This window comes from Mycobacterium angelicum, assembly GCF_002086155.1.
In the GTDB taxonomy this organism is placed as follows: domain Bacteria; phylum Actinomycetota; class Actinomycetes; order Mycobacteriales; family Mycobacteriaceae; genus Mycobacterium; species Mycobacterium angelicum.
The window spans coordinates 171169-227918 of sequence record NZ_MVHE01000004.1; the positions used below are offsets into that span (position 1 = coordinate 171169).

The 56750-nt window shown below is 64.2% G+C and carries 56 protein-coding genes and 2 pseudogenes (2 of these 58 only partly in view); 30 read left to right on the top strand and 28 right to left on the bottom strand.

The genetic code is table 11. From position 1 onward, the window contains the following. On the bottom strand, positions 1-222 hold the beginning of the coding sequence (locus BST12_RS04700; RefSeq protein WP_083111833.1) for a carboxymuconolactone decarboxylase family protein. It extends 312 nt beyond the left edge of the window; the window shows 222 of its 534 coding nt (coding positions 1-222); the start codon lies at positions 220-222; its stop codon lies beyond the left edge, outside the window. 270 nt (positions 223-492) lie between these two features. On the opposite strand from BST12_RS04700, the gene BST12_RS04705 reads away from it, so the two are divergent. The 8 genes from BST12_RS04705 (at position 493) to BST12_RS04740 (ending at position 9203) form a co-directional block, all read left to right on the top strand. Next, complete coding sequence (locus BST12_RS04705; RefSeq protein ID WP_083111834.1) at positions 493-2451, top strand: PPE family protein; 1959 nt, start codon at positions 493-495, stop codon at positions 2449-2451. A gap of 161 nt (positions 2452-2612) precedes the next feature. Beyond that, positions 2613-3911 carry an amidohydrolase family protein gene (locus BST12_RS04710; protein ID WP_083111928.1) on the top strand — a complete coding sequence of 433 codons (1299 nt, stop codon included), beginning with the start codon at positions 2613-2615 and terminating at the stop codon, positions 3909-3911. A 90-nt stretch (positions 3912-4001) separates the two neighbouring features. Further along, a complete protein-coding gene (locus BST12_RS04715; RefSeq protein WP_083111835.1) occupies positions 4002-5168 on the top strand; it encodes an acyl-CoA dehydrogenase family protein in 1167 nt (388 codons plus the stop codon). 108 nt (positions 5169-5276) lie between these two features. Beyond that, a complete protein-coding gene (locus tag BST12_RS04720; RefSeq protein ID WP_083111836.1) occupies positions 5277-6428 on the top strand; it encodes a thiolase family protein in 1152 nt (383 codons plus the stop codon). An 85-nt stretch (positions 6429-6513) separates the two neighbouring features. Beyond that, entirely contained in the window at positions 6514-7116 is a 603-nt protein-coding gene (locus tag BST12_RS04725; RefSeq protein WP_083111837.1) for a TetR/AcrR family transcriptional regulator, read from the top strand. An 8-nt stretch (positions 7117-7124) separates the two neighbouring features. Then, positions 7125-7640, top strand: coding sequence for a hypothetical protein (locus tag BST12_RS04730; protein ID WP_083111838.1), 516 nt, complete (start codon positions 7125-7127; stop codon positions 7638-7640). Between the two features lie 103 nt (positions 7641-7743). Next, positions 7744-9018 (top strand): cytochrome P450, encoded by a 1275-nt coding sequence (locus BST12_RS04735; protein ID WP_083111839.1) that lies wholly within the window; start codon positions 7744-7746, stop codon positions 9016-9018. Continuing rightward, entirely contained in the window at positions 9015-9203 is a 189-nt protein-coding gene (locus BST12_RS04740; protein ID WP_083111840.1) for a ferredoxin, read from the top strand. The genes BST12_RS04735 and BST12_RS04740 overlap by 4 nt, the downstream gene beginning before the upstream one ends. Positions 9204-9243: 40 nt before the next feature. Here BST12_RS04740 and BST12_RS04745 read toward each other — a convergent pair whose 3' ends face one another. The 6 genes and pseudogenes from BST12_RS04745 to BST12_RS04765 all read right to left on the bottom strand — a co-directional run bounded on the left by BST12_RS04745 (position 9244) and on the right by BST12_RS04765 (position 17040). Next, positions 9244-11091 (bottom strand): Hsp70 family protein, encoded by a 1848-nt coding sequence (locus BST12_RS04745; protein WP_083111841.1) that lies wholly within the window; start codon positions 11089-11091, stop codon positions 9244-9246. Positions 11092-11249: 158 nt separating this feature from the next. Next, on the bottom strand, positions 11250-12950 hold the full coding sequence (locus BST12_RS04750) for a PE family protein (protein WP_083111842.1): 1701 nt from the start codon (positions 12948-12950) through the stop codon (positions 11250-11252). A 75-nt stretch (positions 12951-13025) separates the two neighbouring features. After that, complete coding sequence (locus tag BST12_RS04755; RefSeq protein ID WP_083111843.1) at positions 13026-13217, bottom strand: ferredoxin; 192 nt, start codon at positions 13215-13217, stop codon at positions 13026-13028. Then, the gene (locus BST12_RS31870) at positions 13214-14419 is read right to left on the bottom strand and encodes a cytochrome P450 (RefSeq protein WP_170062051.1); all 1206 of its coding nucleotides are present in this window, start codon (positions 14417-14419) and stop codon (positions 13214-13216) included. Before BST12_RS31870 ends, BST12_RS04755 begins: the two co-directional genes overlap by 4 nt. A 189-nt stretch (positions 14420-14608) precedes the next feature. Then, positions 14609-15388, bottom strand: a pseudogene (locus BST12_RS31875) (alpha/beta hydrolase); the annotation flags it as partial. Next, positions 15385-17040 carry a thiolase C-terminal domain-containing protein gene (locus tag BST12_RS04765; RefSeq protein ID WP_083111845.1) on the bottom strand — a complete coding sequence of 552 codons (1656 nt, stop codon included), beginning with the start codon at positions 17038-17040 and terminating at the stop codon, positions 15385-15387. The pseudogene BST12_RS31875 and the gene BST12_RS04765, both read right to left, overlap by 4 nt. Before the next feature lie 93 nt (positions 17041-17133). Between BST12_RS04765 and BST12_RS04770 the strand changes: the two genes are divergently transcribed. Together BST12_RS04770 and BST12_RS04775 are read left to right on the top strand one after the other, a co-directional pair. Further along, positions 17134-17925, top strand: coding sequence for an enoyl-CoA hydratase/isomerase family protein (locus tag BST12_RS04770; protein WP_372510963.1), 792 nt, complete (start codon positions 17134-17136; stop codon positions 17923-17925). Between the two features lie 13 nt (positions 17926-17938). Further along, positions 17939-18418 (top strand): annotated as a pseudogene (locus BST12_RS04775) (acyl-CoA dehydrogenase family protein); the annotation flags it as partial. 55 nt (positions 18419-18473) lie between these two features. On the opposite strand, the gene BST12_RS04780 reads toward BST12_RS04775, so the two are convergent. Both BST12_RS04780 and BST12_RS04785 read right to left on the bottom strand, forming a co-directional pair. Then, on the bottom strand, positions 18474-18770 hold the full coding sequence (locus BST12_RS04780; RefSeq protein ID WP_083111846.1) for a ferredoxin: 297 nt from the start codon (positions 18768-18770) through the stop codon (positions 18474-18476). A gap of 2 nt (positions 18771-18772) precedes the next feature. Beyond that, positions 18773-20038, bottom strand: coding sequence for an NADH-ubiquinone oxidoreductase-F iron-sulfur binding region domain-containing protein (locus tag BST12_RS04785; RefSeq protein WP_083111847.1), 1266 nt, complete (start codon positions 20036-20038; stop codon positions 18773-18775). A 37-nt stretch (positions 20039-20075) separates the two neighbouring features. Here BST12_RS04785 and BST12_RS04790 point away from each other — a divergent pair, with 37 nt between their 5' ends. Continuing rightward, positions 20076-20519: a hypothetical protein gene (locus tag BST12_RS04790; protein WP_083111848.1), complete on the top strand. Its 444-nt coding sequence runs from the start codon at positions 20076-20078 to the stop codon at positions 20517-20519. Positions 20520-20524: 5 nt separating this feature from the next. Here BST12_RS04790 and BST12_RS04795 read toward each other — a convergent pair whose 3' ends face one another. From BST12_RS04795 to BST12_RS04810, 4 genes are read right to left on the bottom strand one after another with little or no spacing between them, the layout of a single operon-like run. Next, the gene (locus BST12_RS04795) at positions 20525-21391 is read right to left on the bottom strand and encodes an alpha/beta fold hydrolase (RefSeq protein WP_083111930.1); all 867 of its coding nucleotides are present in this window, start codon (positions 21389-21391) and stop codon (positions 20525-20527) included. A gap of 17 nt (positions 21392-21408) precedes the next feature. Next, positions 21409-21816 carry a Rieske (2Fe-2S) protein gene (locus tag BST12_RS04800; protein WP_083111849.1) on the bottom strand — a complete coding sequence of 136 codons (408 nt, stop codon included), beginning with the start codon at positions 21814-21816 and terminating at the stop codon, positions 21409-21411. A gap of 1 nt (position 21817) precedes the next feature. Next, positions 21818-22963, bottom strand: a complete 1146-nt coding sequence (locus BST12_RS04805) for an amidohydrolase family protein (protein ID WP_083111850.1) — start codon at positions 22961-22963, stop codon at positions 21818-21820. A gap of 33 nt (positions 22964-22996) precedes the next feature. Continuing rightward, positions 22997-24088 carry an amidohydrolase family protein gene (locus tag BST12_RS04810; protein WP_083111931.1) on the bottom strand — a complete coding sequence of 364 codons (1092 nt, stop codon included), beginning with the start codon at positions 24086-24088 and terminating at the stop codon, positions 22997-22999. 427 nt (positions 24089-24515) lie between these two features. Between BST12_RS04810 and BST12_RS04815 the strand changes: the two genes are divergently transcribed. Continuing rightward, positions 24516-26003, top strand: coding sequence for a phospholipase C (locus BST12_RS04815; protein ID WP_083111932.1), 1488 nt, complete (start codon positions 24516-24518; stop codon positions 26001-26003). A 7-nt stretch (positions 26004-26010) separates the two neighbouring features. On the opposite strand, the gene BST12_RS04820 is transcribed toward BST12_RS04815, so the two are convergent. The 4 genes from BST12_RS04820 to BST12_RS04835 form a co-directional block, all read right to left on the bottom strand. After that, the gene (locus tag BST12_RS04820) at positions 26011-26391 is read right to left on the bottom strand and encodes a carboxymuconolactone decarboxylase family protein (RefSeq protein WP_083111851.1); all 381 of its coding nucleotides are present in this window, start codon (positions 26389-26391) and stop codon (positions 26011-26013) included. Between the two features lie 67 nt (positions 26392-26458). Beyond that, complete coding sequence (locus BST12_RS04825) at positions 26459-28009, bottom strand: phospholipase C (protein ID WP_083111852.1); 1551 nt, start codon at positions 28007-28009, stop codon at positions 26459-26461. A gap of 96 nt (positions 28010-28105) precedes the next feature. Further along, on the bottom strand, positions 28106-29095 hold the full coding sequence (locus tag BST12_RS04830; RefSeq protein ID WP_083111853.1) for an NAD-dependent epimerase/dehydratase family protein: 990 nt from the start codon (positions 29093-29095) through the stop codon (positions 28106-28108). Beyond that, positions 29092-29586, bottom strand: coding sequence for a nuclear transport factor 2 family protein (locus BST12_RS04835; RefSeq protein WP_083111854.1), 495 nt, complete (start codon positions 29584-29586; stop codon positions 29092-29094). The genes BST12_RS04830 and BST12_RS04835 overlap by 4 nt, the downstream gene beginning before the upstream one ends. A gap of 121 nt (positions 29587-29707) precedes the next feature. Between BST12_RS04835 and BST12_RS04840 the strand changes: the two genes are divergently transcribed. Both BST12_RS04840 and BST12_RS04845 read left to right on the top strand, forming a co-directional pair. Next, positions 29708-30706, top strand: a complete 999-nt coding sequence (locus tag BST12_RS04840) for an acyl-CoA dehydrogenase family protein (RefSeq protein ID WP_083111855.1) — start codon at positions 29708-29710, stop codon at positions 30704-30706. After that, positions 30690-31865 (top strand): acyl-CoA dehydrogenase family protein, encoded by a 1176-nt coding sequence (locus tag BST12_RS04845; protein ID WP_083111856.1) that lies wholly within the window; start codon positions 30690-30692, stop codon positions 31863-31865. Before BST12_RS04840 ends, BST12_RS04845 begins: the two co-directional genes overlap by 17 nt. A gap of 83 nt (positions 31866-31948) precedes the next feature. On the opposite strand, the gene BST12_RS04850 is transcribed toward BST12_RS04845, so the two are convergent. From BST12_RS04850 to BST12_RS04875, 6 genes are all read right to left on the bottom strand, one after another. Further along, the gene (locus tag BST12_RS04850; RefSeq protein ID WP_083111857.1) at positions 31949-32563 is read right to left on the bottom strand and encodes a hypothetical protein; all 615 of its coding nucleotides are present in this window, start codon (positions 32561-32563) and stop codon (positions 31949-31951) included. Continuing rightward, positions 32560-33327: a hypothetical protein gene (locus BST12_RS04855; protein ID WP_139801495.1), complete on the bottom strand. Its 768-nt coding sequence runs from the start codon at positions 33325-33327 to the stop codon at positions 32560-32562. Before BST12_RS04855 ends, BST12_RS04850 begins: the two co-directional genes overlap by 4 nt. Positions 33328-33396: 69 nt before the next feature. Beyond that, positions 33397-33852, bottom strand: a complete 456-nt coding sequence (locus BST12_RS04860) for a hypothetical protein (protein ID WP_083111859.1) — start codon at positions 33850-33852, stop codon at positions 33397-33399. Positions 33853-33939: 87 nt separating this feature from the next. After that, the gene (locus tag BST12_RS04865; protein WP_083111860.1) at positions 33940-35322 is read right to left on the bottom strand and encodes a cytochrome P450; all 1383 of its coding nucleotides are present in this window, start codon (positions 35320-35322) and stop codon (positions 33940-33942) included. 21 nt (positions 35323-35343) lie between these two features. Beyond that, the gene (locus tag BST12_RS04870) at positions 35344-35538 is read right to left on the bottom strand and encodes a ferredoxin (protein WP_083111861.1); all 195 of its coding nucleotides are present in this window, start codon (positions 35536-35538) and stop codon (positions 35344-35346) included. A 23-nt stretch (positions 35539-35561) separates the two neighbouring features. Continuing rightward, positions 35562-36284 (bottom strand): SDR family NAD(P)-dependent oxidoreductase, encoded by a 723-nt coding sequence (locus tag BST12_RS04875; protein ID WP_083111862.1) that lies wholly within the window; start codon positions 36282-36284, stop codon positions 35562-35564. 300 nt (positions 36285-36584) lie between these two features. On the opposite strand from BST12_RS04875, the gene BST12_RS04880 reads away from it, so the two are divergent. The 10 genes from BST12_RS04880 to BST12_RS04925 all read left to right on the top strand — a co-directional run bounded on the left by BST12_RS04880 (position 36585) and on the right by BST12_RS04925 (position 49129). Then, positions 36585-38117 (top strand): aldehyde dehydrogenase family protein, encoded by a 1533-nt coding sequence (locus BST12_RS04880; protein WP_083111863.1) that lies wholly within the window; start codon positions 36585-36587, stop codon positions 38115-38117. After that, complete coding sequence (locus BST12_RS04885; RefSeq protein WP_083111864.1) at positions 38114-39319, top strand: CaiB/BaiF CoA transferase family protein; 1206 nt, start codon at positions 38114-38116, stop codon at positions 39317-39319. Before BST12_RS04880 ends, BST12_RS04885 begins: the two co-directional genes overlap by 4 nt. 287 nt (positions 39320-39606) lie before the next feature. After that, complete coding sequence (locus BST12_RS04890) at positions 39607-40416, top strand: MlaE family ABC transporter permease (protein WP_083111865.1); 810 nt, start codon at positions 39607-39609, stop codon at positions 40414-40416. 24 nt (positions 40417-40440) lie between these two features. Beyond that, positions 40441-41286, top strand: a complete 846-nt coding sequence (locus BST12_RS04895) for an MlaE family ABC transporter permease (RefSeq protein ID WP_083111866.1) — start codon at positions 40441-40443, stop codon at positions 41284-41286. A 134-nt stretch (positions 41287-41420) separates the two neighbouring features. Further along, positions 41421-42584, top strand: a complete 1164-nt coding sequence (locus BST12_RS04900) for an MCE family protein (protein WP_245846760.1) — start codon at positions 41421-41423, stop codon at positions 42582-42584. Further along, on the top strand, positions 42581-43603 hold the full coding sequence (locus BST12_RS04905) for an MCE family protein (protein ID WP_083111867.1): 1023 nt from the start codon (positions 42581-42583) through the stop codon (positions 43601-43603). The genes BST12_RS04900 and BST12_RS04905 overlap by 4 nt, the downstream gene beginning before the upstream one ends. Beyond that, entirely contained in the window at positions 43603-44721 is a 1119-nt protein-coding gene (locus BST12_RS04910; RefSeq protein WP_083111934.1) for an MCE family protein, read from the top strand. Before BST12_RS04905 ends, BST12_RS04910 begins: the two co-directional genes overlap by 1 nt. Then, positions 44676-46154: an MCE family protein gene (locus BST12_RS04915; protein WP_083111868.1), complete on the top strand. Its 1479-nt coding sequence runs from the start codon at positions 44676-44678 to the stop codon at positions 46152-46154. Before BST12_RS04910 ends, BST12_RS04915 begins: the two co-directional genes overlap by 46 nt. Continuing rightward, positions 46151-47392, top strand: coding sequence for an MCE family protein (locus BST12_RS04920; RefSeq protein ID WP_083111869.1), 1242 nt, complete (start codon positions 46151-46153; stop codon positions 47390-47392). Before BST12_RS04915 ends, BST12_RS04920 begins: the two co-directional genes overlap by 4 nt. Continuing rightward, on the top strand, positions 47393-49129 hold the full coding sequence (locus BST12_RS04925) for an MCE family protein (protein WP_083111870.1): 1737 nt from the start codon (positions 47393-47395) through the stop codon (positions 49127-49129). A gap of 34 nt (positions 49130-49163) precedes the next feature. Here the strand turns inward: BST12_RS04925 and BST12_RS04930 are convergent, their stop codons facing one another. Then, positions 49164-49694 carry an Rv2253/PknI dimerization domain-containing protein gene (locus BST12_RS04930; RefSeq protein WP_083111935.1) on the bottom strand — a complete coding sequence of 177 codons (531 nt, stop codon included), beginning with the start codon at positions 49692-49694 and terminating at the stop codon, positions 49164-49166. Positions 49695-49858: 164 nt separating this feature from the next. On the opposite strand from BST12_RS04930, the gene BST12_RS34575 reads away from it, so the two are divergent. Then, positions 49859-50167, top strand: a complete 309-nt coding sequence (locus BST12_RS34575; protein WP_083111936.1) for a hypothetical protein — start codon at positions 49859-49861, stop codon at positions 50165-50167. Positions 50168-50172: 5 nt separating this feature from the next. Here the strand turns inward: BST12_RS34575 and BST12_RS04940 are convergent, their stop codons facing one another. Next, entirely contained in the window at positions 50173-50730 is a 558-nt protein-coding gene (locus tag BST12_RS04940; protein WP_083111871.1) for a hypothetical protein, read from the bottom strand. Next, the gene (locus tag BST12_RS04945; protein ID WP_083111872.1) at positions 50727-51452 is read right to left on the bottom strand and encodes a hypothetical protein; all 726 of its coding nucleotides are present in this window, start codon (positions 51450-51452) and stop codon (positions 50727-50729) included. Before BST12_RS04945 ends, BST12_RS04940 begins: the two co-directional genes overlap by 4 nt. Before the next feature lie 194 nt (positions 51453-51646). On the opposite strand from BST12_RS04945, the gene BST12_RS04950 reads away from it, so the two are divergent. Beyond that, a complete protein-coding gene (locus tag BST12_RS04950) occupies positions 51647-52066 on the top strand; it encodes a hypothetical protein (RefSeq protein ID WP_211281205.1) in 420 nt (139 codons plus the stop codon). Positions 52067-52073: 7 nt separating this feature from the next. Here the strand turns inward: BST12_RS04950 and BST12_RS04955 are convergent, their stop codons facing one another. Further along, complete coding sequence (locus tag BST12_RS04955; protein WP_083111874.1) at positions 52074-52658, bottom strand: TetR/AcrR family transcriptional regulator; 585 nt, start codon at positions 52656-52658, stop codon at positions 52074-52076. A gap of 105 nt (positions 52659-52763) precedes the next feature. Between BST12_RS04955 and BST12_RS04960 the strand changes: the two genes are divergently transcribed. The 4 genes from BST12_RS04960 to BST12_RS04975 are packed head-to-tail and all read left to right on the top strand — an operon-like array spanning position 52764 to position 55116. After that, a complete protein-coding gene (locus tag BST12_RS04960; protein WP_083111875.1) occupies positions 52764-53519 on the top strand; it encodes a hypothetical protein in 756 nt (251 codons plus the stop codon). Next, positions 53516-54250, top strand: a complete 735-nt coding sequence (locus BST12_RS04965) for a hypothetical protein (protein WP_083111876.1) — start codon at positions 53516-53518, stop codon at positions 54248-54250. Before BST12_RS04960 ends, BST12_RS04965 begins: the two co-directional genes overlap by 4 nt. Continuing rightward, entirely contained in the window at positions 54247-54825 is a 579-nt protein-coding gene (locus BST12_RS04970; RefSeq protein ID WP_083111877.1) for a cytochrome c oxidase subunit 3 family protein, read from the top strand. Before BST12_RS04965 ends, BST12_RS04970 begins: the two co-directional genes overlap by 4 nt. A 6-nt stretch (positions 54826-54831) precedes the next feature. Further along, positions 54832-55116, top strand: a complete 285-nt coding sequence (locus tag BST12_RS04975; protein WP_083111878.1) for a cytochrome C oxidase subunit IV family protein — start codon at positions 54832-54834, stop codon at positions 55114-55116. A gap of 531 nt (positions 55117-55647) precedes the next feature. On the opposite strand, the gene BST12_RS04980 is transcribed toward BST12_RS04975, so the two are convergent. Then, positions 55648-56750, bottom strand: the 3' portion of a protein-coding gene (locus BST12_RS04980; protein WP_083111879.1) for a cytochrome P450. Its footprint extends 166 nt past the window's final position; only the last 1103 of its 1269 coding nucleotides appear in the window; its start codon lies beyond the right edge, outside the window; the stop codon is at positions 55648-55650.

Here is a 56750-nt window from a genome sequence, read left to right on the forward strand (position 1 = left end):
GACCCGCAAGACGGCGAGTTCGCGAACGCGATCCGGCAGCGTCGAAGCGAACAAATAGGTGTTGAACCCGAGGAAGGCCTTGGCCAGTGCGGGGTGCTGAGCGAACGTCGACAACGCGTTGCCGGCGTCGCGCGGGTTGCGGCGTTCGGGTGGCAGCATGCCGGCTAGCGACCGCTGGACGGTCTCGTCCCAGCGGTCGGCAGGCAGGGGCGGCAGGCGCATCCGGCGCTCCCCTCTCAAAAGTGAGAATAGTATTCTCATTTGTAACCAATAGACTTGCACGAATCCATCGTCCGGTCAATGCTGACCCGTGGCGATCGGCCCCAGGGCCCCGCTAGTGGCATGCTCGTACGTTCTTGTCGTCCCCGCGGGGCGTGGTCCTGTCCTGGTGCTTTTTTACCGACGAAGATTAGGCAAAATCACCAAATTTGCCGGCGGGCAGTCTTATGCTCGCGCGGTATCTGGTCTGCCGTCGACAAGTAAGGGGTTTCGATGCTGGGAAATTTCGCGTGGCAGCCCCCGGAGATCAATTCACTGCGCATCTTTACCGGAATCGGGTCAGGACCGATGCTGGAAGCCGCGGCGGCGTGGGACGCATTGGCGGAGGAGTTGACCACGGCGGCCGCCTCATTTGGAGCGGTCACGTCGGGATTGGCGGGACAGGCCTGGCAAGGTCCGGCGTCAGCGGCGATGGCCGCCGCGGCCGCACCGTATGCGGGGTGGCTGAGCGCCGCCGCGACACACGCGGCAGGCGCGGCAGGCCAGGCCCAATCGGTGGCAAGCGTCTTCGAAGCGGCGCAGGCCGCGATGGTGCATCCGATTGCGGTGGCTGTCAACCGATCTGACGTAGTGCAGTTAGTGTTGTCGAACTTGTTCGGCCAAAATGCTCCGGCGATCGCGGCCACCGAGGCAGCGTACGAGCGGATGTGGGCTCAAGACGTTGCCGCGATGTTCGATTATCACGCCGGCGTCTCGGCGGCGGCGGCGCAGTTGGCGCCGTTAGCGCAGGCGCTGCCAAACATCAATTTTGGTATTGGCAATATCGGGAGCCTCAATGTGGGCAGCGGTAATACCGGCAATTACAACGTGGGCGGCGGAAACCTCGGCAACGGCAATATCGGTAGCGGAAATGGAAGTGTCTTCGCCCAGATCAGTTCGAACTTCAACTTGGGCAGCGGCAATATCGGCAACTACAACATCGGTAGCGGCAACGGCAGCGTCGCACTCGAAAAGCCGGCGTACTATAACGTCGGCGCCGGCAACATCGGAAACTCCAATGTAGGTGGCGGGAATAACGGCAACAACAACTTCGGATTCGGAAACTTCGGCAATTCGAACTTCGGTTTCGGAAATGGTGGGCCAAACCTGGGGAATCCCCTTCAACCGTCACCGGGAAATGGAAATGTAGGCGTAGGTAACGCCGGCAACCACAATGTCGGTGGTGGCAATACCGGCAACTCAAACACCGGTTTCGCAAATATGGGCGGTCACAACTTCGGTTTCGGAAACACTGGCGACCGCAACATCGGTTTCGGGCTGAGCGGCAGCGATAAGATCGGCATCGGAGACACTTACTATAATGCGGCGACTAAGCAATTCAATTTCGGCGGGCTCAACTCCGGTACCGGCAATATCGGCATTGGGAACTCCGGCACCAACAATATTGGCTTCTTCAACTCGGGTGACGGAAACGTCGGCATCGCGAATTCGGGTGTCCACAATACTGGATTTGCGAATTCGGGAGTGGTGAATACTGGCTTCGGGAACTCGGGCTTGGTCAACACGGGTTTCGGTAATGCTGCAAATGTGAACACCGGCTTTGGCAACTCAGGCGCTGACAATACTGGTTTTGGAAATGCAGGCAGTTTCAACACCGGTAACTTCAACGGTGGCCTACTGAATGTGGGGGACTTCAACTCGGGTGCACTCAACACCGGCAGCTCCAACGGTGGCTATGGCAATAGCGGCTTCTATAACTCCGGCTCGACAAATACCGGCTTATGGAATTCTGGGAATGTCAATACGGGCATTTATAACGCCGGCAACGTGAATACCGGCATCGGCAGCGTGGTCAATGGTGCGGATCCCAACTCGGGATTCGGCAACACGGGCAGTGGTAACTCGGGCTTCAATAATTCGGGCCAGGGCAACTCTGGCTACAAAAATGTGGGCAACTTGCAGAATTCGGGCTTCTTGAACAATGGCCAATCGCTGGCGGGGTATAGCAATTTCGGCGGTGCAATTGCGGGCTACGGCAACAAGGCCACCAACCTTTTCGGCATCGGCTTCATTTCGGGTTTCGGCAACGCAGGCGAGGCGCAGTCCGGGTTCTTTAACCTCGACCTCCATCCCGATCAGCACAGTGCCGCATCCGGCGTCGGAAACTCCGGGAAGCAGGACTCGGGTGGCTTTAATGCCATTGATTTCGTCTCCGGTTTCTACCACCGGTAGCTGATACCCATCCGCGGTTAAGCGTCGCGAGCGTGCGCGACGCACTTGGGCGGGCGCTCCCGTGCGCTACCCTGGATGTTGATTCTCGCTTTGCGAGAAGATAGTTTTCAGCAGTAGGGGCTTGGGGTATGCGGCTGGATCGGATTGGGAAGGTACCGGCAATGAACAAAGAGGACATGATCCTGATCAGCGTCGACGACCACACCGTCGAACCGCCGAACATGTTCAAGAATCACCTGCCGTCCAAGTACCTGGACGACGCACCGCGACTGGTACACAACCCGGACGGCTCGGACATGTGGAAGTTCCGCGACACGGTCATCCCGAACGTCGCGCTCAACGCGGTGGCCGGCCGGCCGAAGGAGGAGTACGGCATCGAGCCCACGGGTCTGGACGAGATCCGGCCGGGTTGCTACAACGTCGACGAGCGCATCAAGGACATGAACGCCGGCGGCATCCTGGCCTCCATCTGTTTCCCGTCCTTCCCCGGTTTTGCCGCCAGACTGTTCGCCACGGACGATCACGATTTCTCCATAGCGCTGGTGCAGGCCTACAACGACTGGCACATCGAAGAATGGTGCGGGGCTTACCCGGCCCGGTTCATTCCGATGGCGATACCGGTGATCTGGGACGCCGAGGCGTGTGCCGCCGAGGTGCGCCGCGTCGCGAAGAAGGGTGTGCACGCGCTGACCTTCACCGAGAACCCCGCCGCGATGGGATACCCCAGCTTCCACAACGAATACTGGAATCCGCTGTGGAAAGCGTTGTGCGACACCAACACCGTGATGAACATCCACATCGGATCCTCCGGCCGGCTCGCGATCACCGCACCCGACGCGCCGATGGATGTGATGATCACGCTGCAGCCGATGAACATCGTGCAGGCCGCCGCGGATCTGCTGTGGTCGCGGCCGATCAAGGAATACCCGGACCTCAAGATCGCCCTTTCGGAGGGCGGTACGGGGTGGATCCCGTACTTCCTCGAGCGCGCCGACCGTACCTATGAGATGCACTCGACCTGGACGCATCAGAACTTCGGCGACAAGCTGCCGTCTGACGTATTCCGCGACCACTTCCTCACCTGCTTCATCAGCGACAAGGTGGGCGTCGCGCTGCGCAACATGATCGGCATCGACAACATCTGCTGGGAAGCCGACTACCCGCACAGTGACTCGATGTGGCCGGGCGCGCCCGAGGAGCTGTGGGACGTGCTGTCGATCAACAGCGTGCCCGACGACGAGATCAAGAAGATGACCTATCAGAACGCGATGAACTGGTACTCGTTCGACCCGTTCACCCACATCACTGAAGAGCAGGCGAGCGTCGGCGCGCTGCGTAAGGCAGCCGAGGGACACGACGTGTCCATCCGGGCGCTCAGCCACCACAAGGACGAGCGCGCGGGTTCGTCGTTCGCCGACTTTGCGGCCAACGCGAAAGAACTCACCGGCAATAAGGACTGAGGCGCCCGGGGTTGCGTCGAGATTGCCCTCAGGGTTGTGATTTTCGACGTTCCACGACCATCACGGCAATCTCGACGCAAAGGAGGCGGAATGGATTTCGAACTCACCGAAGACCAGCAGCTGATCCGCCGCTCGGTCGCGGAGCTGGCGGGCAAGTTCGACGATCAGTACTGGATGGAAAAAGACCAGGCGCACGAGTTTCCGACCGAGTTCTATGACGCCATCGCACAGGGCGGCTGGCTGGGCATGACGATTCCGGTCGAGTACGGCGGCCACGGGCTGGGCATCACCGAAGCCACGATCCTGCTCGAAGAGGTCGCCAAATCCGGCGGCGCCATGAACGCCGCGAGCTCAATTCACTTGTCCATCTTCGGCATGCAGCCGGTGGTGGTGCACGGTTCCGACGAACTCAAGGCACGCACGTTGCCCAGCGTCGCGACCGGCGAGGTGCACGTCTGCTTCGGGGTGACCGAACCCGGTGCGGGACTTGACACTTCGCGCATCACCACGTTCGCCAAGCGCGACGGCGACCGCTACATCGTCAACGGTCGCAAGGTGTGGATCTCCAAGGCGATGGAGTCAAACAAGATCCTGCTGCTGACGCGTACCCAGAGCTATGACGAGGTCACCAAGAAGACCGACGGGATGACGCTGTTCCTCACCGATCTCGATCGCAGCCGCGTTGACATCCGCCCGATCCGCAAGATGGGCCGCAATGCCGTCAGCTCCAACGAGTTGTTCATCGACAACCTCGAGATTCCCGTCGCCGATCGAATTGGCATGGAGGGCAAGGGCTTTCAGTACATCCTCGATGGCTTGAACCCGGAACGGATGCTGATCGCCGCCGAGGCGCTGGGCATCGGCAGGGTCGCGCTGGAAAAGGCGGTGAAGTACGGCAACGAGCGCGAGGTGTTCGGGCGGCCGATCGGCATGAACCAGGGCATCGCGTTCCCGCTGGCCGATTCACTGGCCCGGCTGGACGCCGCCGAGCTGATGCTGCGCAAGGCCACCTGGCTCTACGACAACGGCAAACCCTGTGGGCGAGAAGCCAATACGGCCAAATACCTGTGCGCCGACGCCGGCTTCGACGCTGCGGACCGAGCGTTGCAGACGCACGGCGGCATGGGCTACGCGGAGGAATACCACGTCACGCGTTACTTCCGCGAGGCCCGGCTGATGAAGATCGCGCCGGTCAGCCAGGAGATGATCCTGAACTTCCTCGCCTCGCACGCCCTCAAACTGCCCAGGAGCTATTAGCGGTAAGTTACTACCCGTCGAACGTGCACTGGCTGCGACTTTTTCGCGATTTTTTCGCGCTGAGTGCACGCTCGGCGACTGTGGGGCCATAGCGATCGGAGCGGATCAATGCGGGAAACAGTCATCGTCGGGGCCGTGCGCACCGCGGTAGGCAAGCGCAACGGGGGATTGTCCGGAATGCATGCCGCCGACCTGTCCGCAGTCGTCCTCAACGAACTGCTGGAACGCACCGGCATCAATCCCGAACTCGTCGACGACGTGATCTGGGGGTGCGTTTCCCAGGTCGGCGACCAGTCCAGCAACATCGGCCGCTACGCGGTGCTTGCTGCAGGCTGGCCGGAAAGCATCCCGGGCAGCACGGTGAACCGGGCGTGCGGCTCCAGCCAGCAGGCTCTCGATTTCGCGGTGCAAGCGGTGATGTCGGGCCAGCAGGACATCGTGGTGGCCGGCGGCGTGGAGGTCATGAGCCGCGTGCCGCTGGGTGCGGCCAGGGCGACCGGCATGCCGTATGGGCCGAAAGTTCTTGCTCGCTACGGTGATTTCTCGTTCAACCAGGGGCTCTCGGCGGAGATGATCGCCAAGAAGTGGGGGTTGTCCCGCAGCCGGCTTGACGAGTACTCCGCCCTGTCCCATGAGCGGGCCGCCGCGGCGCAGGACCGCGGGGCATTCATCGAGCAGATCGTCCCGGTGTTCCCCGATGAGGGATCCGCGATCGTGAACGCCGACGAAGGGGTGCGCCGCGGGACGACCGTGGAAAAACTGGCGGGGCTGAAGCCCGCCTTTGTCGACGACGGCGTCATCCACGCCGGCAATTCCTCGCAGATCTCCGACGGCGCCGCCGCTCTGTTGGTCACCACCTCGGCGATGGCGCTCGAGCTCGGGCTGACGCCGATCGTGCGCTACCGGGCGGGTGCGGTGACCGGTGCGGATCCGGTGCTCATGCTCACCGGTCCCATTCCGGCGACCGAGAAGGTGCTGCGCAAATCCGGCGTTGCGCTGGACGAGATCGGCGTCTTCGAGGTGAACGAGGCCTTCGCGCCGGTGCCGCTGGCGTGGCTGGCCGAAACGGGCGCCGATCCGGGCCGGACTAATCCGCTGGGCGGCGCGATCGCGCTGGGTCACCCGTTGGGCGCATCCGGTGCCGTATTGATGACGCGCATGGTGCATCACATGCGCGACAACGGGATTCGATACGGACTGCAGACCATGTGTGAGGGCGGCGGGACCGCCAACGCGACCCTCGTCGAACTCGTGGCTTAACGAATACCTGTCAGGCCCCTTGTCAGGGCCGTGCCAACCAACCTACTGTGTGTTCAGTAGGTTTTGCGAGACGCGAAGGAGTGCAGTGCCCGACGCACGGCCGTACGACACGCTGCTGGCCAAGGGGGAGGACCGTAAGCAGCGGATCCTCGCGGTCGCGCAGCGGCTGTTGTCGCGCAACGGCTGGCGCAACACCACGCTGGCCCAGATCGCCGGGGAAGCCGGCGTCAGTCCCGCGGGACTGCTGCACCACTTCGAATCCAAGGAGCAGCTGCTGCACGCCGTGCTGGACGCCCGCGACCTGGACGACGACACCCACTCCGACCGCGGCGGCGATCTGATCGGCGAGATCGCCCAGGTCGCCGATCGCTTCAGCCGGGCACCCGAACTGGTGGGCACGTTCACCGTGCTGCTGGTCGAGAACATCCATCCCGATGCTCCGCTGCATGACCGCCTGGTCGCGCGGCAGCGGGATGCGACCGACATCGTCGCCGAGGGCATCCGTCGCGGCCAGGCGGCCGGCCGCTACCGCGCCGATATAGACCCCGCCGTCAAGGCGACCGAAATTCTCGCCTTCATCCACGGAATGGAAATGACATGGTTGCTCGATCCATCGATACCGCTGGCCGAGGTGTTCAAGGAGTACGCCGAAGCTCTGGCACGCGACTTTTCCCCGCCCAAGACCTAGAACAGGACTTGAGGTACCGCCTCGATGTGGTCACGGCCAGCGTGGTCGACGTGGTGAAGTTCGCCGGCGGGTGGCTCTTCGACCGGGCGATGGCGGGATGGGACGTGACGGTGGTTATCGCCGCGCACAACGGCGTTCACTCCGATGAGCGACCGCTGCACATCCTCGGACTCCAGACGCTCGGCCTCGAAGAGGCCTTGGCAGCGGTGGGTACCCGCCCGCGGCCACAGGCCCTGGCTGCCGCGGCCGATCTGCTCGGCTGCGACCCGCGGGTACGACGTGGAGTGCTGCAGGCGCTGGCGCAGGGCGTCACCGAAGTCACGCTGTGGGGCCAGACGTGGCCGGCGGAGCTGGACGACAGCATTGGCCTGGTACAGCACCGATTGAGCACGGCCGCAAGGACATTCAAAGCCAAGGCGCTGGCCGCCGCGGCGTTGCCGACGGCTTCGGTGGATGCGGCCGAAAGGTTCCGTAGCGGTCTGATGGCCTGCCCGTCGGTCGCGGCCGACCTGTTGCCGGCTTGATGCGGGGCCGGGCCCACGTTGCGGTTCGCCACGTGCTGTGGAAACCTGATACTCATCTGTGAGAGGCTGATTCTCGCTAGTTGAGATTCGAATGGAGCTTGGGATGGTGAACGACTTCACCGAGATGGATTTCTTCCGCGACGCCCGGCTGGTCGACAATCCATACCCCTACTACGAGGCCCTTCGCCAGCAGTGTCCGGTCACCAAAGAAGGCCACTACGGCGTCACCATGGTGACCGGCTGGGAAGAAGCGGTCGGCGTCTTGAACGACGCCGAGACCTTCTCCTCATGCATCTCGGTGACCGGACCGTTTCCCGGTTTTCCGGTACCGCTCGACGGGGACGACGTGACGAAGCTCATCGAGCAGCACCGCGACGAACTGCCGTTCAGCGACCAGCTGCCCACGCTCGATCCGCCCACCCACACCAACCACCGCGCTCTGCTGATGCGGCTGATCACCCCGAAGCGCCTCAAGGAGAACGAGGACGCGATGTGGGTGCTCGCCGACCGGGTGCTCGACGAGTTCCTGGCCCCGGGCGAGGGCGAATTCATCAAGGGCTTTGCCAGCCCCTTCACCCTGCTGGTGATCGCGGATCTGTTGGGTGTGCCGGAGGAGGACCGCGGCACCTTCGTCAAGAACATCCGGCAGCACTCCGGTGGCGGCGTCGGGGGCACGGGTAAAGAATCGTTGGCGCACAACCCATTAGAGTTCCTCTACGGCACTTTCTCTGATTACATTCGGGACCGCCGCCGCGAACCACGCGAGGACGTGCTGACCGGCCTGGCGACCGCGACCTTCCCCGACGGTTCCATTCCCGAAGTCGAAGACGTGGCCCGGGTAGCGTGCAACGTCTTCTCGGCGGGCCAGGAGACCACCGTGCGGCTGCTGGGCGCTGCCTTGCAGACCATCGGTGAGCGTCCCGACATTCAGCAGCAATTGCGTAAGGACCGCAGCCTGATCCCGAACTTCATCGAGGAGGCACTGCGCACCGAGAGCCCCGTCAAGGGCGACTTCCGGTTGTCACGGGTGCCCACAAGCGTTGGCGGAGTTGACCTTCCGGCGGGCACCACGGTGATGGTGCTGCAGGCGGCCGCCAATAGGGATCCGCGCCGATTCGACGACCCCACCACCTTCGATCCCGCGCGCAAGAATGCCCGCCAACATCTTTCGTTCGGGCGGGGGATTCACAGCTGCCCGGGTGCCCCGCTGGCCCGGGCCGAAACCCGGGTGGCCCTGGAGCGGCTGCTGGACCGGACGTCGGACATCAGCATCAGCGAGCGTGCGCATGGGCCGGCGAATGACCGCCGCTACCAATATGTTCCGACCTATATCCTGCGTGGCCTGACCGAGCTGCACTTGGAGTTCAGTCCGGCATGAAGGTTCGGGTCGACGACGGGACGTGCCGTGGCCACGGCATGTGCCTGACACTGTGTCCGGAAGTCTTCAGCCTGACCGACGACGGCTACTCGGTGGCGATAACCTCCGATGTGCCAACGGAATTCGAGGCCGCCACTCGGGAGGCCATCGAGTGTTGTCCGGAACAGGCGATTAGCGAGCGCTGACCGATCATACCGCCACGTTCACAAGGGAATTGGTGGTCGGCTAAGGCGGAAGGGCTGGTACCGGGGTCTTGGGCACCGTTGGGTAGGGGGCCGGCGCCGGATACGGGTTGCGCGGATAGGGCGTGGTCGGGTACGTCGGGTAGGTCGTGGTCGGGTACGCCGGATACGTCGTCGTCGTCGGGTACGGCGTTGTCGTCGGATACGTCGTTGTCGGGTACGTCGTCGTCGGCGGATAGGTCGTAGTCGTCGGATACGTGGTGGTCACCGGCGGCTGTGTGGTCGCGACCGGGCTCGGCGGCGCGGTCGTGCTTGGTTCGACGCTAGGCGACGTCACGGTGACAGTGGCCGGTGGTGGGGGTGGGGGTGGCTCGAATCGGGACGACTCGACCGGCGGGGTGATGTCGCGGAAGTTGTCCGTCGGCTTGCGGGGCGTGGCGGCGACCAACCGCACCACCAAGATCGCGCCTACCAGAAGTGCTGCCGCCCCCAGCCCGGTTATGCCGAGAAGCACCGGGGAGCGTTTGTACCAACGCGCCCGTCTGGGCGCGGTGTCCGCGGGGTCAGGCGGTGGGGTTGCCGCGACGGGGCGGGCTTCGGCCGCTGCGTGCTCGCGGCCGTCATAGTCGCCCCCGACGGGGGCTATCGGCGCCTCATCGCCGGCGGCCTCCTGCGACCAGGCCAGGGCGCGGTAGGTCGCCGATTGGTCACCGTCGGCAACCGATTCCCCCGCGGCGGCAGCGACGGCCCCGACGGCCCATGCCGACGGGGCCATCTCGGTGGCGGCCACGACTTCGGTAGGGGCAGCGGCCTCGTCGCCGACACCGATTGCCGGGTCGCTGACGGCGATGGCCGGCGGCGCCGCGCCGGCGGAAGAACGCAGTTGCGCCAGCACGGCGGCGCCGATGGCCGCGCTCAATTTCGGTTGGGCGGTGGTGACGATCGGTGCGTGCAGCCGCTCCGACAGCCGGCCGGTGATCAGTGGGATGTTGGCCCCGCCGCCGACCGTCGCGATCGCCGCCAGCTTGTCGGCGGGAATTCGGTTGCGGTGCAACACCTCTTCGACGCAGCTGATGAATCGTTGCAACGGCTCGGAGATGAGATCCTCCAACTCGCCACGAGTCAATCGCGAGTCCTCGCCGATGCCCGGAAGGTCGGCGGAGATGACGGTCACCGTGGCCGCCGACAATTGTTCTTTGGCGCTGCGGCATTGGGAGAGCCGGCGGCCCACCGGTGTCAGTGGTGCGGTGCCAGCGCCCTCGGCGTCGGCACGTGCCGCCAGGCGCCGCAGGATCATCTGGTCGATCTGGTTGCCCGAGAAGTCTGGGTAGCGCAACGTCGGGGCGAGTTGACGGAAGTTCGATGCCGCATCGGTCAAGGTGACGCTGCTACCACTGGCGCCGAAGTCGCACAGGACGACGATGCCGTCACTGGGAAAGCCGGGTTTGGCGTACAGCGCCGCCAGTGCGGCTGTGGTGTCGCGAATGAATGTGGGCGGCGCACCGTCGATCCCAAGAGCGGGATAGCCCCGCAACGCCCCCCGCAGCATGGCGACCTGGTGTTCGTTCCAGTGCGCGGGGACCGCGATGGCGACCGGCGCCCCATGGCCGATAGTGCTCGCCATCGCGTGCAGCGCAGCTGCGGCAAGCGCGTCGGCGGCGTGGGTCGATCCGTCGGCCGCTATCAACGGTTCTGAGTCGCCGACCCGCTCGACGAATCCACTCAGCAACAGGCCCGGCTCGTTGAGATTGGGATTCTCGTCGGCGTCGCCCACTTCGGGCGTGCGGTGGCCGAACAATGTCAACACCGAGCGGCGGGTCACCGGCGCGCTACTGGTACGGGCGGCCACTAGGTTCGCCACCCCGATCGACAAACCGAGCGGGTCGTTCATCTCCCCCCTCCTTCGGATTCTGACCCGACCCCTCACTTCACCGTAGCCGCTGTCGGCGCGGCAGCCTGCGGGCAGAAATCTGCGTCAGCGTCAGGGATCGACGCTACGGGCAGGAATCAAACGTGTCCCGGAGCGGGCGAATTCGCGAGTTGTCGGGTTCAGCCCGGCAGGCCGTCGAGGCCGCCGGCGCCGGCGGCGCCCTGTTGGCCGGAGTTGCCGACGGTGCCGTCCGGGCCTGACGCGTCGCCGAATCCGCCGCTGCCGCCCAGACCGGGCGTCCCGCCTGCGCCGCCGCCGGCCCCGGTTCCGCCGCCGCCGGCGACGCCGGAGTGGCTGCCGTAAATCAGTCCGCCGGATCCGCCCGCGCCGCCATTGCCGCCGCTGCCGCCCGCGCCGCCTGCACCGCCGTCGCCGCCGGTGCCGCCGTTACCACCGGCGCCGCCGTTTTCGTCTGCCTGGGCGCCGCCCGCGCCGCCGCCGCCGCCCTTACCGCCATTGCCACCGGTATCGCCGGCGCCGCCCATACCGGCGTCCCCGCCGATACCACCACCGCCGCCGTCGCCGAAGAGCAACCCGCCGCGGCCTCCGGCGCCGCCGGCGCCGCCATTGCCGCCATTGCCGCCAGGGGCACCCGTTCCGCCGGTCCCGCCCGCGCCGCCGGCGCCACCGATCGCATCGGATTGCGGGTCGGCGGCGCCGCCTTTACCGCCGGTGCCGCCGGTAGCGCCGGTGCCCCCGGTACCGCCGGGTCCGCCGGTGCCGCCGACGTTGCCGCCGTCACCGCCGTTGCCGCCGTTGCCGCCAGCAGCACCGGCCCCGCCGGTACCGCCAGCACCACCCGCACCACCGACGGTGATCGTGTTATTGCCCCCCACGCCGTCACCGCCCTGGCCACCGTTGCCGCCCGTGGCACCGAAACCTCCGTTACCTCCCGAGCCACCGTTGCCGCCCGCTACGGCGCCGATTCCGCTGCCGTCCTGGCCGGTTCCGCCGATTCCGCCGTTGCCACCGGCCTGACCAACGCCGTTGGTGCTGACACCGTTGGAGCCAGACCCGCCGGGGCCGCCGGTGCCGGTGGAGTTGGGCAGGCCCGGGGCTCCGCTCTGCGCCGGACTTCCCTGGTTGGGGAGGGGGCCGGGGTTGACGCCGTCGGCGCCCTGGGCGCCCAGGCCGCCACTGCCGCCGGCGCCGCCGTGGCCCCACAGGCCGGCCGAGCCGCCGTTGCCGCCCATGCCGCCGTTACCGCCCGCGACGGTCGCGTTCCCGCCGCTTCCGCCAGCGCCGCCGCTGCCATAGAAAAAGCCGCCGTTGCCGCCGCGACCACCCGACGCGCCGGACGTACCGGCCCCGCCGCGGCCGCCGTTGCCGAACAGTCCCGCGTCACCGCCGCTGCCACCGCCGGGGTGCGCACCCCCACCGCTGCCGCCGTTGCCGCCGTTGCCGAACAACAGCCCCCCGGCCCCGCCGTTTGCGCCGGTGCCGGGCGCTCCATCGGTCCCATTGCCGATCAGCGGGCGTCCAAGCACCGCTTCGGTGGGGGCATTGATCAGATTCAGGAGTTGCTGCATGGGCGAGGCATTGGTGGCCTCCGCGCCGGCATAGGCAGCACTGCCGGCGCTCAGCGCGCGGACGAATTGGTCATGGAACGTCGCCATTTGAGCGCTGACCGCCTGGTAGGCGTGCCCGTACTGGCCGAACGTCGTCGCGATCGCCGCCGAGACATCGTCGGCCGCGGCCGCCACCACTCCCGTCGTTCGCGCCGCGGCGGCAGCATTCCCGGCGCTGATCGCGGCGCCGATGCTTTCCAAATCCGTTGCGGTCGTGGTTAACAAGTCCGGCGTGGCGATGACAAACGGCATGGATGGCTCCTCCGATCGTGGGGCGAAGCCGATCGTATCGCCGTACCCGGGGCGTGATCCGGGTTTTCGGAGTCGCTACTCCTGAATCGAGATGGCCTGGCGTGGACACTGCCGGACCGCGTCGCGCACCAGCTCTTCGTTCTCCGGCGCGACCTCGGGCTGCAGGATGGTGAGCATGTCGTCGTCGCCGAGTTGAAACACCGCAGGGACGATGCCCATGCACACGCCATTGCTCTCGCAGAGGTCCCAGTCCACATCAACTTTCATCGCAACACCTTTACCGGTACGTTCTTCCAACCCGCGACGTTCTGCATGTGCACGCGGTTGCAATTGGCCCAGTCCACCTCGTAGCGGGGCATGAAGTCGAGCAGTTTTTCCAGGGCGATCATGCTTTCCATCCGAGCCAGCGCCGCGCCGAGGCAGCTGTGAATTCCGTAGCCGAAGCTGAGGTTCAGAGCCTCGTGCCGGTCGCGGTCGATGTCGAAGTTCTCGGGATCCGTCCAGGCTCGGGGGTCGCGGTTGGCGGCGCCGTTGATCAGGAACACCGGCTTCATGGCCGGGATGGTGACGCCGTGCAGCTCGACTTCTGTGGTCGAGCATCGAACCTGATATTGGGAGGGCGCCTCATAGCGCAGTAGCTCTTCGACAGCCGCCGGGATCTTGCTGCGGTCGTCGAGCAGCTTCTGCCACTGGTCGGGGAAGCGGGCGAAAACCACCGGCGCGTTGCCGATCAGCTTGGTCACCGTCTCGGCGCCGGCACCGCCCAATAGCGTTGCGAATCCAGCGATTTCAATATCGTCGAGCTTGGTCATCTGGCCGTCGTCACGTTCGATCTCGGCGTTGATCAGTTTGGTGAACAGGTCGTCGCGCGGCTCGGCTCGACGCTGCTGCAGGATTTCGTAGTAGAGCATCCCGGTTTCGATGTTGGCTTGCATGCCGCGCTCGCCCACCTCGACCTGTCCGGGTTCGCGATGCAGCGACTCGTCGATCAGGTGCCGCACGCGCTGGGCGTGTTCCTCGGGCACGCCCAGCATGGTCGTGATCACCTCGACGGGAAAGGGACCGGAGAAGTCCTGCACCACGTCGAAGCGGTCGGGATCGACCTTGCTCAGGTACTTGTCGATCTTCTCGCCGACCATCTGATGCTGGGATTGGATGGCGCGCGGCGTGAAGACCTTGTTGAGCAAGCTGCGCATGTGGCGGTGGTCAGGCGGGTCCATGAAGATGATCGACTTATGCTCCGTCGGCTTTCCGGTGCGCACCATCGACAAGTCGATGCCGTATGCCGACGAATAGTGTTCGAAATTCTTGAGTCCCGCGGCCACGTCCTCGTAGCGGGTCAACGCGTAGAAGTCGTATTCCTCGCTGTAGTAGACCGGCGTTTCCTCTTGCATTCGCCGGTATGTGTCCCATGCGCCGTTGAAGAAGTCTTCGGAGAATGGATCGAAGACGAGCTTCGGTTTGGTCATTGGGCGTCCTCCTCGACGGTGAGCTGAGGGATGGGAAAGTACTGCCGCCGAACGTGAAGCTGGTTTCACGTTCGAGCCTGAGGGTGAAGCTGGCTTCACATTCGAGGCTGCGGCCGCCGCGCATTCCTCGACGAAGGTGAGTACGCCGCGGTGGTAGTCGGCCGCGGTGTGCCCGAGGCTCAGGTTGTGCCCGGCCGCCGGCTCGCGGTGGCTGATGAAACATGGTGTCGCGGAGAACATCTCGCTGATCTCGGCCAGCGCCGTCGCGTCGGCCCGGTACACGTTGTCGTGCTCGCCGACGGTGAACCGTACCGGTACCCGCACCTTGGGCGCCAGCGCCGGGAAGTCTTGATGCGGCCAATTCAACGCCATGTCGCGTTCGTAGGCGGGAGATGCCGCAGAGTTCGTGATACCTCGCAGGATGTCGGCCGGATAAAGCTCCAGCGGCTGCCACAGCAGATCACGTACACCCGGCGGCCGTTCCTGTCGAGCCGCCGCATTCATGACTTCCTTGGCCGCCGGGTGGTAACGCCTTCCGGTACCACCCAATTCGAGGCCGATCAGGTCTGCGCCGCGTTCGACGCCGTTCTCGGCGGCAATCCGGATGGCCAGTTCGCACCCGCCCGAATGGCCGAGCAGGAACAACCCGGCTCCGCGTGGTCGCTGTCCCAGGATGCGATCGATCGCCCCATACGCGAGATCGACTCGGTGTTCGGGATCTTCCATCGACTCCGGATACGCTGCGGAGCTGCCGTGACCCGGGCGGTCAATGGCAACGACGGTGAACCCGAGTGATGCTCCCAGGCGCAGCAATGACAAGTCCGGATGTCCCGGGCAGTCGAAATAGACCGCGCTGGTGCCGCCGCCATGGATGGCCACGACGACGGCTTTCGGGTCCGGCGCTTCGGCGAGCATGCCCGACATGGGCACCCCGTCGACGACCGCCACGCGTGGAACGGGGGCGCTCATGTGTCGGCCCGCAGCAGCAGCACGCCGCTGGGAGTTAGGCCGCCGCTGCTGACCACGCCGACGCGGGCGTCGGCGACCTGACGATCCTCGGCCTCACCCCTGAGCTGGCTGACGGCCTCATGCAGCAGACCCATGCCGTGGGTGCGGCCGTGCGAAAGCTGGCCGCCGTGGGTGTTGAGTGGCAGCTGGCCGTCGCGAGCGATGTTCTTCCCGCCGTCCAGGAAGTCCTTGGCTTCACCGATGCCGCAGAATCCCAGTGCCTCGATCCAGGACAGGCAGTTCATGGTGAACCCGTCGTACAGTTCGGCGACGTCGACGTCGTGCGGGCGCAATGAGGTGCGGGTCCACACGTGGGCGGCCTGGCCCAGCACCTGCGGCTCGTGCGTGAGAGTGCTTTGGTCCCAATCGATTCGCTCGACGATCTGGGTGCCCACCGCCTCCACCAATACGGGTGGCTTGGCCAGGTCGCGTGCGGCGTCCACCGCGGAGACGACGACGGCTATGGCGCCGTCACAGGGCACGTCGCAGTCGTAGAGGCCGAATGGTGTGGTGATGGGCCGGGCGTTGAGGTAGTCGTCCATGGTCATCGGCGTGCGATAGACCGCGGTCGGGTTGAGTTCGGCGTTGGCCCGTTGGTTCAATGCGATCCAGCCCAGCGTCTCTCTCGTGGTGCCGTAGCGGTGAAAGTGGCGCTGCGCGTTGATCGCCAGCGTGTGCGCGGCCGAGGTGGCGCCGAACGGGAACTGCCAGCCGGCGGTGCGTCCCATGGATCCGGTGATCTTGCCCTGCTTCATCAGCTCGTTGAAGGTGGCTTCCCAGAGCGTCCGGAAACACAGCACGTGACGCGCCAGGCCGCCGGCGATCGCGAGCATCGCCGCGATCACCGATCCGCCCGGCCCGAAGGTCTCGATGCCGCCGTTGTGCCACGTCGGCCGGATACCCAGCGCCGCCTCCAGCGCGGTCACGCCGCCTTCGCCGAACCCGCCGAGGTTGCCGCCGCCCGGATAGGTGGACAGTCCGTCGATGTCGGCCAGCGTCAGGCCCGCATCGGCGACAGCGGCCTCGCACGCCTGGACCGTCAGCGACAGCGGGGGAACCATCAGCCGCCGCCCGATCGGCGACATGCCGATCCCGGTCAGCGCGACCTTGTCCTCGAATTTCTCAGTGGTCAGCATGGGCCGCACGTATTCGCCGAAGCGCTCCGGGGCGATCTCGTCTTCCGGGAGTGGGCGGGGCTCGGCATCCGGGGCGGGCCGGAAGAGCGGCAGCCACACATCCTCGATCTGCTCGAAGACGACTTCCACCGCTTGACCGATCTCGAGCCGGTCGGGATCGCTGTCAACGATGTTGGTGGTCAGCCGTACTCGCGGATCGTCGGCTATCGCCACCTGTGCGATCACATACGGCGCCGGCATCCCCGGCAGGCTGAACCGATGGTTCACCGTGAAGCCGGACAGGACGGCCTTGCCGGATACCGCCCGCACTCCGATTTCGCGAGAGCGGCAATAGCGGCATACCGGCGCGGGCGGGTGAATCAGTGACCGGCAGCGCTGGCATTCCTGGAAACGCAGCTTGCCGTCGGCGCCTGAGGTCCAAAAGAATTCGTTGTCGTTGGTGACCAGGGGCAGTGGTCGTCCCGGTGCTGCTGACACGTAACCTCCGGGAGTTCGTCAACGCGGTACGCCCATTATGCGAATACGAGAATTACGTTATCATCTCGGTGCAAGGATGAGCAGGGGTCTGATGTGACGGAAACGCTGGTTCAGGAGATGCCGCGCGCCGGCGTTCTTGTGCTCCGGCTCAATCGCCCTGAGCGGCTGAATGCCATCAATGACGAGATGCTGGCGGAGTTCATGCAGGCGTTCGCCGGTCTGGCCGACGCCGCCGCGTCGGGCAACGCCCCGAATGCGGTCGTCATCACCGGCACGGGTCGCGGGTTCTGCTCCGGCATCGATTTGCGCGACTTCGGCGCCGACGTACCTACGGCCACCGATCCGGCCATCGACCGCTTGCGCTTCCAGGAGGCGATGGCCGCGATCCCGCAGGCGATCCGCAACCTGCCGCAGCCGGTGATCGCCGCGGTCAACGGGCCGTGCGTCGGCGCGGGACTGGCCCTGTGTCTTGCTGCCGACATCCGGATCTGTTCGACGGCTGCGACGTTCGGCAACGCCGCGATCCTGCTGGGGTTGTCGGGTGCGGAGATGGGCATGAGCTACCACCTGCCCCGCATCGTCGGCGCCAGTGTGGCCGCGGACTGGATGCTCACCGGCCGCACGGTTTCCGCCGAGGAGGCCGACCGGCGGGGTTTGGTGAGCCAACTCGTCTCACCGGAACGGCTTTTCGAGCACGCGCTCGAGTTGGCGGGACAGATAGCCGACCTCGCGCCACTCGGTGTGCAACTGACAAAGACTGCGCTGCAGGTGAATACCGATGCAGCCGGGTTCGCGCCGGCCATTGAACTGGAGAACCGCAACCAAGTGATCAGTCACGCCACCGATGAGGCCGCCGCGCTTCGTCACAAGTGGTCTCAGCGGTAGCAAGGACCGGCGCGTGGCTTGGGACTTCTGCACCGACCCGGAATGGGCGGAACAGCTGGCGTGGGTGAACGACTTCGTGCGATCCGAATGCGAGCCGGTCGATCTGCTGGTCAAGGAATCCCATGACCTCACCGACCCCGTTCGCCGGGCACTGATCCCGCCGCTGCAGAAGATAGTGAAAGAGCGTGGCCTATGGGCCACCCATCTCGGTGCGCATCTGGGTGGGCCTGGGTTCGGCCAGCTGAAGCTGGCGCTGCTCAACGAGATTCTCGGCCGCTCGGAATGCGCTCCGATCGTGTTCGGCTCGCAGGCACCGGATTCCGGCAACAGCGAGATACTCGCACATTACGGCACACCGGAACTCAAGAAGCGATACCTGGAGCCGCTTTTGGACAAGCGGATCGTGTCGTGTTTCTCGATGACCGAGCCGCAGGGCGGTGCGGACCCGAAGGTGTTCACCACGACGGCCGTGCCCGACGGCGGGGAGTGGATGCCCAGGCCCCTGCTGCTTCCGGTGACCAACGCGATGCGCCCGGTGCACCGTCCGGTCACCGGGTGAACCCCCACTGGGCTTCGTTGTCCTCGGTTTTGAGGTTCTCGGCCGGATCCTCCGGGCCGGCGGCGGCGGGATGCACGACTTCTGGTCGAGGGTCGCCGATCTCGGTGATGGCATGCACCGGGCAGTCCAGCAGCGCCCGCATCACCGCGTCGTGGTCGGCGTCCGCTACGGTGCCGTCGCCGATCAGCGACGCGTATCCCCAGTCATCCAACGAGAAGTACCCGGGAGCATGTTTGGCGCACAGCCCGAAACCGTCGCACACGGTGCGGTCGAGACGGATCTTCATGCTCAGCTCACCGCCTGATAGGGACGGTCGGCGCGGAATGCGCCCCGGGTGCAATCCACGCATGTGCCGCCCAGATGACGGTCCACCTCGTCGGGGAACTGGTCGAGCAGGGTCGCCGCCACATTGGTGGCGGCGTCCAGCGTCGCGCACGCCCCACGTCCGCGCAATACCACCGACCATCGCCGCAGCCGGCCGAGATCTTCTTGTGTCGCAACGAAATCCCGCAATGCCGCGGCAACGGCCGCCATCGCAGCGGTGCCGTTGAAGCAGGATCCGCACTGTCCGGCGTTTTCGCGGTCGAAGTACGCCAGCACCGACGCGGCGACCGCGACGGGGCACTCGTCGGTGATCACCGTGATCGCGCCGCATCCCAGACCGCTGCCGAGGCCGCGCATCGTCTCGTGATCCAATGTGGTATCCAGCACCCTGCGATTCAGGAAGCCGGCGAAGTAGCCGCCCATCAGCGCGCCGCGCACCTGCTCGGACGAAACACCATGCAGCGAAAGCAATTCGGTGAACGGCAGGCCGTGCGGGAGTTCGTACAGAACCGGTGCCCGGTTGGCGCCGGTGATGGTGGCCAAAAACGTACCCGGCGAATGCACCGTGCCCTGCGAGCGAAATGCGGCTGCACCGCGGCGTTGTACGTAGGGCACATTCGCCAGGGTCTCGACATTGCTGACCAATGTCGGGCGCCCGCCCACGCCCGCTTCGAAGGGGCGCGGCGGCTTGTCGGTCGGCTTGGCGGGGCCCCCGTCGATGGCACGCACGGCCGCCGTCTCCTCACCGGCCACGTAGCCGGGCTCGACGGTGCGCAGCTCGACAGCGACGCCGAGGATGTCGGGGTCCAAATCGCCGAGCGCCCCTTCGACGCTGCGTGCCGAATCCCGGTCGGAGACATAGACATACGCGCGTTGGGCGCCGACAATAGCCGCGGCCAACCGTAACCCGTCCAGCACCAGATGCGGCCGGTTCCGCAGCAGCCAGCGGTCTTTCACCGACGCCGGCTCGCCCTCTTCACCGTTTGCGACGACGACAGCCCCTTTGGCGGCGAGGCCGCCAGAGCGGCCGTTGTCCCGTACCGCCCGCAACTTCACCCCAAGCGGAAACGCGGCACCGCCGCGACCGACCAGCCCGCTGGCTTCGATTTCCCGCAGCAGTTGGTCGGTATCGAGAACAGGCCGGTATTCGGGGGCGTCGGAGTCGGTCAGCAGCCGGGGCGCACAGCCCGACCAGGCGACGGTCCGGAATGCGGTATCGGTGTATTCCATCGATCAGCCCGCCTCAGTTGCGGTTAGGCTAGCCCGCATGCGGACTGCGGTGGTGCGGGTCAACGTGGACCCGACCCGTGTGCTCAGTCCCGGACAACTACGCGAGGGCATGGCCGCACTCCAAGCGCTGGATGCCGATGTGGTCCATCACGATCCCGGCCGCGAGCTGGAACTGCTCATCGAAACCGACGACGTCGAATCGGCCAAGCGAACCGCAATTGAGCTGTGCGGCAGGGCTTTCAACACCAGTCCGGTGGCAGGCGTGGTCACTTTTGTGAGCCGGGGCACCGACGACGACGCGCGCGGGGTCCTGTCCGGATTCGGGCTCACCGGCGAAATTCTGCGCGAGCCGGGCGACGACGGTTTCGACATCGTCTATGTGACGCTGCGCGAAGACGACCTCGATCGCGTGCCGGAAAGCCGGATCCACACTGCGCTCGAAGCCTCGCTCAACTGTGAGGTCCACATTCGCACCCGTTGACCGCATCATGACCTCAGGAATTCGAGGATCGCCGGAGCGGCCTGCACCCAGGTGTCGAACATATTGAAGTGCTTGACCTTCCCCGCGGCGCGCTCTTCGCTGGCGCGCTCCCATGCGTCCTCCGGCCAGGGCGGGTCGATCAGCGTCGATCCCTTGATCAGGCAGCTGACCTCGAGCGACGTGCGCTTCGGGTGGTCCCAGTCGTTCTCGCCGCCGCGGATGATCAACGTGGGAACCTTGATGCGGCCGAACATTTCGTCCTCGACGCCGGGAATGGTCTGTCCGGGCTTGGATACGAACGCGTTGAGCCAGCGCAGCATTACCTGCAAAAACTCGTCGGGGTCCAGGTCGAGGAACCGCTGCTTATTGTTCGGGTTCTCCTCGATGCGTTCGCGCCACTCGGGCACCTTCATCAGGCCGTCGATTCCGGTTCCGCGTGCCGCGAGGATGCTCGGCACCACGTAGTAGGAACCCAGCACGAACGTGCCGTAGATGCCGCCGACGATGTTCCACACCACGAGTTTGGTCACCAGCTCCGGATAGAGCATGGTCGTCAGCATGGAATCCCTTGCGCCACCGGATCCGCCGGCCAGAATGCACCGCTCGACTCCGAGTTCGCCCAGCAGGCCGTGCAGGGTCTCGGCGCGCATGTGCGATTCGCTTTGCCCGTAGAACTGCACATCGGAGGCACCGCAATTGGGCCGGTCCCACAACAGCGTGCGGTACCCGCCGTCGACCAGGGCCTGCGCCAGCGGACGCAAACCCGGGACGTCCTTGCTGAACCGGCCGCCCGGCGTCATGGCGATGAGATCGCCTGATTCGCCGAGGATTTCGTAGACCACCTTGCCGCCGTTCACCTCGACCGAAGACACGTGATTCTCCTGTAGTGTCACGCCATCACCAGCACGTCTTTGCCGACGACGCGGACCGGGTAGGTGCGGATACTCCATTCGGGTTTGACCGCTGTCGTTCCCGTCGCGAGTTCGAAACCCCATTGATGCCAAGGGCAGTAGATGTATTCCAGATCGCGAACCATGACGGCGTCGCCGGGCGCGCTCTCGTCGACGATCGTGCGTCCCCGGGCACGGCCCGAGCACAGCGGACCGCCTTGGTGCGGGCAGTAGTTGGCGATGGCATAGAAGGTGCCGTTGACGTTATAGACGCCCACGCCGTGGCGTCCGATCGGCACGAGTTTATGTGTGCCCGGCGGGATTTCGTCCACCGTCGCCACGACATGCTCGCGGCCCTGGGCTAGGCGGGGCCGCTTAACCGTCGCCCCTTCTTCTGCGGAGGCCAACTCAGTGAACCCGGACTTGACCCTCGAGAACCGGAACGGTCTCCGGCAGGTGATAAGTCGCGATGCCGTTGCGGAACATCACGGCTTCGCGCGCTGCCTTGGGCAAGTGCTTGACCAACCACCGTGGGTCGTCGAACGTCCAGTGCGGGTAGTCCGAGGAGTACAGCAGGATCTTGTCGCACTCCATCCACTCCAGTGCGCGGGTCAACTCGGTCTTGTCTTCGGGGTAGTCCAGCGGTTGGGTGGTGAACTTGATGTGTTCCTTGACGTACTCCGACGGCTTGCGCTTGATCTCCATCCGGTGTTTGCGGGCCGCATAAAGCGCGTCCATGCGCCACATCAGCGGCAGGATCCAGGTGAACGCGTGCTCGACGAAGACGATCCGCAATGTCGGGAACCGGTCGAAGACACCGTCGAAGATCAGGCTCATCACCTGATTGGCGGCCAGCAGCGAGTACGTCACCATGAAGTCGTGGTTGTAGCTGGGGAAACCCACCGGCGGCGTCGGCAACATCTCGTAGTTGCTGCGCGACAGGTGACAGCTCACCGTGATGTCATGCTTGGTGGCCGCCTTCCACACCGGGTCGTACCTGGGATGGCCCCAGGACGGCCGCGGCTCGGCCTTGATCAGCACCTGCGCCATGTAGGGGTGTCCCGCCCACTCCTCGATCTCGCGGGCGGCGCCCTCGGGTTCCTCGACCGCCGCGCAGATCGAGCCGCGCCAGCGCTGGTGCCAATTGTTGTGGGTGTCCAGCCAATGATTGGCCTGCCAGTGATTGAGAGCGGTCGAATACGCTTGGTGCGCTTCGGGAATGCGCGGTGTACGGCCGCCGGGCTCCAGGATCGCGATGTCGGATCCCGCTTCCATGATCAGCTGACGAAACGCCATATCCGGGTCGCTGCCGGGGAATTCACCATCGGGCGGGAAGGTGTCGGTGCGCATGGCGAAGCTGTGCGCGTAGTCAGGAGCGTCGTAGTAGATCAGCTCGCCAACCCGGTGGTCGAGGAAGAACTTGCTGCGCCACGGCTCCGGGATGTACTGCGTGATCTCACCGCGCTTGGGCACCGGGTGGACATCTGAATCGACACACCGCACGGCAATGCGTTCGGCGGCGGGAACGCGTTCCTGCATATGAGTCAGCGTCATCGTGATCTCCCTTGCTCACTGTCCATTCTGCGACTAGCTGGTTGCCAGGTCGACCGAAATGTCGATCCCGTAGAGCTTGGCCGCATTGCGCCAGCAGACCTTTTCGCGCTGTTCGGTGGACAGCGCTTTGGGCAACTTGCCGATGTCAGCGCACTGCCAGTGCGGATAGCTGGATCCGAACATCACCATGTCGTCCTTGCCGGTGAAGCCGAACCATTCCCCGGCGAACTCGGCGTCGCCGGGCCCGTCCAGCGCGCCCTGGATGAAATACACATGCCCGGGCAGGTAGTCGCTGGGTATGCGCGGCGCCCACGGCGTCTGCTCCAGGTGCGGCCGGCCGAAGGTATCCATTCGCCAGATGAACGGCGTCACGAAGTCCGCCGCGCCGTCGGCCCAGACGAACTTCAGCGTCGGAAAGCGCTCGAACACCCCTTCGGCGATCATGTTCATCAGGTGATACAGGTAGTTCAGCGCCATGAAGCTCACGTACTGCTCATAGGTTTGCGTGTGCCCGGACGGCGTGGGCGGAAATCCGATGCCTTCGCCGGACTCGATGTGCACGGCCACCGGCAGGTTCGCCTCGGCGGCGGCTTCCCATAGCGGCCAGAACTGCGGCTTGCCGTACAACTCCCGCGACTGCAGCGGCACGCCGATCTGGACGACCCGCGGATGCTCACGCCACTTCTCGACTTCCCGCAGTGCGCCGGCGATGTCGTCGGGGTTCACCCGCACGGTGCCGCGGAACCGTGCGCCGAACTCGTCGTGCTCCAGCCAGCGCGACACCATCATCTCGTTGTGCGCGGCATGTAGCGCGCTGCCGAGGTGCCGGTCCGGCATGATGCCGCGGCCCATCGGATGCAATACCGCTACGTCGACGCCGCGATTCGAAAACAGCTCATTGCCAACGAATTCGGGATCAGAGCCGGGGTAGCCGCGGTCGGGTCCCTCGGTGTTCGGCGCGTACTCGCTGCCAGGTGCCCCGTACCAGTCCATCTCGTAGTCAGGGAAACCGCGGCTCTTGAACGGCTCGCGGAGGAAGGAGCGCAGGTCTTTGTTGGACGGGAAGAAGATGTGCACGCTGGCGTCGATGACTGGCGTGCGAGTTCCGTCAGCATGTTCGATCACGAAAGCCACCCTCCGGCTTTCGGCAGCCCGCCAACTGCGACGGCGAGACCGGCCGGGCCATATGATAGATAATCTAACATTTTCCTGGACCGCCAATCAACGGATCTCCGGTAAGCATTTCGGTTAATCGTTATCCCTGGTGACAGTGGGTTTTTGTGACTTAGATGCAAGTGTAGTTCTTCAATGCGGATAATATCATTCTCTCCGTTTGTGCGGGATCGCCGGTCGGACAGCTCTAGGCCATCGCCGACCGTGAACCGTGCGACGCGACACGCCGACCAGGCGTCGGTGAATTCCCACTCGGCGCAGATATGGTGACCGGAAATTGGATCAGGAAGGCAGCTCCGTGGTCGGCAGCAAATTCCGCAGCATTCCACGTCGCGAATTCCTGGCCAAACTCAGCGGCGCCGGTGCCGCGGCATTCTTGATGGACTGGGCCGGCCCGGTAATCGAAAAGGCGTATGGTGCCGGGCCGTGCCAAGGGCATTTGAGCGATATCGAGCACATCGTCTTATTGATGCAGGAAAACCGGTCATTCGATCACTACTTCGGCACGCTGTCGGGTACCCGGGGGTTCGCCGACCTCACTCCACCGGTGGTGTTCGCGCAACCGGGATGGAATCCGCAGACGCAATCGCTCGACCCCGCCGGAAATACCCTGCCATTCCGTCTGGACACCACCCGGGGCCCATTTCTCAACGGCGAGTGCGTAAACGACCCCGAACACCAATGGGTCGCGATACACAACTCGTGGAACGGCGGCGCCAACAACGGCTGGCTGCCGGCGCAGGCAGTGACTCGCTCGGTTGCGGACACACCCGCAACCATCGGCTACTACACGCGCAAAGACATCCCGATTCACTACATGCTGGCCGACACGTTCACGATCTGCGACGGGTACCACTGCTCGGTCTTGAGCGGCACCTTGCCCAACCGGCTGTACTGGCTGAGCGCCAACATCGACCCCGCCGGCACCAACGGCGGGCCGGTGCTGGTCGAGCCCGGCTTCGCGCCGGCGGCGAACTACAGCTGGCGCATCATGCCGCAAAACCTCGAAGAAGCCGGCGTCAGCTGGAAGGTGTACCAGGACAAGAGCACCGGGCCGCTGATCAATTCGCCGTTCTCCGACAACGGGCTGGTGCAGAGCTTCATGCAGGCCCAGGATCCGAGGTCGAACCTGGCCCGCTACGGAATTGCCCCGGCCTACCCGAGGGACTTCGCCGCCGACGTGAAAGCGAATAGGCTTCCGGCGGTTTCCTGGCTGATTCCGCCGTTCCTCGAGTCCGAGCACCCGGCGTTTCCGGTGAATGTCGGCGCCATCGCAATTGTGAAGGCGCTCAAGATCTTGCTCTCCAATCCGGCCGTGTGGGAAAAGTCGGTGCTGATCATCAGCTACGACGAAAACGGCGGCTTTTTCGACCATGTGGTGCCGCCGACGGCACCGCCGGGTACACCCGGTGAATACGTCACCGTGCCCGACATCAACGCCGTAGCCGGCTCGGGCGGCATTCGCGGACCCATCGGTCTGGGTATCCGCGTTCCGTGCATTCTGATGTCGCCGTACACCCGCGGTCCGCTCATGGTCCATGACACGTTCGACCACACCTCACAGCTGAAGTTGATCCGGGCGCGGTTCGGCGTTCCGGTGCCCAACCTGACTCCCTGGCGCGACGGTGTGGTCGGCGACATGACATCGGCATTCAACTTCGCCGCCCCGCCCAATTCATCGGCGCCCAAGCTTGACAATCCCTGGCTGGGAGCATTACCCAAACTGCCGCAATGCGTACCGAACGCGTTGCTCGGGAACATCGCGAATTCATACCATTCGCCATTTCCCTATCGGGTGCCCTATCCGCAGTCGATGCCCGGTCAGGAAACCACGCCCGTGCGTGGGATTCCCAGCGGTCCCTGTTGACGACGAACTAGCACTGGTCGAGTTCGGCGAAGATCTCGCCGGCGATGCGGAAGCTGTCGACGGCGGCCGGCACGCCCGCATAGATGGCAACCTGCAGGAAGACCTCGCGGATCTCCTCGCGAGTGACGCCGTTGGTCAGCGCCGCCTTGATGTGGGTGCGCAATTCGTGTGGCCGGTTGAGTACCGAAGTCATGGCCAGATTGAGCATGCTGCGCGTCTTGCGGGTCAAGCCGTCGCGCCCCCACACCGCCCCCCAGCAGTACTCGGTGACGAGATCCTGTAGGGGGCCGGTGAATCCGTCGGCTTGGGCGATCGCCTTGTCGACATATTCCCTGCCCAGAACTTCGGAGCGGATCTGTCGTCCCCGCCGGTATGTTTCGCTGTCCATAGCCAGGAGTTTAGAGTCGGCAACGACGCCACCGAATTGGCTTGCCGGGAAACAAAATTGCTCGCGTTCAGCAGGGACCGCTGGGAATCCCCCTGGCCGGCGTGAGCTCCTGGGCGGGCATCGTCTGCGGATACGGGACCCGGTAAGGAGGATTCAGCCGATAAATTCCCGTCACCGCCTCCAGCCCGAGTCCGCATTGCGCCAGGGCCGACAGCACCCGGGGCCGAGTCAGGTTGACTTGCGACGGATTTGGTGGGACGGCGAAGTTGAATGTCGATGTCATATCGCCGGTAATGCTGCGGCGCCACGCGCTGAGGTTGGGCACCGGTACGCCGAACCGGCGCTCGATCAAGCGAAGCTGTGAGGTGTGATCGAAAACGTCATGAACCATCAGCCCGCCGCGGCTGTACGGCGAAATCACCAGACACGGGACGCGAAAGCCCAAGCCGATCGGCCCGCGGATGCCGCCGGAAGCCACCACGTTGTCGATGTCGGGCACCGTGACGTACTCGCCGGGTGTTCCCGGCGGCGCGGTCGGCGGCACCACGTGATCGAAGTAGCCGCCGTTTTCGTCGTAGCTGATGATCAGCGCGGTCTTTTCCCACACCGCAGGATTGGATAGCAGGATCCGCATCGTATCCAGCATCGCGACGGCGCCGCCTGCGTTGGGCATCGCGGAGTGTTCGGACTCGACGAAGTTGGGAATCAGCCAGGAGACTTTCGGTAGCCGATTGGCTTTCACGTCGGCAGCGAAGTCGTGGGGGTAGGTCGGCGCGACGCCGAAACGGGCCAAATCCGAACGCGGATCCCCGGCCTGCTTGAACCACTGCATGATCTGGTCATAGCCCACGTAGTTGTTGACGACGGGCCCTAATATCTTGTCGCTGTAGATCTTCCAGCTAACCCCGGCATCGCTGAGGTTCTGCGGCATGGTGCGCCAGCTGTACTTCCCGATCGGCGAGTTTGTGAGAGTTTCCAACAGCGGACCACCGTCGGTGCCGTCGGGATCGAGCCAGGCGCTCAGCCAATACAGCCGGTTGGGAAATGTGGGGCCCAATACCGAGCAATGGTATTTGTCGCAGACCGTGAACGTATCGGCCAGCATGAAATGCACCGGAAGATCTTGGCGCGCATGGTATCCCATGGTCACCGGGGTGTTGGCCACCGAGCGCGATCGTGCTTGCGCCGGCAGCCAGTTGTCGCAGGCCCCGCCGTTCCAGGACAGGTGCATCGTGACCCAGTCGTGGTCGGGGTCGTTGATGCAGGCGCCGTTGAGCAACGGGGGCCTGGTGGTGTCAAAGCGATAGGGAATGGTGATGCCGGCCGGATCCAGCGATTGCGTCTGCGGGTTCCAGCCCTTCTGCGCAAACAACGGCGACGCGGTGCTGAACCCGTCGGTTCCCGACAGTGTGCCGAAATAGTGATCGAACGACCTGTTCTCCTGCATCAACAGCACGATGTGCTCGATGTCGGCCAAATGCCCCGAGCACGGACCCGCGCCGTAAGCCTTTTCGATCACCGGCCCAGCTACCGATATAAGGGCCCCGGTGCTGGTGGCGGCAGCGAGTCTGGCCAGAAATTCCCGGCGCGACATATTGTCGACCGCGCTTTTGCTCATCACCACCCGACTTCATGCGCAATTCGGGCAACTGTAGCTTTACGCGACGGTCAATTGCGCAATGCTCGATGGCGTGTCGACGCCAATGCCGACCCCTCAGCAGGCGGTGGACGCCAGCGCGCCGGAACCGAACTTCTCGACGATGAACGCCCACGGGTCGGCGTAAGGTCCGCGGTGCTCGCAGCGCCGCTGTACGGCAAGCAGTGTGCGCATCACCGGGCGGAGCACCGGACCCAGCGCCATGAGCAGCGCTCGGCGCCGGCCCATCGAATCGGCAACCCAGGCAAGGGTTTCCGGCCAGTCGTGCTCTTGGTAGTCGAGCAATGCCTGGGACTGCGCGGTGTCGAACCAGCCGGTGAACGCCCAGCCCCGGTCGTCGTCGGGATTGCCTGGCAGACCGGCCGAGGGGCCCAGCCGGCCGATGCCTACTGCGGCCATCACGTCGTCCTGCAGCTCGCTCATCAGATGCACGTTCGATTCGTTGCCGGCGATCACGAGTATCTTGCCGGCTACGGTGTCGCGGCGCTCGACGGCGTTGGCAAACGCGAGCGCGTCGGTCGCGTGCATACGGTTGTCGGCCGGAGTGGCGCGCATCAGGACCAGGTAGTCGCCGTCGAGAGTCGTCGCACTGTCGGGCGACACGATCGCGGCCAGCCGCAGTATGGCGTAGGGCAGGCCGCTTTCGATGATGTCCGTTTCGGCCAGAACCTTGTCCTCGCCGTACTGGTCGATCGGGTTCACCGGAGTGTCGCCGGTGATGCGTTCGGGGCTGCGGTAGGGGTTGCGCGAGCCGTAGACCGCCGCACTGGAGGCGAACACGAATAGCGGTGGCGCGGTGAGCGTTTGCGCCGCCCTTAGCAGGTTTCGGGTGCCGTCCACATTGACCCCGCGGGCCAGCGCGGGCTTGCGGTATGAGGGCGGCGCGACGATCGCCGCCAGGTGCACGATCGCGGTGGGTCGGTGACGTCGCACGACGTCGGCGACGGCGGGTTCGTCGAGCAGGTCGATGAATTCCGGGATCACCTCGACGCAACGCTTTCCGACTTGTCCGAAAGCGCCCGTGACAAGCACTGTTTGACCTTTCATGAGCCAAGCCTGCGTGCCACAGCGGCGCCGACCACCCGCAACCGCGGTGAAATGCGAACGGACAAAAGCGGATTGAAGATGTCTTCGCGCAGCCGGGTCAGCGTGGAGGTCGTGATCAGCCACCGGCCGCCGACCTTCTGGTAGGTCTCGTGGTAGTGACCGCGGCCCTGCAGATTGATGCCGGGGGCCAAGCGCACCACGTCCTCGAGCGCCCATATCCCCGTCGCGGTCGTCGGCGATGTCAGCGCGATCTCCGGGGCGTGCACCTGATGCACGGTGGGTTGCCTGCCAAGTGCGTTGCGAACGAAGGCTACGAACTCGTCGGCGCCGGCGATCCGCTTGCCGCCCGACGGCGAGGTGTCGCTCACGAAGTCGTCGGTGAACAGCTGACGCCAGTCTTCCCAGCGCTTGGTGTCCAGGTAGCGACAGTATCGGGCCTTGAGCTGCTTGATCTCCTCGATCTCGCACAGCGTGGTCGCGGCATCCACCATTAGCGTCCTTAACCGATCGGACTGCACCTCATAACCCATTTTCGAGATTACTGCTTCCGCATCAGAGAATGTTATTCTCGCGTGATATCGACGACGTTGTCCAGTAGGAGGCGGCCCCGCGATGCTGTTGGAGTTCGATGCCGATCAACGGCTGTGGCAGGACACGGTGCGTGATGTCGTCACCAAACAATGCCCGCCATCACTGGTCCGCAGTGTGGCCGAGGACGGCGTCGACCCCGACCCGCTCTGGAAGGCCTACGTCGACCTGGGCTGGACGGAGCTCTACGACCCGGCCAGCGCGGTGGAGCTGGCCATCGTGTTCGAAGCGCTGGGGCAAGCGACCGATCCCACCCCGTTCCTGGCGACGATGAGCCAGTTCGCACCCTTGGCCGGCGACAGCTTCGACCCACACCAGTCGGGCACCGCGGTATACGGCGGGGTGACGGCTCGCCGCGACGCCGACGGTTGGGTGCTCGACGGCACGGCACGTCATGTTCTCGACGGCGACCGTGCCGATCGGCTGGCGGTGGTCACCGAGGCCGGGGTCTTTCTCGTCGAGGCCCCTCAGGTGTCGGCTCGACGTGAATCAGTGTTCGACCCGGTGCTGCACGTCGCGGATCTGTCGTTCAGTGCAGTCCGGATCCCCGACAGCTCGCGGTTATCCGCCGACGCGGAGCGGGCGAATCATATTGCGTTGACGGGCATGGCAATTCACATGGTCGGAGCGTGCCAGCGCATCCTCGATCTGGTACTCGAGCATGTCCGCAGTCGCCATCAGTTCGGTGTGCCGATCGGCTCGTTCCAGGCGGTGCAACACAAGGCCGCCGACATGCACATCGCCGTGGAACGCGCTCGCGCACTTGCCTATTTCGCGGCCCTGACCATCGCCGCCGACGATCCGCGCCGCCGGCTGGCCGCCGCCATGGCCAAGGCTTCGGCGGGGGAGTGTCAGTCGCTGGTATTCCGCCACGGCATCCAGCTGCACGGCGCAATGGGATTCACCTGGGAGAACGACCTGCAGTTTGCGCTGAAGCGGGCCAAAGCCGGTGAGTTGATGCTCGGCGGTGCCGCGCAGCATCGCGCCCGGATCGCCGAGGAGTACCGTGCAGCTGACTTTTGATTCCGACGTCGAGGCGTTCCGTGCGGAGTTCTCGGCGTTTCTTGACGAAAACCTGCCGCCCGCAAGCGAAACGCAGGAGCGTCCGCGGTCGGTGTCGCACATGCCGGCGTGGGCGCGCCGCTGGCAGCGCTTGCTGTTCGAGAACGGGTGGCTATTGCCCAGTCAGCCACCGGAATTCGGTGGTCGCAACGCCACGGTGTTGCAGCAGTTCGTGTACCTCGAAGAGCTCAGCCGGCGGCGGATCTACCACAGCTTCAACCCGCAGGGCGTGAATATCGTTGCGGCATCGCTGTTGTCGTTCGGCAGCGACGAGCAGAAGCATCGCTGGGCGGTGCCGATCCTGCGCGCTGAGATCACCGCTTCGCTCGGGATGAGCGAGCCGAGTGCGGGTTCCGACTTGGCGTCGTTGCGTACCCGGGCCGTCCTGGAGGGCGACCATTTCGTGGTCAACGGACAGAAGGTGTGGACATCGGGCGCCCACGACGCCGATGTGCTGTTGACCTTTGTGCGTACCGATCCCGATGCGCCAAAGCACAAGGGCATCAGCGTATTACTGATCCCGACCGATACCGAAGGCGTATTACGCCGGCCGTTTCCGTCCATCTGCTCGGCCGACGACCTGGATTTCAACGAGGTCTTCTTCACCGATGTGCGGGTGCCGGCGGAAAACCTGGTGGGCGCGCTCAACGGAGGGTGGCGGGTGGCCAACGGATCCCTTGGGCACGAACGCACGATGATGTGGCTGGGTTTCGCCGATCGGCTGGATAACGTGATCGCCGACTTCCGGCCGACCAGCGAACTGGACCGGGACCACTATGCGACCACGATCATGGACAAGCAGGCCTTGCGGCTGTTGGGTTCGGCGGCGCTGGCGCGCGCCTCCCGCGGCGAAGACGACGTCGCCGCCGTCTCGGTGCTCAAGCTGCTCGGCTCCGAAGCGGAATTGCGCGCGTTTGAGCATGCCCTGTCTGCCGCCGGGCCCGACGGGCTGGTCAGCCCCGCCTTGACCGGACCGTACGAGCCGATGAACCTGGACCACTACTTCGCCAGCTGGTTCGAGCGTTACGCCCGAAGCTTTTCCGGCACCATCGCCGGGGGAACCTCGGAGATCCAGCGCAATATCATCGCCCAGCGGGTGCTGGGGCTGCCGCGCGGTTAGCGAACGTGCGGCCAGCTTCACGTTGGGCAGCCACCGTGAAGCCAGCTTCACGCTCGGCACTGAAGCGAGTCGCTGGCGAGGTCCTAGACCGGGTCGAACTTGGTGATCAGCCAGGTGCCGTTGACGCGGGTCATGCTCAACCGGACGCTGCTGGCCGACGTGGCAGGGTCGGGCTTGTCTTTGCTTGTGGTGGTCTGATTGACGTACACAAGGACGACGGCCGAATCCGGGTGTAACTCCGACACTGCGGCCCCGACAACGTGGGCGGTGGTTTTCAACGACTTCTGCTTGGCCGCCGGAGCCACGATCTGCTCGGTGAATTGGTTGTAGTACGACAGGAAATCCCCGGACAGGTGCGCCTTGGCGGTCGCGAAGTCCTTGTCGAGTGATTCGGGTGAATAGGAGAGCAGCGCAACCGTTCCCTCGGAGGCCGCGCTGACGACCGCCCGGGCGACGCTGGGATCGGTCCGTCGGTTTGGTTGGTAGCGCTCAAAGTACAGCCACGTCGCCACACCGGCGGATACCAGCAGCAGCAGTATCAGAGTCGCAGGAACGACCTTCACTTTGCGCAGCGTGCGTGACCGGGCACTCGGCTCGCGCTTGGTTCGTTTGGCGGCCTGTGCGGCCTCTGCCGCCTCTGCGGTTTCGGTGGTTTCGGTGGTTTCGGTGTCGTGGGTTTCATCCCTTTCACCGCTCACGGTACGAACTCCAATTTCGACATCTTGTACTGTCCGCCTTCTTCGGTCACGGTGACCCGCAGCCGCCACACGCGTGGTTCGTCCTTGGCGCCAGCGGCATTGGTGATCGACGATGTCGCCACGACCAGAACTAATGCGGAATGCTCGTCCATGGATTCGACGGCTGCTGCATTGATCGTTCCCTGCGTGACCACTTTCGACTCTTCGACCACCGTCACGAAATCGTTTGCGCGCTGGGCGAAGTCGTCCCTGAACTGGCCGGTGGAGCTGTCCAGTAGCCGTTGGACGTCCTCCTTGGCCCGGTGGAAGTCCAAGGACGCCATGTTGACTACGCCCTGCTTGGCCCCGGCGACGAAGTTCGCGGCACGTTGGCTTCGCTCGGTGGCGTTGCGGTCTTGCCACAGCATGTAGGCGCTGGCGCCAACAAATGCGCAGATGAGGATGATCGTGGCCACTTTGGAAATCGCTGACAGTGACAGTAACCGGCTTGCGGCCCTGCGCCACCTCGGCCGGGATGTCGCTGCCGCAGCTTCGAAGCCTTCCTGGCCGGCTTGCTCGTCGGTCTCTGAATCGGGCTCTTCGACATCGGTGCCTTGTTCGTCGGCGGACTTGGCCCTAGCGTTCTCGGCGGATTCGGCGCGCGCCCCGGTGTTTTCGGCCTGCGCTACGCGCCGTAGCCGCGCGACTCGGGCGCGCGCGCGGGCGGCGGCGGCCAACGCTTCGGCCTCGGCGGCTTCTGCTTCGGCTTCCTCGAGCAACGCCATCGCGTCGGCTTGCGATATGGCCGAGTCCTCCGGCGGCTTCGCGTCACCCACTGCGATTCCCGCCCGCGGCTACCATCGCACGAGCGTGAAGGGATAAGTGTCGGTGCCCCCGGGGCCGCCGCCACACCCGGTGTCGTATGTGGTGACCAGTTCGCCGCTCAATGTGACCGCATCCCACGAATAGACGTCATGCGAGGGAAAAAACTGCACGACGCAGCGCACGCCGTCTGGCACATCGACGGTCATGGTGTAGCGGCCGTTGGACAGGTACGCGTCCTCTTTGTAGGGTGCCGCTTGCCCGTTGGGTTGCGGTACCCCTTGGATGGTCAGGCATCCCGGTGCGCGAGAAACGCACGGGCGAACCGCCCAAATCCAGTCGTGGCCGCGATCCCGGTCGGTGTTCGCCCTGTAGTTGCCAATCAGCATGTCCGCGCGGGCGGTCGGCGTAAGAGTCAGCGCGGCAGTGGCACTCACAAGTGCAAGCGCAAGGGTAACTGCCGCGGTCTTCACCGACGCGTCTCCCATCTGTAGTACACGCCCTCGCACTGAATATAGAGCGCGGCCACGCTGCACAGGCCTACTTGCAAAAATCGCGCGCGTCAACGGGGTGGCTCAATCAATGACCGCCGCTTCCTTGCGCTCGGTGACAGGACGTGCGAGTTCTTGCTCGTCGCAAATGCGTTGCAGCTTGTCCAGGGTCTGGTCGAGGCCGTCGCCTACCCGGCGGCCAGGGGTGAACGTGGCCGGAAGTTTGCGCATGCCCTGGATGACGCCGATGGTCTCGTAGTGCACGGCGCCATCGGGATCGCAGCGATAATCGGGCATCCGGTCGAGCACGGCAGTCAGCATCGACTTGAACACGGTGCGGGCCACGTTCGACCCGATACACCGGTGCACGCCGATGCCGAAACTGAAGTGCCGGTTGCCTTTACGATCGAGGACGACCTGATCCGGCTTGTGAAACACAGCGGGATCACGATTGGCCATCGCCCACGAAATCCAAAGCCGCTCACCTTCTTTGAACCGCGTGCCGTTTACCTCGACGTCGTCGGAGAATGTCCGGCCATCGCCGGGTGCCGGGGTGAAGTAGCGCAGAAACTCCTCGGTCGCGGGGTCCAGCAGCGTGTCGCGGTGCTGCCGCAGCCGCTCGCGTTCATCCGGGTGCTCGGAAAGCCATTCCAGCGAATGGGCGGTCAGCGCAGTCGTGGTGTCGAAGCCGCCGCCGATGACGAGCCCGAGATTTCCGAGGATCTCCAGATCGGGTGCGGGCACGTCGTCAATGCGCATCTGCACCAAAGCATTGACGATGCCGGGACGCGGGTTTTCGCGAATCTCGATCATGCTATTGACCATGTCGAGGCCCATCTGGCGGTGCATCTCGGTCACCCGCTTGATGTCGGGGGAGTGTTCCGGGGTGTACACCGCGGCATGAACCGGCTCGCTGTACATGTTCCACTTCTTCAGCGGGATGCCCAGCATCGCCAGGGTCAGCACGGCGGGCACGATATTGGCCAGATCGTCGACGAAGTCGATGTGACCGTCCTCGATCTTCTCGGTGAGGCAGGCGCGGGTCACGTCGTCGATGAACGGCTGCCAGCGCTTGACCGCCGCCGGTGACAGATACGGGTTGAGAACCGTGCGGTAGGTCCGATGTTCGGGGTCGTCCATTTCCAGGATGCCGCCCCGCACCACACTGACCCGGCTGGCGGTGGGTATCGAAATGCCTTTGTAGCCACGGCGTTCGCCGTGGATGTCATGGTCGTTGGAGATCGCCGGGCAGCGGGCGAGCTCGAACACTTCGTTGCTGCCGGCCGCCACCCAGTGCCCGCCGTAGGTGTCGGTCCACGCGATCGGGCACTGGGCGTGCATCTCCTCGGTGATCGTCTTGAATTCCGACCGGTATTCGGCGGTGTGCCGATCGAAGTGATACCGATTCTTCTTCCGGTCGCTGTCGCTGTCGCCGTCTTTGTCGGTGACGGCGTCATCAACCCTCAAAGTGCCCTCTCCCCTTGATGTTTAGTCGGTCAAGATGATGGCCTGCTCCGGGCAGGATCGGACAGCCTCCCTGACCTGCTCCAGCTGGTCGTCGGGAACGACATCGCTGACGGCCGACGAGCTGCCGTCAATGTCGCTGAGCTGAAAAGAATTTGGCGCGATCATCGAGCACAGGGTGTGCCCTTGGCAGCGTTCGGGATCAACCCAGACCTTCACCGTCGCACTCTCCTTAACGCGTCTCAGGTGTTGCGGCCGCCGTTGACGCCCAGGATCTGGCCGGTGATGTAGCCGGCCTCCTCGGACACCAGGAAGGCGCAAGCGGCGGCGATGTCCTCCGGCTTGCCCATCCGGCGCACCGGCGTCTTGGCGATGTTCTGCTCGACGTCGCCGAGGAACCCTTGCGTCTCGGCGTTGCGCAGCATCGGGGTGTCGATGAAGCCCGGCGGGACGGCGTTGACCGTGATGCCGCTGGGCCCGTACTCGAGTGCCAGCGACTTGGTAAGTCCGTTGACCGCGGACTTGGCGGCCACATAGTGCGCCATGTAGGGCTGGCCCGAATGGGCGCTCGACGACGAGATGTTGACGATCCGTCCCCAACCGGCCGCCACCATGTCGGGCAGCACCGCCTGGATCGCGTGGAAAGTGCCGTTGAGGTTGACATCCAAAACGCGCTGCCATTCCCCGAACGTGAGGTTGCCGAACCGCTTGAAACCATCCAGGCCCGCGGCGTTCACCAGGATCGTGACCGGGCCCAGCCGGTCGTGGATAGCGGACAACGCGGCGTCGATCTGCGATCGATCGGTTACGTCGGCGGTGTAGGCGAGCTCGGCGTCGGAGGGTCGTATATCGATGGTGGCCACGTCGATGCCGTCGGTTTGCAGGCGATGCGCGACGGCTTGCCCGATGCCAGATCCGCCACCGGTCACCAGAGCGGTTTTCGAGGCGGTTTTCGAGGCGGTCATCAAGCGGCCTTCACCTGCTCAGCACCCGAGCCTTTCTTCGCCGTCCAGTCTCACTCTTAAAGAATCTTGATTGCAATTATGAGAATCCTACTCTCACGCCAGAACGGCGTGCAAGCTAGCGCCTAAACCGCGCGCAACCTGCATAGAGAGGCTTCGTCGGTGTATCGCTGAGCGATTGCTTAGCTGGTCAGCGGGCCTATGGAGTGCGGGCGCTTTCTTGAATTCTCAAGTCTCGAATGTAAGATTCGCCTGATATGAGAATGAAATTATCGTGACCGTCACCACACTAGGGGGCCCACCATGCCAGCGCAGGACACGGCGGAGACCGTCCGGGTGCCAATTGTCGGCGCGCAGGCATCACGGGCCGACCGCCGGCTGCTGATCGACGGCCGACTGGTCACGACCCAGCAGACGTTCCCGTCGATCAACCCCGCCACCGGCGCCGTCCTGGGCCACGCTCCCGAGGCAGGCGTCGGTGAGGCCGAGCAGGCGATCGCGGCCGCCCGGCGCGCCTTCGACACGACGAGCTGGCCGACCGACGTCGAGATGCGGATCCGTTGCCTCGATCAGCTGCATCGGGCGCTGCTAGACCATGCCGAGGAGTTGCGCGAGCTGACCATCGCCGAAGTCGGCGCCACCCGCGCTCTGACCCAGGGCGCCCAGCTCGACGACCCGATCGGCATCGTCAGGTTCTATGCCGACCTGCTGCGCAGCTACCAGTTCTCCGAAGACTTAGGCAATAGAGAATCGCGCGGCATGCAGCACCATCGCTGGGTGGAAAAGGAAGCTGCCGGCGTGGTGGCGGCCATCATCGCCTACAACTATCCGAACCAGCTCGCGCTGGCCAAGCTGGCCCCGGCGCTGGCCGCCGGCTGCACGGTGGTGCTCAAAGGCGCGCCGGACACCCCGCTGATCACCCTGGCGCTGGGTGAGCTGATCGCCAGCCACACCGATATCCCGGCCGGTGTGGTGAACGTGCTGACTTCGTCGGACGCCGCGTCGGGCGAGGCCCTGACCACCAGCCCCGACGTCGACGTGGTGACCTTCACCGGGTCAACGGCGGTCGGCCGCAAGATCATGGCCGCGGCCAGCGACACCGTCAAGCGTGTGTTCCTGGAATTGGGCGGCAAGTCGGCGGTGATCATGCTCGACGACGCCGACTTCGCCACCGCCACCATGTTCGCCGCGTTCAGCATGGTCACCCACGCGGGACAGGGCTGCGCGCTGACGTCGCGGCTGCTGGTGCCCAAGGTGCACCACGACGAAATCGTCGAATTGATCGCGCAGCACTTCGCCCATGTGCGCCACGGCGACCCGGCCGATCCGAAAACCTATATGGGACCGCTGATCAACGAGCGACAGCGGGACAAGGTGGACGGCATGGTCCAGCGGGCCGTCGCCGCCGGGGCCACCCTGGTGACCGGGGGCAAGCGCCTGGACCCCGGCTACTTCTATGCACCCACCCTGCTCACCAACGTCGATCCCGACAGCGAGATCGCGCAGGACGAAGTGTTCGGGCCGGTGCTGGTCGTCATCGGCTTCGACCAAGACGACAACGACGACGATGTCGTGCGAATCGCCAACAATTCGATCTACGGACTGGCCGGTGCGGTCTTCAGCCGCGACCAGGACCGGGCCCTGGCCGTGGCGCGCCGGATCCGCGCCGGATCGTTTTCGGTCAACGGCGGCAACTACTTCGGCGCCGACAGCCCGTTCGGCGGATTCAAGCAGTCGGGCGTGGGCCGCGAGATGGGTGTCGCCGGACTCGAAGAGTTTCTGGAACGCAAGACCTTTGCTGTCCCAGCCGTACCGGCTGAAAGGGCCCCCGCGTGAAACCGCTCGAAGGCATCCGGGTATTGGAAGTCGCCATGTACGGGTTCGTCCCGTCGGCGGGCGCCGTGCTGGTCGAATGGGGCGCCGATGTGATCAAGGTCGAGCACGCGGTCACCGGTGATCCCCAACGCGGGCTGCGCCAGACCGGCATGCTGCGGGTCGAGGGCGACCCCAACCCAAACATCGAGCACGCCAACCGCGGCAAGCGCAGCATCGGACTGGACATGTCGGTGCCCGAGGGCAAGGAAGTGCTCTACGAACTCGCCCGTACCGCGGACGTATTCCTGACCAGCTTTCTGCCCGACCACCGGCAGAAGTTCGGCATCGACGTCGACGACATCCGCGCGGTCAACCCGTCGATCATCTACGCGCGCGGCAGCGCCCTGGGCCCCCGCGGCGCGGAGTCGGTCAAGGGCGGCTACGACATGACCGCGTTCTGGTGCCGGGCCGGGACCGCGGCCACCATCACGCCGATGGGTTACCAGGGGATGATCAACCCGCCCGGCCCGGCCTACGGCGACACCATCTCGGGCACCAACCTGGCCGGCGGGATCGCGGCGGCCCTCCTCAAGCGCGAGCGCACCGGCGAACCGTCCGTCGTCGACGTGTCCTTGCTCGGCAGCGGCCTGTGGTCGCTGGGCCACACCGTGGCATTGACCAAGCACCTTGGTCAATTGATGCAAGCGCCGCCGCCGGGCATCCACGGATCGCCGGTCAACCCATTGGTGGGCGTGTACCCGACATCCGACAACCGCTACATCTCCTTGGTGATGATGCAGCCCGGCAAGTTCTGGGCCGACGTGTGCCGTCATATCGACCGGCCCGAACTGATCGACGATCCACGCTTTGCCGACGCGGAAACCATTGCCGCGAATACGGCAGATGCCGTGGAGATCTTGACCAAAGTGATCGCAACCCGCACGCTTGCCGAGTGGAGCGAACGCTTTGCGACGCTCGCGGGACCTTGGGCGCCGGTGCAGGACACCTTGCAAGCGGCCGACGACGCACAGATCAGAGCGAACGAATATTTGGTTCGCGCAGGCGAACTCGAGCTTGTCGCCAACCCCGTGCAGTTCGATGTCACCGCGCCGCAGACCGGCCCCGCGCCTGGATTCGCCGAGCAGACAGACGAAATTCTGTTGGAACTAGGGCTGGATTGGGATCGCATCATCGAACTCAAGACCGCCGGCGCGGTCACCTAGGGCCGGGTGCGACTAGGAAATGTCGGAAATGTCTGCCCAGGCCGCTGATAACGGTTATGCGTTTTTCATTCCCCCTGGACGCGGCATGAGTCATAATCGCCAAGCGCTTCAAGACTCGCGGGCTCGGGCGGTCCACACGGCCTGGAAGTGCCAACTCACGCAAGAGAACGGAGGGCCGGCGTGAGGAGGAAAACCGTTTCGAAGCCGAGATGCCGTAATTCGGAAGGTGTTTCGCTTCGGGGCGGTGCGAAGGTCTGGGCTGACGATGCCGACTGGGGCTGACGCCGATGGCGAATAAAAACCCGAATCGCTGGTCGCCGGGAGTGTCCCTGCCCGGGAATCTCTCCGGGGCAATGCAGGCGGTCGGCGGCCTGTTTGCGATGTCGGCAGATGCGATCAGGTTCCTGTTTCGCCGGCCGTTCCAGACTCGAGAGTTCTTCGAGCAGTCCTGGTTTGTCGCCCGCGTCTCGCTGGTGCCCACGTTGTTGGTGGCGATTCCGTTTACGGTTCTCGTGAGCTTCACGCTCAACATCTTGTTGCGCGAACTCGGCGCTGCGGACCTCAGTGGTGCCGGAGCGGCTTTCGGCGCGGTCACCCAGGTCGGACCGTTGGTGACGGTGTTGATTGTGGCCGGTGCCGGAGCCACGGCGATGTGCGCGGACTTGGGTTCGCGCACGATCCGCGAAGAGATCGACGCGATGGAAGTGCTGGGTATCAATCCGGTTCAGCGTTTGGTGACGCCACGCATGCTGGCCGCCGGATTGGTTGCTCTGTTACTGAACAGCTTGGTGGTCATCATCGGCATTCTGGGCGGATACATCTTCTCGGTCTTCGTTCAAGACGTGAACCCGGGCGCGTTCGCGGCGGGCATCACGTTGTTGACCGGCGTTCCGGAGATGATCATTTCGTGTGTCAAGGCAGCGCTTTTCGGTCTTATCGCCGGGTTGGTCGCGTGCTATCGCGGGCTCACGGTGTCGGGTGGGGGTGCCAAGGCGGTCGGCAACGCGGTGAACGAAACCGTGGTGTTCGCGTTCATGTCGCTGATGGTCGTCAATGTGGTTGTCACTGCTATCGGTATCCGGTTCTCGACCAAGTAGCGCGAAGGAGGTGCAAGGCAAGCTATGGGACTGCGCGTGGCCTATCCGCGTCTGACGCGACAAGCCCAGAAGCCGGTGGCCACCTTGAGCCGAATCGGCGATCACACGCTGTTCTACGGCAAAGCGCTGGGCGGGATACCATTCGCGGTCACTCACTATAGGCGCGAGATCATCCGTCTCATCGCCGAAATCAGCATGGGCGCGGGGACTTTGGCGATGATCGGCGGGACGCTGGCGATTGTCGGGTTCATGACGCTCGCCGCGGGCGGCACGCTGGCGGTCCAGGGATACAGCTCACTGGGCAATATCGGCATCGAGGCGCTGACCGGATTCCTTTCCGCCTTCATCAACGTTCGCATCGCAGCGCCGATCGTCGCGGGAATCGGTTTGGCAGCCACCTTCGGTGCCGGTGTCACAGCTCAATTGGGCGCCATGCGCATCAACGAAGAAATCGACGCCCTGGAATCGATGGCGATCCGGCCGATCTCGTATCTCGTCAGTACCCGGATCATGGCCGGAATGTTGGCGATCACGCCCTTGTACAGCATCGCCGTCGTCCTGTCGTTTCTGGCTAGCCAGTTCATCACCACAATGCTCTTCGGCCAGTCAAGCGGCTTGTATAACCACTACTTCACCACGTTCTTGAACCCGATCGACTTGCTGTGGTCGTTCCTGCAAGCCATCGCGATGGCGATCACGATCCTGTTGATCCATACGTACTTCGGCTTTTTCGCCTCGGGCGGACCAGCCGGCGTGGGGGTCGCGACCGGTAACGCGGTGCGGACTTCGCTGATCGTGGTCGTGTCAGTGATACTCCTGGTTTCGCTGGCCGTCTACGGCTCCAACGGAAACTTCAACCTGTCCGGCTAGCGAAAGGTGGTGAAAGGAAAGTGACGCGCGACTTCGGCCCCCGGCCCGTCCACCAGTCTGAAACCACCAGTGCCGCCGCACCTGTCGCGGCATCACCCGGCCGCCACTTCGGCGTCCGATCGTACGCACGGCCGCTGGCCGGCCTGGTAACCGTCTTGGTGGTCGCGGCGATCTTCGCGCTGGCGGTAAGCCTTTTCCGGGGCGACCTCACCGAAACCGTGCCGGTGACGGTGATCTCACAGCGTGCCGGCCTGGTGATGAACGCGGACGCCAAGGTCAAGATGCGCGGCGTGCAGGTGGGCAAGGTTGAATCGATCGAGTCGCTGCCGAACGGCCGGGCGGCTCTGCACTTGGCGATGTTCCCGTCGGAGTTGCAATACATTCCCGCCAACGTGCTCGTCGACATCACGTCGTCGACGGTGTTCGGCGCGAAGTCGGTCGAACTGGTGGCCCCCGATAAGCCCTCGGCGCAACGGCTACATGCCGGCCAGACGCTGGCGGGCGAGCACGTCATGGTCGAAATCAACACCGTATTCCAGCAATTGGTGTCGGTGCTGGCCCAGATCGACCCGGCGAAGCTCAACGAGTCCCTGGGCGCGCTGGCACAAGCGTTCAGTGGGCGGGGCACACAGCTTGGCCAGTCGCTCACCGACTTGGATTCCTTTCTGGCCAAGCTGGAGCCGAGCCTTCCGGCATTCCGCCATGACCTCGCGGTGTTACCGGCGGTGTCGAACGCCTATGCCGACGCGGCGCCGAACCTGGTGAAAACCGTTGCTAACGCGAACCGGATCAGCCAGACGATCGTCGACGAGCAGAGCAACCTGGATGCATTGCTGATCAGCGCGATCGGCTTGGCCAACATCGGCAACGATGTCTTGTCGAACAACCGCGAACCGCTGACGAATGTATTGCATCTGCTGGTGCCGACAACCGATCTGACCAGCGAGTACCACGAGGTGTTCACCTGTGCTTTCGGCGGTCTGATAACGATCTCGCATGGTTCGCCGCTGTCGGAACCGAGCATCAACATCTCGGCGAGTCTTACCTGGGGCGGCGAACGTTATCGGTATCCGACGAACCTGCCCAAGGTCGCGGCGACAGGCGGCCCCCAGTGCATGGGTCTGCCGAGAATCCCGTTCAACTCGCATCCAAAGCAGCTGATCTCAGATATCGGCGCCGACCCGGTGGGGTACGGAAACCCGCAGCTGCTGATCAACTCCGATCTCCTCAAACAACTGCTATACGGGCCGATCGCCGGACCGCCACGCAACCCGGTTCAGATCGGACAACCCGGATGAGGACACGCGGCACGCTGATCAAAGTCGCGACCTTCGCGGTCGTGATGGTGATGCTGACCGCCTCCCTGTTCTTCATCTTCGGCCAGTACCGGACGGGTTCGACGACCGGGTATTCGGCGGTGTTCACCGATGTGTCGCGTCTCAAGGAGGGGCAGTCGGTGCGGGTCGCCGGGATCCGGGTGGGCACGGTCAATAGCGTTTCGCTGCAGCCGGACAAGAAAGTTGTGGTGAAGTTCGACACCGACCGCAACGTGGTCCTCACCGAGGGCACCCGGGCGGCGGTCCGCTACCTCAACCTGGTGGGCGATCGCTACCTCGAACTGCTCGACGGTCCGGGCCCGGCCAAGCATCTGCCGGCCGGCGGTCAGATTCCCGTCGACCGCACCGCGCCGGCGCTTGACCTCGATCTGCTGCTCGGCGGACTGAAACCCGTTACCCAGGGCCTGAATGCGCGCGATGTCAATGCGCTGACCTCAGGATTGTTGCAGGTATTCCAGGGGCAAGGAGGGACTCTCGAGTCGCTGTTCGCCAAGACGACGTCGTTCTCGAACGCCTTGGCCGACAACGATCAAGCCGTGCAGCAACTGATCGACAACCTCAACATCGTGATCGGCACGATTTCCAAGGACGGCACCCAGTTCTCCGGCGCGATCGATCGCCTCGAGCGGCTTGTCAGCGGGTTGTCGGACGACCGCGACACAATCGGCGCCGCTATCACGGCGCTGGACAACGGAACCGCATCGCTGGCGGATCTGCTAACCAGCGCGCGGCCGCCGCTGTCGGGCACCATAGACCAATTGAATCGGTTGGCGCCGATCCTCGACGACGACAAGGACCGCCTCGACGCCGCACTCGGGAAGGCGCCAAAGAACTACCGCAAGCTGGTGCGACTCGGCGTGAACGGCTCCACGATCCCGTATTACCTCTGCCAGTTGGAGCTCCGCGGCACGGACCTTCAGGGCCGGACGGTGAAAGCCCCCATATTTAGGTCCGATGCTGGAAGGTGCACGGAACCCTGATGCTGAAATATCGCGGAGCTGGGTTGATCAAGGCCGGATTCATTGGCGCGGTCTTGATCACGCTGACCATCCTGGTGGGCCTGTCGCCCGACCGGTTCGTCACATGGGCGACGATGGTCAGATACCAGGCCCTGTTCACCGAAGCCGGCGGCCTCGCGCCAGGCAACCCCGTGACGGTATCGGGGATCAAAGTTGGCACTGTGTCGAATATTGAACTGCACCAGGGTGATGCGCTGGTGACGTTCGCGGTGAAGGGCAACATCCTGTTCGGCTCGGAGACGTCCGCGCACATCCGCACGGGCACGCTATTGGGCGAGCGGGTGTTGACAGTGGAGTCTGCCGGCACCGGCAAGCTGCACCCGATGGCGCTCATTCCCGTCTCGCGCACGTCTTCGCCCTATTCGTTGACCGAAGCGGTCAGCGACTTGACCTCCGACACCGCCGGGACGAGCACCGCGACGCTGAATCAGTCATTGGACACACTGTCGGCGACGCTCGACCAGATAGCACCCCAAATGGGACCGGCTTTTGACGCACTCACCCGACTGTCACGCACCCTCAACAGCCGTAACAAGAATCTGGGTGAGCTGTTCAAGAGCGCTGCCGACGTCACCGGGGTTCTCTCCGAACGCAGCCAGCAGGTCAACAAACTCATCCTCAACTCCGACGCCCTGCTCCAAGTACTGGTGGCGCGCCGGCAGGAGATCGTGGACCTGTTGGCCAACACGTCGACGGTGGCCAAACAGCTGACGGCCCTGGTGCATGACAACGAAAGCGAATTGGCACCGACGCTGAAGAGGCTGAATTCGCTGACCGCGATGCTGGAAAAAAACCGCGACAACATCAGCAAAGCGCTGCCGGGACTCGCCAAATTCCAGATCACGGTCGGTGAGGGCATCTCCAGCATGTACGCCTATCAGGCTTTCGTCCCGAACTTCCTTGCCCCGCAAATCTTCCAGCCATTCCTCGACTATCTCTGGGGATTCCGCACCTTCGACCCGGCTCGCGGTCCTGGCTACCCGTCGCCGGTACCTCGGTCGCTGGTTCCGTGGCCGTACAACGGTATTCCGGTATGCCCCGACTGTACGTTGGGCGGCAGGGTCGGAGGGTCGCAGTGATATCTCGAATTCCCCCGGCTAAGCGCAAGCGGCTTTCGACCGTGGCGGCGGTTGTCCTGGTCGGGCTCGTCGTTGCCGGCGCCGCCGTGCTCGTCCGGAATACGTTCTTTGCCCCAAGAACGATTACCGCCTATTTCACCACCGCCACCGCGGTCTATCCCGGTGACGAGGTGCGGGTATCGGGTGTCAAGGTCGGCAAGATCAAATCCATTGAGCCGCAGGGGAAACAGGTCAAGATGACCCTCGGGGTCGACCGCAGCGTGCCCGTTCCGGCGGACGCGAAAGCGGTCATCGTTGCCTCGAACCTGGTCGCTGCCCGCTATGTCCAGCTCACTCCCGCCTACCGGACCAGCGGCCCGGTCATGCCGGACGGCGCGGTGATCCCCGTCGAGCGGACCGCGGTGCCCGTCGAGTGGGACGAGGTCAAGACCCAGTTGATGCGGCTGGCAACGGATTTGGGACCCAAGAGTGGTGTCTCGGGCACGTCGGTGGGCCGGTTCATCGACAGCGCCGCCAATGCGCTCGACGGCAACGGCGACAAGCTGCGGCAAACAATCGCGCAACTGTCAGGGGTGGGCCGGATCCTCGCCAACGGTAGCGGCAACATCGTCGACATCATCAAAAACCTACAGATCTTCGTTAGCGCGCTGCGCGACAGCAACGTCCAGATCGTGCAGTTCAACGACCGGCTGGCCACGCTCACCAGCGTGGTCAACGACAGCAAATCCGAGCTGGACGCGGCGCTGACCGAGCTGTCGACGGCGGTCGGCGAGGTGCAGCGATTCATCGCCGAAACTCGCGAGGGGACTAGCGAGCAGATTGCCCGGTTGGCCGATGTCACGCAGATCCTGGTCAATCAGCGCATGCCGCTGGAAAACATCCTGCACGCCGCGCCGAACGCGCTCGGCAACTTCTTCAACGACTACAACGCCGACACCGGAACCATCGTGGGCGGGTTCGGGATCATGAACTTCGCGAACCCCACGTTTTCGGGTCTGATGGTTCCGCTGCCAGTACCCGGCTGCACGGCAGTGGGTGCCATCGAAAACGTCACCGCGGTTGAATCGGGCAAGCTGTGCTCGATGTTCCTCGGTCCCGGGTTGCGGGTGCTCAACTTCAACAGCCTGCCGATCCCCATCAACATATTCCTGCAGAAGTCGATAGACCCGGAGAACATCCTCTACACCGAACCGCGCCTGGCACCTGGCGGTGAGGGCCCCAAACCCGGACCACCCGAAATTCCGCCCGCGGTGTCGGCCTACACCGGTCTACCGGGTGATCCCGTGGGACCGCCGGGGGCGGAGCCGCCCGCGCGGATACCGGGCGCGGCGATGCCGCTGCCGCCTCCGCCGTCGACACCGATGGAACCGCCACCACCGGCGGCGCCGGGTGTGTCAGGCATGCTGCTGCCGGCCGAAGGGCCGCAATCATGACCGCCCGCGTGTGGGTGTCTGGGCGGCGGCTGCTCGCCATCGGCTCCTGCGCCATGTTGACCCTGACGGGATGCGCCTTCCACGGCCTGAACTCACTACCCCTGCCGGGCGCGGTCGGACGCGGTCCCGGGGCCGATATCTACCACGTCGAACTGCCGAATGTCGGTACGATGGAGTCGAATTCGCCAGTGATGATCAACGACGTCATCGTCGGCAGTGTCGGCAATATGAGGGTGCAAGGCTGGCATGCCGACGTCGAGATCTCGGTGAAGCGCGATGTCGTCGTCCCGGCCAACGTGGTGGCCACCGTCGGTCAGACGAGTCTGCTGGGGTCGATGCATCTGGAACTCAACTCCCCGCTCGGCCAGGAGCCAACCGGACGGCTGCAGCCGGGCGCCACCATCCCGCTCAGTCGGTCATCGGCGTACCCGTCGACAGAGCAGACGTTGTCGTCGCTGGCAGCGGTCGTCAACGGCGGGGGACTGGGACAAATCGGCGAAATCATCCACAATTTCTCCATCGCCCTGTCCGGGCGCGAGGGCGCCGTACGCGATCTGCTAACCCGCCTCGACACGTTCGTCGGAACACTGAACGACCAGCGGGACAACATCGTTGAGTCCATCCAGGCGCTGAACCGGCTTGCCGGCACCTTCGCCGGGCAACGCGACGTTCTCAGCCAGGCACTGCGCAAAGTACCGCCCGCACTGGATGTGCTGATCAGGGAGAGGCCGCGACTGACGGCGGCCCTGGACAGGCTCCGCGTTTTCAGCAGCACCGCCACCCGGCTGATCAACGACTCTCAGGCCGACCTGGTCAAGAATCTCAAGAACCTGGAGCCGACCATCCGCGCGCTCTCCGACGTCGGACCGGAGCTCGGCACGGCCATCGCGGCGAGTTTCGTGTTCCCGTTCACCCAGAACTTCGTCGACCGAGCGGTCCGGGGCGACTACTTCAACCTGCACGTCGATTTGGACCTGTCGATACCACGGCTCAAGCGCGGACTGATGTTGGGGACGCACTGGGGGCAGCTGGACCAGCCGTTGGTGCCGGCGCCCGGGGACCCGTATTACCTGAATTACACACATGATCCGCTGAATGACCCCATCAGGCCGCCGTGGGTCGATCCGGAGGCGCTGCCGCTGCCCCCGCCGCCGCCCGGTGCCCGGCTGCCCGGCCCGCCACGTGCGCCCGGGCCTTCGACGGCGCCCGCTGCGGCACCCACGGAAGGTGGCGGATAGATGCTGACGCGCTTTGTCCGGATCCAGCTGGTGATCTTCACGATCGTCGGGACCATCGGCGTGATTGCGATGGTGCTCTTCTATATCCAAGCGCCGACCCTGCTGGGCATCGGCCGGATGACGGTGACGCTGGAGCTGCCGGCCACCGGCGGTCTCTACCGGTTTTCCAACGTGACTTACCGTGGGGTGCAAATCGGGAAGGTCACCTCGGTGAGCTTGACCCCGACTGGAGCGAAAGCCACACTGTCGCTTGACACTTCACCCAAAATACCCGCGGACTTGACGGCGGCGGTGCTCAGTGTCTCCGCGGTGGGGGAACAGTACGTGGACCTGCAGCCCAGAACCGATTCGCCGCCCTACCTGCACGACGGCTCGGTAATCGCCAAGCGCGACACGACAATTCCGCAGCCGGTCGGGCCGATGCTCGATCAGGTCAATGCTTTGGTCCAGAGCATCCCGAAGACCAAACTCGGCCAGTTGCTCGACGAGGCCTTCCGCGGTTTCAACGGTTCGGGTTACGACCTGGGATCACTGTTCGACTCCACGACGACATTGTCCCGCGACGCCAACGGCGTGGTCGATCAAACCCGAACCCTCACCGAAGACACTGGGCCGCTATTGGATTCGCAAGCACGCACCACCGATTCGATCAGAACGTGGGCGCGCAGCCTCGCGGGAATTTCCGACGTGTTCGTGCAGGATGATTCAAGCGTTCGCGCCATCCTGCAAAACGGACCCGAGGCGGCCAACGAGGCGTCGCGGCTTCTCGAAGAAATCAAACCGACGCTGCCGGTGTTGCTGGCCAACCTGACCACCATCGGGCAGATCGGCATCACCTACCACCCCTCGCTGGAGCAGCTGCTGGTGTTGCTGCCGTCGGCGGTTGCCATCGAGCAGGCCGCCCAGGCGGAGAACCACCCCGAGGGTACGGCCCAGGGCGACTTCGCACTCACGATCGACGATCCGCCTATTTGCACGGTTGGCTTCATGCCACCCAACACATGGCGATCCCCGGACGACCTCACCGACATCGACACACCGGACGGCTTGTATTGCAAACTCCCGCAGGATTCACCGATCGGAGTTCGCGGTGCGCGCAACTATCCCTGCATGGGTCACCCGGGTAAGCGCGCACCCACCGTCGAAATCTGCAACAGCGACAAGCCTTTCATGCCGCTGGCGATGCGCCAGCACGTCCTGGGTCCTTACCCGCTGGACCCGAACCTGATTGCCCAGGGCGTCCCGGTCGATGACCGGGTTACCGTCAACGACAGGCTTTTCGGCCCGCTCGAGGGGACGCCGCTGCCGCCGGGCGCGGTGCCGCGGGGCACGCCGCCGGGGCCACGGGGAGAGAATCCACCGCCGGGCGCGATTGCCGCGGCTGTCCCGCCGATGCCCTCGTCGGTACCTCCCATGCAGGCGCCCTTGTCGGGGATGTCGGCCGACCTTTCGCCCATAGCGCCACTCGATGTCCCTTCAGCGGGGGAACTTCCCGCGCCGGCCGCCGCCCCCGTACCGCCCACACCTCCCGATGCCGCACCACCCGGCACGGTCGGCGGCCCAGGCCCGCAGGCCGCGCCAAGCGCATTCGGTCCTGTGGCGGGGCCGTCCGTCACGATCGCCCGTTATGACCCGCACACGGGTCGTTACGTCGGTCCGGACGGGAAGCTGTATCAGCAGTCGGATCTCGTTGCCCCGAAAGCGCCCAAGACTTGGCGGGACATGCTTCCCACCTGAAGCCGTTCGGGCTGAGGCGATTTGGAACGTCCGGTCAGCCTATTCTGTCCAGGCGGAATGGCATCGCGATGTCAAGCCACTGGTTTTGTCCGCAGGCACCGGACGGACCGACCGTCTTGTCCTTTCCGGCCATGGTCGACGATCCGAGTTGATATCCACCGTATTCGTTCACGGGATAGAAATAGATAGTCTGCTGTCCGGGGAACGCGGTACCGTCTTCGCATCGCTCCCAGTCCGGTATAGAGCGCTTAACCTTCCACATTTCCCCGTCGTTCATATAGAGGGCAGCGCTCCATCCCTGGTCGCTATGCACCATGCCGTGGCATTCCTGGAATGTGTCGCAGGTCGAGCTGATGGTCCATGTTTGGTAGACCGTCGGCTCGCCGAAGTACTGGTCATTTCGCTGGGCGTAATCGCCAATTGACGTGGCGCGGAAAGTTCCGTTGATGGCCACTTCTTCCTTGGTTGTCGCCCCGGCTTCCGACGGAGCCAGTGCCGTGCCCAAACCGCCGAATACCGTGGTAGCGAACAGGGTTGCGGTGGTGAGTGTTCGAACTGAACGCATCATGTGCTCCTCGACGCGAATGATCCGACGGTGCCTATGGCAGCTTTTTCGGCATCGGTTGCGGCGTTCTCGCGCGATGAGAATAATACCGCGCCTCCGACCGGATGCCGAATGAACCTCTATGTCGCCTTAGGCCTATGGCGATAGGCTGGGCATTTATGAGTATGCGTTCCATCTGTGCCGCCGTCCTGCTAATCGCCGCGGTTGTGCTGATGGAACCGCGGCCTGCGCACGCCGACACGGGCATTAATGGATACGTTCAGTGCCTGGGAGGCGACACAAAGCCACCACCGCCGGGAGTACGTGCCGAAAATTGGTTTCCCAGCGTTCATGTGATCGCGAACGATTTTGATGGTGGTGTTCCGCCCGCCCAAATAGTGCAGATTTTGGTGGGTATGGGAGTCAAGCCCGACGACGCCGCTAACCGGGTACGGTGTTTTGTGGCTAATCAGCCACGCGGAACCGGGCATTGACGCGGTCAAGAAAGCGGATTCAATTTCGAGATCAGCCAGGAATCTTGGACCTTGGTCACCGTCACCTGGGCGATGGTCGCGGTTGTCTGCGGTTGTGGCTTGTCCTTGCTTGTGGCGGTCTGGTTGACGAACACCAGTACAACGGCTGAATCCGGGTGCAACTCCGAAACGGCGGCCCGAATCACTTTGGCGGTCTGCGTGACTCGCTTCTGCAGTGCCATCGCCGCGATCTGCTCTGAGAACTTGGTGTAGTAGGCGAGGAAGTCGCCGGTGAGATATGACTTCGCCTTGGCGATATCACGGTCCAGGTTGTCGGGAGAGTACGACAGCACCGCCACGGCACCGTCGGACGCCGCCTGGATTACCTGGCGGGCCGCTGCGTCGCCGACTTGCTGATCCGGCCGGTACATAGTGAAGAACAGGCCGGCAGTGACGCCCACCGCGGCAACGACCACCCCCGTCGCGACGATCGAACGCCACCTGGCTAACAGCGAGGCCAAACACCGGCGGACCCCGCGTTTGACTTCCGTGTCGTCCAGCGACGAGTCGTGCTCGACAGTCATTGCAGGAAATCGACTTTCGACATTTTGAGTTGACCGCCGTCCCGCGTGATGCCGACGCTGAGCCGCCACACGATAGGAGGCCGAGTTGTGTTGTCTGCAGTGATGACATCCGATTTCGCCGCGACGAGCACAACCGCCGAATCATCGCTCAGCGACTCGACGGCAACGGCTTCCACGGTGGCCTTGCTGCTTGCCTTCGATTCCTCCGCTTGCTTGACCATAAGGCCTGACATCACTGACATTTGGCTCTTGAAGTCGCCCGTGGAGTCGTCGATGATGCGCTGGAAATCCTCCCTGGCGTGGTTGGCGTCGATCGACATCAGCAGCGTGACGCCTTGGCGGGCTGCTGCGCTGAACTCAGCGGCGAGCTGCCGTTTGTGCACGGTGGTTCGGTGCTGCCACACCACGTAACCGCTCGCGGCGACGCAAGCGGTGACTAGCACGATGCCGACGCCCGCGGCGACTGTTGTCCGTCCCGGGCGTCGGAGCCACCCCGGTCGGCTCGGACGCCGTAGCCGTAACCGGGCCAACTTTGCGCGGCGCTGCTCGCCATCTGAGGAGGCGGCTTCATCGGTTTCGGCTGCCTCGCGCAGCCTTTCCAGGCGCGCCCGAGCCGCCTGCGCGCGTGCCTCAGCCCTGGCAACCTCGTCTTGCGCGTCCGCTTCCGAAATGGGCGCCGGGTCATCAGAATGGTCGACGTCGGGCCTCTCCGGATCGTGCACAGAGAAGCAGCCTATCACTTTTGGCCGCGGCTCAACGCCGTCATCGAGCGGCTTCATTAGCGGCTCTACATGCGGAAATGCTCGCTCGTCGGGGCATAAGGGCGCGCGGGTTTCGGACGAACCCGGGGTGGGCGGCAATTGCCTGAAGGTTATCTTCTCCAATTGCGAGAATTTTCTTTTCAGGTTCTTTTTAAATGTGGCAAAGTAATTGGGTGCGATTAATCGTGGCGGTGGTGGCCGCGCTACTCGGCACCGGTGTGCTGGCTGCGCCGTCGTCCATGGCCGAGCCGACCGTCTGCGACTATCCCGCCTGCACCCCCGGCATCATGGCGCATCAGGTGCTCGGCGCGCCGTGCGACAACACCACCTACTACGCCTTCGGTGTCGACGACAGCGTCGTCCCTCCCGCCGGACAGCCCGGACGGCTGATGTTCTGCGGTTCGCCGAGGAAATACCAGCCGCGGTGGTTCCGGTCCCCTCCAATGGCCGGAGTCAAGGACGAGGGCGCGCCGTGCCAGAACTACCAGAACTACGTCGCCCAGGCGCCCGATGGTCTGTTTCTGATCTGCTTTGCCCACGACGGCATGATGAGCTGGGTCCGCGCCGACACGTAGCAGGCCGCTAAGCCTCGGGCGCGCCGATGAGGCGGTGTGTGATCCGCAGCAGCTGTGCACGCAGGGTGTCGTCGTCCACATCGGCTACCAGGGGATGCATGACGCCGACGGCGATAGCGCCCGAAAGCACCGCCGCCGACACCCGCGCATCCTCGGACGTATCGTCGACCAGCACGCCGTAGAGACGGCGAATGAACTGTTGAAATTGCTCCTGCTCGGCCAGCAGCCGCACCACAACGGGATCGAACTGCAGGGTGCTCGCCGCGCCGCGACGCTCAATGGCCATGTCGATGACCCGGCCCAGCAAGACCTCGCGCGCCCGGGGAAAATCGTCGTGGGCCTCGGCCGCCTCCAGCGCCTCCTCCAAGCCGCCGAGTTCGCGCTCCGTGAGCGCGACGACGATTTGCTCCTTGGTCTTGAACTGGTGGTAGACAGCCGCTTTCGTGACACCGATGGCGTCGGCGATCATCTGCAGCGAGGTGCCGCCGACACCGTGCTCGGCGATCAGTTTCAGCGCGGCGTCCAGGATGCGCGTCTGTGCGGGGCTGCGCGCGATGAACCGGAACTGGCTGCGGGCTTGCTTAGAAACCACACGAGACACCACACCGAGAGCCTAGCCGATCGGCTATTGACCCCTAGCTAGCCGATCGGCTACTTTCGGCTCACGGGCGGATGATCACGCCGGAGGGAGCCACCGATGCCCAAGATCGGCGAGGCAAGCAGCGCGCGCAGACGAATCGATGGTGAGCTGATCCTGCTGTGGACGCTGCCCGCGACGGTGCTGATCTGGATCTCGGCGTTTTTTCTGTTTCCCGGCTTTGTTCCGCCCATGTCGCCGACGATGTCGGCGGAACAGGTCGCGGCGTTCTATCGGGAAAACCCGTCGGGCGTCCGTTACAGCATGATTCTGTTCAACTGGTTCGGCGCAGGCCTCATCCCGATCCTGGCGCTGATCGTGATGCAGATCCGGAGGATGGCCCATCGCACGCCGATCTTCTCCTACGCGATGCTGGGCTGCGTGGCCGGCGGTCCCACCTTGTTTCTCATCGCCGATGTCTGCTGGCTGCTGGCCGCCTTTCGCCCGGAACGAAGCCCCGAGCTTACGCAGTTGCTCAACGATTTCGCCTGGGTCACCTTCACGGTCTTGGTTCCGTTTTTGATCGGGCAAAGCGTGATTCTTGCCCTGGCAATCTATTTCGATGATCCTGCCAAGCTTGTATTGCCGCGCTGGGTGGCCCACTTCAATCTCCTCATTGCGGCGGCTCTGATGCCGGCGGCATTCGTCGGCGTGACGTTGTCCGGCCCGCTGGCGTGGGACGGTTGGTTGTCGTTTTGGTTGAAGAATGCCGCCATCGGTGTCTGGGTCGTCGTGATGGGCGTCGTCCTGGGGCGCGCGGTGTATCGGGAGCGCGCCGAGATCCAAAGGAGCGCAGGCGAACTGGGCAGCGCATGATGCATCGCCGGATCGCCTGGCAGCTGCGGCACAACCCCAAGCGCGAGCTGTGGCTGGCGTGGTGGATCATGGTGGTCTTCTACAACCTCTTCTTTCCGATGGTGTTCGTGGTGGCGCAAGTCCAGCCCCCGCCGCAGCCGACCTCAGACCTTGCGACGCAGGTCCATTGGTTCCATGAACGACAGCTGGGAATACCGATCGGATTAGGGGTCGTATTCGCCATCACCGGCATGACCGCGGTAAACAATGCGCTCATTGCGTATTCGATGCGTCGCATGTCGGTCAGTCGCGCTTTCGGGTATACGTATCTGCTCATCTACTCGCTCAGCGCGGTTCCGGGCCTGCTGCTGCTCTGCATTGCGCTGGTCGTCGGAACGCTGCGGCCCGAGCGAGATCCTCGGGCGATCGGCTGGCTCTACGACTTCGCCTTCTTGTCTTTCGACGGAACCATGGGTGTGTTCCTGATCGGCTCGCTGATCTGGATGGCCGCGATTCTGATCGACAAGAATCGGGTGTTTCCCAAATGGTTCGGCTACCTCAACCTGTGCAACGCGCTCACCGAGGTTGTCGTGGCGCCGTGCTGGCTCTTCCAGCGTGGCGTATTGGCCTGGAATGGACAGATCGCTTGGTGGCTGGACATGGTCGTGTTCGGCATTTACCAAGTCACGTTTATCGTCATGCTCTCTCAGATGATCCGGCGCGAAGACTTTGGTACCGGGCCCCTACCATGACCGACCTCGCAGATGAGAGGAAGCTCGCCAAATTCGTGCCGGGTCAGCCGGACATGTGGGCTTTCGTATTGTTCGAAACATTGGTCTTCACCGGTTATTTCGGCTTCTACCTGTTCTATCGCGCCCGAAGCCCCGAGCTGTTCCTGCACGCCCAGGCGCATCTGGACCTACGCATCGGTGTTTTCAACACCCTCGTCTTGCTGCTCAGTTCCTGGTCGGTGGCGCGGTGTGTCCAGTCGTCGCGCGCCGGCGCCTACCGGGCGGCGCACAGAGACGTCTATGTCACCGCCGCATGCGCCGCAATATTCTTGTTTTTCAAGGTTTTCGAGTGGACTCGATTGGTCGGCACGGGAAACGGGCCGGACAGCAACGACTTCTTCACCTACTACTTCTTTCTCACCGGAATACACTTCGTGCACTTGCTGATTGGCTTCGTCGTCCTGGTTGTCATCGTCTATCAGCTCCGCAGTCCGGCCCGGCGATCCCAGGAGCTGGTCGAAACGTGCGCTACCTACTGGCACACCGTCGACTTCCTGTGGGTGCTTATTTTCGCGCTGTTGTACGTGGTGAGGTGATCGGTGATGTTGAAATTCAACAAGAGGCTGCTGGTCGTCTGGCTGATCCTGGCGGGGTTGACGCTGGCCTATCTGTGGATTGACCATTCGGTGGATGGATCGCTGAGACCTAGTGTGGTGGTCACCTCGAGCGTGATCGTGATCGCTCTTATCAAGGTGCGCATCATCTTTCGGGAGTTTATGGAAGTGCGCCAAGCTCCCACCTTGCTGTGCCGCCTCACGGACGCCTGGGTCGTGCTGATCGGCGTGAGTCTCTTTACTTGCTACATCGTCGGGTTGACGCTCGCGTAGCTGGGCGTCCGCGTCGTCACATCCGCCACACTGGCCCTGCCCGACAGGCACCACCCGTTGTGCCCGCATCACAGCGACAATTCGGGTCGTTCCGCCGATTTGTCGCTGACAGGTGGGCAATTCGTGTGCCGGCCGGAGCTTAGATTCGAGTAGCTCGGAGGGCTTCGGCCCGGTGCCCGATCGGCCGCCTGCGTCGCTGCCCGGAATTGCCCGTGTCACAGCGACAATGGGTGGATTCCGCCGGCGATCCCGGTGTCTTCCGCCGATTTGTCGCTGATATGTGGGCAATTCGTCCGTTTCCGGCACGGGTGGTCGGGGGGCCGGGCGTAATGACCGTCGGCTGTCGAATCCGCCGACTGCTTCGCTACCCGCAATTGCCCACTACACAGCGACAATTGTTGTCTTCCAGTCGATTTGTCGCGAAGATGCGGGCACTCCGGGTGCCCGCCGACGCAGGGGCTCGAGTGGTTCCTGTTACTACTGCGACACGGCGGCCCGGCGCTTGACTCACGCCCAATCGGCCCCAACTGCCTAACCCGTCGGCGTGAAGGTGAGGTGGAGTTCGCTGAGCCCGCGCAGGATGTACGTCGGCTCGTAGGTGTAGCGACGATCGCCACTAGGCCCGTGTTTGACCTCGCTGATCCGGATGTCGGCCATGCGGTCGAGAATGCGTTCGATGGAGACCCGGCCCTCCACGCGCGCGAGCGGTCCCCCCGGGCAGGAGTGCACCCCGCGCGCGAACGCCATGTGCTCGCGGACATTCTTGCGGTCGACGCGGAACTCGTGCGGGTTCTCGAATTTCCGCGGGTCGCGGTTGGCGGCGCCCGGCAGCACCATCACAACGGTGCCGGCGGGGATGTCGACACCGCCGATCGTGGTGCGCCTGCGAGCGAGTCGCGAATCGCACTTGACGGGACTTTCCATGCGCAGCGATTCCTCGATGAAGTTCGGGATCAGGCTGCGGTCGTCACGCAACTGTTGCTGGATCTCGGGCCGGTCGCCCAGCACCTGCAGCGCGGCGCTGAGCAGCTTGGCGGTGGTTTCCTGGCCCGCGGCGAAAAGGAATGTGGCCGTGCGCACTACGTCGATGACCTCGGGTGTGGAGCCGTCGGGATACTTCGCCGTCGCCATCGGGGTCAGCACGTCTTCGCGTGGCTTGCGTCGTCGGTCTTCGATGTAAGAACAGAACTTTTCGTCGAGCCACACCAGCGGGTTGACACCGACAGACTCATGGTCCAACGCGCCTACCTGCCCGGCGCCTAACACGTTGCGAAAGTCTTTGTGGTCGTCCTCCGGAACACCGAGCAAGTCCGCGATGACCAGTGTGGCAAAGGGTTTGGAGTATTCGGAGATGAACTCGCACTGCCCGTTGCCGAGGAATTCTTCGAGTTGCCGGTCGGCGAGGCGCCACATGAACTTCTCGTTCTGCTTGAGCCGGCTCGGTGTCAGCAGCTTGCTGAGCACCGACCGCGCCTTCGTGTGGTCTGGGGGGTCCATGGTGACCATGTGCTCGAACATCGGAAAGTAGCTGCGGTGCTGGTCGATCTGCGCGCTGATGTCGTCGCCGTCGGGTTGGAAAGGCAGCGGCGGGAATGGGCCGCCCAGCGCGACGATATTCGAGAACGTTTCGGGGT

What these genes read in the sequence shown, in the direction of transcription:
- BST12_RS04705 (WP_083111834.1), top strand. Translation starts at nt 493, where the DNA reads ATGCTGGGAAATTTCGCGTGGCAGCCCCCGGAGATCAATTCACTGCGC.
- BST12_RS04710 (WP_083111928.1), top strand. Translation starts at nt 2,613, where the DNA reads ATGAACAAAGAGGACATGATCCTGATCAGCGTCGACGACCACACCGTC.
- BST12_RS04715 (WP_083111835.1), top strand. Translation starts at nt 4,002, where the DNA reads ATGGATTTCGAACTCACCGAAGACCAGCAGCTGATCCGCCGCTCGGTC.
- BST12_RS04720 (WP_083111836.1), top strand. Translation starts at nt 5,277, where the DNA reads ATGCGGGAAACAGTCATCGTCGGGGCCGTGCGCACCGCGGTAGGCAAG.
- BST12_RS04735 (WP_083111839.1), top strand. Translation starts at nt 7,744, where the DNA reads ATGGTGAACGACTTCACCGAGATGGATTTCTTCCGCGACGCCCGGCTG.
- BST12_RS04740 (WP_083111840.1), top strand. Translation starts at nt 9,015, where the DNA reads ATGAAGGTTCGGGTCGACGACGGGACGTGCCGTGGCCACGGCATGTGC.
- BST12_RS04745 (WP_083111841.1), bottom strand. Translation starts at nt 11,091, where the DNA reads ATGAACGACCCGCTCGGTTTGTCGATCGGGGTGGCGAACCTAGTGGCC.
- BST12_RS04750 (WP_083111842.1), bottom strand. Translation starts at nt 12,950, where the DNA reads ATGCCGTTTGTCATCGCCACGCCGGACTTGTTAACCACGACCGCAACG.
- BST12_RS04755 (WP_083111843.1), bottom strand. Translation starts at nt 13,217, where the DNA reads ATGAAAGTTGATGTGGACTGGGACCTCTGCGAGAGCAATGGCGTGTGC.
- BST12_RS31870 (WP_170062051.1), bottom strand. Translation starts at nt 14,419, where the DNA reads ATGACCAAACCGAAGCTCGTCTTCGATCCATTCTCCGAAGACTTCTTC.
- BST12_RS04780 (WP_083111846.1), bottom strand. Translation starts at nt 18,770, where the DNA reads ATGAAGATCCGTCTCGACCGCACCGTGTGCGACGGTTTCGGGCTGTGC.
- BST12_RS04785 (WP_083111847.1), bottom strand. Translation starts at nt 20,038, where the DNA reads ATGGAATACACCGATACCGCATTCCGGACCGTCGCCTGGTCGGGCTGT.
- BST12_RS04790 (WP_083111848.1), top strand. Translation starts at nt 20,076, where the DNA reads ATGCGGACTGCGGTGGTGCGGGTCAACGTGGACCCGACCCGTGTGCTC.
- BST12_RS04805 (WP_083111850.1), bottom strand. Translation starts at nt 22,963, where the DNA reads ATGACGCTGACTCATATGCAGGAACGCGTTCCCGCCGCCGAACGCATT.
- BST12_RS04815 (WP_083111932.1), top strand. Translation starts at nt 24,516, where the DNA reads ATGGACTGGGCCGGCCCGGTAATCGAAAAGGCGTATGGTGCCGGGCCG.
- BST12_RS04820 (WP_083111851.1), bottom strand. Translation starts at nt 26,391, where the DNA reads ATGGACAGCGAAACATACCGGCGGGGACGACAGATCCGCTCCGAAGTT.
- BST12_RS04825 (WP_083111852.1), bottom strand. Translation starts at nt 28,009, where the DNA reads ATGAGCAAAAGCGCGGTCGACAATATGTCGCGCCGGGAATTTCTGGCC.
- BST12_RS04830 (WP_083111853.1), bottom strand. Translation starts at nt 29,095, where the DNA reads ATGAAAGGTCAAACAGTGCTTGTCACGGGCGCTTTCGGACAAGTCGGA.
- BST12_RS04835 (WP_083111854.1), bottom strand. Translation starts at nt 29,586, where the DNA reads ATGGTGGATGCCGCGACCACGCTGTGCGAGATCGAGGAGATCAAGCAG.
- BST12_RS04840 (WP_083111855.1), top strand. Translation starts at nt 29,708, where the DNA reads ATGCTGTTGGAGTTCGATGCCGATCAACGGCTGTGGCAGGACACGGTG.
- BST12_RS04855 (WP_139801495.1), bottom strand. Translation starts at nt 33,327, where the DNA reads ATGGCGTTGCTCGAGGAAGCCGAAGCAGAAGCCGCCGAGGCCGAAGCG.
- BST12_RS04860 (WP_083111859.1), bottom strand. Translation starts at nt 33,852, where the DNA reads ATGGGAGACGCGTCGGTGAAGACCGCGGCAGTTACCCTTGCGCTTGCA.
- BST12_RS04875 (WP_083111862.1), bottom strand. Translation starts at nt 36,284, where the DNA reads ATGACCGCCTCGAAAACCGCCTCGAAAACCGCTCTGGTGACCGGTGGC.
- BST12_RS04880 (WP_083111863.1), top strand. Translation starts at nt 36,585, where the DNA reads ATGCCAGCGCAGGACACGGCGGAGACCGTCCGGGTGCCAATTGTCGGC.
- BST12_RS04890 (WP_083111865.1), top strand. Translation starts at nt 39,607, where the DNA reads ATGGCGAATAAAAACCCGAATCGCTGGTCGCCGGGAGTGTCCCTGCCC.
- BST12_RS04895 (WP_083111866.1), top strand. Translation starts at nt 40,441, where the DNA reads ATGGGACTGCGCGTGGCCTATCCGCGTCTGACGCGACAAGCCCAGAAG.
- BST12_RS04905 (WP_083111867.1), top strand. Translation starts at nt 42,581, where the DNA reads ATGAGGACACGCGGCACGCTGATCAAAGTCGCGACCTTCGCGGTCGTG.
- BST12_RS04910 (WP_083111934.1), top strand. Translation starts at nt 43,603, where the DNA reads ATGCTGAAATATCGCGGAGCTGGGTTGATCAAGGCCGGATTCATTGGC.
- BST12_RS04915 (WP_083111868.1), top strand. Translation starts at nt 44,676, where the DNA reads ATGCCCCGACTGTACGTTGGGCGGCAGGGTCGGAGGGTCGCAGTGATA.
- BST12_RS04920 (WP_083111869.1), top strand. Translation starts at nt 46,151, where the DNA reads ATGACCGCCCGCGTGTGGGTGTCTGGGCGGCGGCTGCTCGCCATCGGC.
- BST12_RS04925 (WP_083111870.1), top strand. Translation starts at nt 47,393, where the DNA reads ATGCTGACGCGCTTTGTCCGGATCCAGCTGGTGATCTTCACGATCGTC.
- BST12_RS04930 (WP_083111935.1), bottom strand. Translation starts at nt 49,694, where the DNA reads ATGCGTTCAGTTCGAACACTCACCACCGCAACCCTGTTCGCTACCACG.
- BST12_RS34575 (WP_083111936.1), top strand. Translation starts at nt 49,859, where the DNA reads ATGCGTTCCATCTGTGCCGCCGTCCTGCTAATCGCCGCGGTTGTGCTG.
- BST12_RS04940 (WP_083111871.1), bottom strand. Translation starts at nt 50,730, where the DNA reads ATGACTGTCGAGCACGACTCGTCGCTGGACGACACGGAAGTCAAACGC.
- BST12_RS04950 (WP_211281205.1), top strand. Translation starts at nt 51,647, where the DNA reads ATGTGGCAAAGTAATTGGGTGCGATTAATCGTGGCGGTGGTGGCCGCG.
- BST12_RS04960 (WP_083111875.1), top strand. Translation starts at nt 52,764, where the DNA reads ATGCCCAAGATCGGCGAGGCAAGCAGCGCGCGCAGACGAATCGATGGT.
- BST12_RS04965 (WP_083111876.1), top strand. Translation starts at nt 53,516, where the DNA reads ATGATGCATCGCCGGATCGCCTGGCAGCTGCGGCACAACCCCAAGCGC.
- BST12_RS04970 (WP_083111877.1), top strand. Translation starts at nt 54,247, where the DNA reads ATGACCGACCTCGCAGATGAGAGGAAGCTCGCCAAATTCGTGCCGGGT.
- BST12_RS04975 (WP_083111878.1), top strand. Translation starts at nt 54,832, where the DNA reads ATGTTGAAATTCAACAAGAGGCTGCTGGTCGTCTGGCTGATCCTGGCG.